This window comes from Rhodococcus sp. NPDC019647, assembly GCF_044389235.1.
GTDB classification, from domain to species: domain Bacteria; phylum Actinomycetota; class Actinomycetes; order Mycobacteriales; family Mycobacteriaceae; genus Rhodococcus_F; species Rhodococcus_F oxybenzonivorans.
Window position 1 is genome coordinate 457,437 of sequence record NZ_JBIRXS010000001.1, and the last position, 56,011, is coordinate 513,447.

At 66.4% G+C, this 56,011-nt stretch carries 56 protein-coding genes and 6 tRNA genes (2 of these 62 only partly in view); 39 read left to right on the forward strand and 23 right to left on the reverse strand.

The annotated features are described in order from the left end of the window. On the reverse strand, positions 1-591 hold the 5' portion of the coding sequence (locus tag ACH49N_RS02230; RefSeq protein ID WP_109330612.1) for a DUF3000 domain-containing protein. 3 nt of this gene lie to the left of the window's left edge; 591 of the gene's 594 nt are visible here — the first part of the coding sequence; the start codon lies at positions 589-591; its stop codon lies off the left edge, out of view. 161 nt (positions 592-752) lie between these two features. On the opposite strand from ACH49N_RS02230, the gene hemE reads away from it, so the two are divergent. The 4 genes from hemE to ACH49N_RS02250 are packed head-to-tail and all read left to right on the forward strand — an operon-like array spanning position 753 to position 6,242. Then, on the forward strand, positions 753-1,820 hold the full coding sequence (gene hemE, locus ACH49N_RS02235; RefSeq protein ID WP_358270741.1) for a uroporphyrinogen decarboxylase: 1,068 nt from the start codon (positions 753-755) through the stop codon (positions 1,818-1,820). Continuing rightward, a complete protein-coding gene (locus ACH49N_RS02240) occupies positions 1,817-3,178 on the forward strand; it encodes a protoporphyrinogen oxidase (protein WP_358270332.1) in 1,362 nt (453 codons plus the stop codon). The genes hemE and ACH49N_RS02240 overlap by 4 nt, the downstream gene beginning before the upstream one ends. Positions 3,179-3,182: 4 nt before the next feature. Next, positions 3,183-3,878: a hydrogen peroxide-dependent heme synthase gene (gene hemQ, locus ACH49N_RS02245; RefSeq protein WP_109330606.1), complete on the forward strand. Its 696-nt coding sequence runs from the start codon at positions 3,183-3,185 to the stop codon at positions 3,876-3,878. 15 nt (positions 3,879-3,893) lie between these two features. Continuing rightward, on the forward strand, positions 3,894-6,242 hold the full coding sequence (locus ACH49N_RS02250) for a molybdopterin-dependent oxidoreductase (protein ID WP_358270329.1): 2,349 nt from the start codon (positions 3,894-3,896) through the stop codon (positions 6,240-6,242). Here the strand turns inward: ACH49N_RS02250 and msrB are convergent. Genes msrB through ACH49N_RS02270 form a run of 4 tightly spaced genes read right to left on the reverse strand, consistent with a single transcriptional unit; the run spans position 6,202 to position 10,439 of the window. Beyond that, positions 6,202-6,639 carry a peptide-methionine (R)-S-oxide reductase MsrB gene (msrB, locus tag ACH49N_RS02255; RefSeq protein WP_109330604.1) on the reverse strand — a complete coding sequence of 146 codons (438 nt, stop codon included), beginning with the start codon at positions 6,637-6,639 and terminating at the stop codon, positions 6,202-6,204. The genes ACH49N_RS02250 and msrB overlap by 41 nt on opposite strands. A gap of 54 nt (positions 6,640-6,693) precedes the next feature. After that, complete coding sequence (locus tag ACH49N_RS02260; RefSeq protein ID WP_358270327.1) at positions 6,694-8,004, reverse strand: glycosyltransferase family 87 protein; 1,311 nt, start codon at positions 8,002-8,004, stop codon at positions 6,694-6,696. Positions 8,005-8,061: 57 nt separating this feature from the next. Beyond that, positions 8,062-9,627, reverse strand: coding sequence for an alpha/beta hydrolase (locus ACH49N_RS02265; RefSeq protein ID WP_358270325.1), 1,566 nt, complete (start codon positions 9,625-9,627; stop codon positions 8,062-8,064). A gap of 23 nt (positions 9,628-9,650) precedes the next feature. Beyond that, positions 9,651-10,439, reverse strand: a complete 789-nt coding sequence (locus ACH49N_RS02270) for a pyrimidine reductase family protein (RefSeq protein ID WP_358270323.1) — start codon at positions 10,437-10,439, stop codon at positions 9,651-9,653. A 34-nt stretch (positions 10,440-10,473) separates the two neighbouring features. On the opposite strand from ACH49N_RS02270, the gene zapE reads away from it, so the two are divergent. Then, the gene (gene zapE / locus ACH49N_RS02275) at positions 10,474-11,490 is read left to right on the forward strand and encodes a cell division protein ZapE (protein WP_109330598.1); all 1,017 of its coding nucleotides are present in this window, start codon (positions 10,474-10,476) and stop codon (positions 11,488-11,490) included. 10 nt (positions 11,491-11,500) lie between these two features. Here the strand turns inward: zapE and ACH49N_RS02280 are convergent, their stop codons facing one another. Then, positions 11,501-12,031: a GNAT family N-acetyltransferase gene (locus tag ACH49N_RS02280; protein WP_109330596.1), complete on the reverse strand. Its 531-nt coding sequence runs from the start codon at positions 12,029-12,031 to the stop codon at positions 11,501-11,503. A gap of 531 nt (positions 12,032-12,562) precedes the next feature. Between ACH49N_RS02280 and ACH49N_RS02285 the strand changes: the two genes are divergently transcribed. Then, positions 12,563-13,051, forward strand: a complete 489-nt coding sequence (locus ACH49N_RS02285) for a 2-isopropylmalate synthase (protein ID WP_358270321.1) — start codon at positions 12,563-12,565, stop codon at positions 13,049-13,051. A gap of 75 nt (positions 13,052-13,126) precedes the next feature. Here the strand turns inward: ACH49N_RS02285 and ACH49N_RS02290 are convergent. The 5 genes from ACH49N_RS02290 to ACH49N_RS02310 all read right to left on the reverse strand — a co-directional run bounded on the left by ACH49N_RS02290 (position 13,127) and on the right by ACH49N_RS02310 (position 13,604). Next, positions 13,127-13,201: transfer RNA gene (locus ACH49N_RS02290), tRNA-Val, on the reverse strand. Positions 13,202-13,216: 15 nt separating this feature from the next. Further along, a tRNA-Gly gene (locus tag ACH49N_RS02295) sits at positions 13,217-13,292 on the reverse strand. A gap of 71 nt (positions 13,293-13,363) precedes the next feature. Then, positions 13,364-13,435, reverse strand: a tRNA-Val gene (locus ACH49N_RS02300). A 1-nt stretch (position 13,436) separates the two neighbouring features. After that, a tRNA-Cys gene (locus ACH49N_RS02305) sits at positions 13,437-13,507 on the reverse strand. A gap of 24 nt (positions 13,508-13,531) precedes the next feature. Beyond that, positions 13,532-13,604: transfer RNA gene (locus ACH49N_RS02310), tRNA-Gly, on the reverse strand. Between the two features lie 231 nt (positions 13,605-13,835). On the opposite strand from ACH49N_RS02310, the gene ACH49N_RS02315 reads away from it, so the two are divergent. The 10 genes from ACH49N_RS02315 (at position 13,836) to pdxS (ending at position 23,508) form a co-directional block, all read left to right on the forward strand. Further along, positions 13,836-13,907, forward strand: a tRNA-Val gene (locus tag ACH49N_RS02315). Positions 13,908-14,067: 160 nt separating this feature from the next. Beyond that, entirely contained in the window at positions 14,068-15,270 is a 1,203-nt protein-coding gene (locus ACH49N_RS02320; RefSeq protein ID WP_358270319.1) for an RtcB family protein, read from the forward strand. A gap of 250 nt (positions 15,271-15,520) precedes the next feature. Continuing rightward, entirely contained in the window at positions 15,521-15,931 is a 411-nt protein-coding gene (locus tag ACH49N_RS02325) for a TIGR02611 family protein (RefSeq protein ID WP_358270740.1), read from the forward strand. A 94-nt stretch (positions 15,932-16,025) separates the two neighbouring features. Then, positions 16,026-18,083: a threonine--tRNA ligase gene (thrS, locus tag ACH49N_RS02330; RefSeq protein WP_159926437.1), complete on the forward strand. Its 2,058-nt coding sequence runs from the start codon at positions 16,026-16,028 to the stop codon at positions 18,081-18,083. 5 nt (positions 18,084-18,088) lie between these two features. Next, positions 18,089-18,664: an HIT domain-containing protein gene (locus ACH49N_RS02335; RefSeq protein ID WP_109330588.1), complete on the forward strand. Its 576-nt coding sequence runs from the start codon at positions 18,089-18,091 to the stop codon at positions 18,662-18,664. Between the two features lie 79 nt (positions 18,665-18,743). Further along, positions 18,744-19,409 (forward strand): phosphatidylinositol phosphate synthase, encoded by a 666-nt coding sequence (gene pgsA / locus ACH49N_RS02340; protein ID WP_358270738.1) that lies wholly within the window; start codon positions 18,744-18,746, stop codon positions 19,407-19,409. Then, on the forward strand, positions 19,406-20,311 hold the full coding sequence (locus ACH49N_RS02345; RefSeq protein ID WP_358270317.1) for a phosphatidylinositol mannoside acyltransferase: 906 nt from the start codon (positions 19,406-19,408) through the stop codon (positions 20,309-20,311). Before pgsA ends, ACH49N_RS02345 begins: the two co-directional genes overlap by 4 nt. Further along, the gene (locus ACH49N_RS02350; protein ID WP_159926441.1) at positions 20,308-21,435 is read left to right on the forward strand and encodes a glycosyltransferase family 4 protein; all 1,128 of its coding nucleotides are present in this window, start codon (positions 20,308-20,310) and stop codon (positions 21,433-21,435) included. The genes ACH49N_RS02345 and ACH49N_RS02350 overlap by 4 nt, the downstream gene beginning before the upstream one ends. Continuing rightward, positions 21,432-22,454, forward strand: a complete 1,023-nt coding sequence (locus tag ACH49N_RS02355) for an NUDIX domain-containing protein (RefSeq protein ID WP_159926443.1) — start codon at positions 21,432-21,434, stop codon at positions 22,452-22,454. The genes ACH49N_RS02350 and ACH49N_RS02355 overlap by 4 nt, the downstream gene beginning before the upstream one ends. Positions 22,455-22,605: 151 nt before the next feature. Further along, on the forward strand, positions 22,606-23,508 hold the full coding sequence (gene pdxS / locus ACH49N_RS02360) for a pyridoxal 5'-phosphate synthase lyase subunit PdxS (protein WP_159926445.1): 903 nt from the start codon (positions 22,606-22,608) through the stop codon (positions 23,506-23,508). 59 nt (positions 23,509-23,567) lie between these two features. On the opposite strand, the gene ACH49N_RS02365 is transcribed toward pdxS, so the two are convergent. Then, positions 23,568-24,371, reverse strand: coding sequence for a UbiA family prenyltransferase (locus ACH49N_RS02365; RefSeq protein ID WP_358270315.1), 804 nt, complete (start codon positions 24,369-24,371; stop codon positions 23,568-23,570). Between the two features lie 207 nt (positions 24,372-24,578). On the opposite strand from ACH49N_RS02365, the gene ACH49N_RS02370 reads away from it, so the two are divergent. Further along, entirely contained in the window at positions 24,579-25,400 is an 822-nt protein-coding gene (locus ACH49N_RS02370) for an acyl-CoA thioesterase II (RefSeq protein ID WP_358270313.1), read from the forward strand. 12 nt (positions 25,401-25,412) lie between these two features. On the opposite strand, the gene ACH49N_RS02375 is transcribed toward ACH49N_RS02370, so the two are convergent. Then, positions 25,413-26,036 (reverse strand): hypothetical protein, encoded by a 624-nt coding sequence (locus ACH49N_RS02375; RefSeq protein ID WP_358270311.1) that lies wholly within the window; start codon positions 26,034-26,036, stop codon positions 25,413-25,415. 55 nt (positions 26,037-26,091) lie between these two features. On the opposite strand from ACH49N_RS02375, the gene tesB reads away from it, so the two are divergent. After that, positions 26,092-26,946: an acyl-CoA thioesterase II gene (gene tesB / locus ACH49N_RS02380; RefSeq protein ID WP_358270309.1), complete on the forward strand. Its 855-nt coding sequence runs from the start codon at positions 26,092-26,094 to the stop codon at positions 26,944-26,946. Then, positions 26,943-27,551: a pyridoxal 5'-phosphate synthase glutaminase subunit PdxT gene (pdxT, locus tag ACH49N_RS02385; protein WP_358270308.1), complete on the forward strand. Its 609-nt coding sequence runs from the start codon at positions 26,943-26,945 to the stop codon at positions 27,549-27,551. The genes tesB and pdxT overlap by 4 nt, the downstream gene beginning before the upstream one ends. Here the strand turns inward: pdxT and ACH49N_RS02390 are convergent. Together ACH49N_RS02390 and ACH49N_RS02395 are read right to left on the reverse strand one after the other, a co-directional pair. Beyond that, the gene (locus ACH49N_RS02390) at positions 27,548-28,471 is read right to left on the reverse strand and encodes a hypothetical protein (protein ID WP_358270307.1); all 924 of its coding nucleotides are present in this window, start codon (positions 28,469-28,471) and stop codon (positions 27,548-27,550) included. The two genes, pdxT and ACH49N_RS02390, sit on opposite strands and share 4 nt — an antisense overlap. Further along, the gene (locus ACH49N_RS02395; RefSeq protein ID WP_159926459.1) at positions 28,468-28,824 is read right to left on the reverse strand and encodes a GntR family transcriptional regulator; all 357 of its coding nucleotides are present in this window, start codon (positions 28,822-28,824) and stop codon (positions 28,468-28,470) included. The genes ACH49N_RS02390 and ACH49N_RS02395 overlap by 4 nt, the downstream gene beginning before the upstream one ends. A 143-nt stretch (positions 28,825-28,967) precedes the next feature. On the opposite strand from ACH49N_RS02395, the gene ACH49N_RS02400 reads away from it, so the two are divergent. From ACH49N_RS02400 to ACH49N_RS02445, 10 genes are all read left to right on the forward strand, one after another. Next, positions 28,968-29,720: a YebC/PmpR family DNA-binding transcriptional regulator gene (locus ACH49N_RS02400; protein ID WP_109330566.1), complete on the forward strand. Its 753-nt coding sequence runs from the start codon at positions 28,968-28,970 to the stop codon at positions 29,718-29,720. 134 nt (positions 29,721-29,854) lie between these two features. After that, entirely contained in the window at positions 29,855-30,424 is a 570-nt protein-coding gene (gene ruvC / locus ACH49N_RS02405; protein WP_109330564.1) for a crossover junction endodeoxyribonuclease RuvC, read from the forward strand. Then, positions 30,421-31,020, forward strand: a complete 600-nt coding sequence (gene ruvA / locus ACH49N_RS02410; protein ID WP_159926461.1) for a Holliday junction branch migration protein RuvA — start codon at positions 30,421-30,423, stop codon at positions 31,018-31,020. The genes ruvC and ruvA overlap by 4 nt, the downstream gene beginning before the upstream one ends. Further along, entirely contained in the window at positions 31,017-32,114 is a 1,098-nt protein-coding gene (gene ruvB / locus ACH49N_RS02415) for a Holliday junction branch migration DNA helicase RuvB (protein WP_109330560.1), read from the forward strand. The genes ruvA and ruvB overlap by 4 nt, the downstream gene beginning before the upstream one ends. Before the next feature lie 137 nt (positions 32,115-32,251). Continuing rightward, entirely contained in the window at positions 32,252-32,596 is a 345-nt protein-coding gene (gene yajC / locus ACH49N_RS02420) for a preprotein translocase subunit YajC (RefSeq protein ID WP_159926463.1), read from the forward strand. 141 nt (positions 32,597-32,737) lie between these two features. After that, complete coding sequence (gene secD / locus ACH49N_RS02425; protein WP_159926465.1) at positions 32,738-34,417, forward strand: protein translocase subunit SecD; 1,680 nt, start codon at positions 32,738-32,740, stop codon at positions 34,415-34,417. Next, a complete protein-coding gene (secF, locus tag ACH49N_RS02430) occupies positions 34,414-35,649 on the forward strand; it encodes a protein translocase subunit SecF (protein WP_358270305.1) in 1,236 nt (411 codons plus the stop codon). Before secD ends, secF begins: the two co-directional genes overlap by 4 nt. Before the next feature lies 1 nt (position 35,650). Next, a complete protein-coding gene (locus ACH49N_RS02435; protein WP_358270303.1) occupies positions 35,651-37,387 on the forward strand; it encodes an ABC transporter substrate-binding protein in 1,737 nt (578 codons plus the stop codon). Then, positions 37,384-37,917, forward strand: coding sequence for an adenine phosphoribosyltransferase (locus ACH49N_RS02440; RefSeq protein WP_204164763.1), 534 nt, complete (start codon positions 37,384-37,386; stop codon positions 37,915-37,917). The genes ACH49N_RS02435 and ACH49N_RS02440 overlap by 4 nt, the downstream gene beginning before the upstream one ends. A 62-nt stretch (positions 37,918-37,979) precedes the next feature. Further along, entirely contained in the window at positions 37,980-40,355 is a 2,376-nt protein-coding gene (locus ACH49N_RS02445; protein WP_109330548.1) for a bifunctional (p)ppGpp synthetase/guanosine-3',5'-bis(diphosphate) 3'-pyrophosphohydrolase, read from the forward strand. Positions 40,356-40,466: 111 nt separating this feature from the next. On the opposite strand, the gene ACH49N_RS02450 is transcribed toward ACH49N_RS02445, so the two are convergent. Further along, positions 40,467-41,258 carry a peptidylprolyl isomerase gene (locus tag ACH49N_RS02450; RefSeq protein WP_358270301.1) on the reverse strand — a complete coding sequence of 264 codons (792 nt, stop codon included), beginning with the start codon at positions 41,256-41,258 and terminating at the stop codon, positions 40,467-40,469. Between the two features lie 25 nt (positions 41,259-41,283). After that, positions 41,284-42,159 (reverse strand): peptidylprolyl isomerase, encoded by an 876-nt coding sequence (locus tag ACH49N_RS02455; protein WP_159926475.1) that lies wholly within the window; start codon positions 42,157-42,159, stop codon positions 41,284-41,286. A 178-nt stretch (positions 42,160-42,337) separates the two neighbouring features. Between ACH49N_RS02455 and ACH49N_RS02460 the strand changes: the two genes are divergently transcribed. From ACH49N_RS02460 to ACH49N_RS02470, 3 genes are read left to right on the forward strand one after another with little or no spacing between them, the layout of a single operon-like run. Further along, complete coding sequence (locus tag ACH49N_RS02460; RefSeq protein WP_358270299.1) at positions 42,338-43,018, forward strand: MBL fold metallo-hydrolase; 681 nt, start codon at positions 42,338-42,340, stop codon at positions 43,016-43,018. Between the two features lie 15 nt (positions 43,019-43,033). After that, positions 43,034-44,305 (forward strand): histidine--tRNA ligase, encoded by a 1,272-nt coding sequence (gene hisS, locus ACH49N_RS02465; protein WP_358270298.1) that lies wholly within the window; start codon positions 43,034-43,036, stop codon positions 44,303-44,305. Continuing rightward, complete coding sequence (locus ACH49N_RS02470; protein ID WP_358270296.1) at positions 44,268-44,927, forward strand: hypothetical protein; 660 nt, start codon at positions 44,268-44,270, stop codon at positions 44,925-44,927. Before hisS ends, ACH49N_RS02470 begins: the two co-directional genes overlap by 38 nt. Before the next feature lie 45 nt (positions 44,928-44,972). Here the strand turns inward: ACH49N_RS02470 and ACH49N_RS02475 are convergent, their stop codons facing one another. Genes ACH49N_RS02475 through ACH49N_RS02485 form a run of 3 tightly spaced genes read right to left on the reverse strand, consistent with a single transcriptional unit; the run spans position 44,973 to position 47,467 of the window. After that, positions 44,973-46,373, reverse strand: coding sequence for a hypothetical protein (locus ACH49N_RS02475; RefSeq protein WP_358270294.1), 1,401 nt, complete (start codon positions 46,371-46,373; stop codon positions 44,973-44,975). Continuing rightward, positions 46,370-46,699, reverse strand: a complete 330-nt coding sequence (locus ACH49N_RS02480) for a type VII secretion target (RefSeq protein ID WP_159926485.1) — start codon at positions 46,697-46,699, stop codon at positions 46,370-46,372. The genes ACH49N_RS02475 and ACH49N_RS02480 overlap by 4 nt, the downstream gene beginning before the upstream one ends. Before the next feature lie 39 nt (positions 46,700-46,738). Beyond that, positions 46,739-47,467 (reverse strand): TetR/AcrR family transcriptional regulator, encoded by a 729-nt coding sequence (locus tag ACH49N_RS02485; protein ID WP_358270292.1) that lies wholly within the window; start codon positions 47,465-47,467, stop codon positions 46,739-46,741. Between the two features lie 221 nt (positions 47,468-47,688). Here ACH49N_RS02485 and ACH49N_RS02490 point away from each other — a divergent pair, with 221 nt between their 5' ends. The 4 genes from ACH49N_RS02490 to ACH49N_RS02505 are packed head-to-tail and all read left to right on the forward strand — an operon-like array spanning position 47,689 to position 52,715. Continuing rightward, a complete protein-coding gene (locus tag ACH49N_RS02490) occupies positions 47,689-49,236 on the forward strand; it encodes an amino acid permease (RefSeq protein WP_358270736.1) in 1,548 nt (515 codons plus the stop codon). Position 49,237: 1 nt separating this feature from the next. After that, positions 49,238-50,083 carry an urea amidolyase associated protein UAAP1 gene (locus tag ACH49N_RS02495; RefSeq protein WP_358270290.1) on the forward strand — a complete coding sequence of 282 codons (846 nt, stop codon included), beginning with the start codon at positions 49,238-49,240 and terminating at the stop codon, positions 50,081-50,083. Next, positions 50,080-50,736: an urea amidolyase associated protein UAAP2 gene (locus ACH49N_RS02500; protein WP_358270289.1), complete on the forward strand. Its 657-nt coding sequence runs from the start codon at positions 50,080-50,082 to the stop codon at positions 50,734-50,736. The genes ACH49N_RS02495 and ACH49N_RS02500 overlap by 4 nt, the downstream gene beginning before the upstream one ends. Next, positions 50,733-52,715 carry a 5-oxoprolinase/urea amidolyase family protein gene (locus ACH49N_RS02505; protein WP_358270288.1) on the forward strand — a complete coding sequence of 661 codons (1,983 nt, stop codon included), beginning with the start codon at positions 50,733-50,735 and terminating at the stop codon, positions 52,713-52,715. Before ACH49N_RS02500 ends, ACH49N_RS02505 begins: the two co-directional genes overlap by 4 nt. Before the next feature lie 15 nt (positions 52,716-52,730). Here the strand turns inward: ACH49N_RS02505 and ACH49N_RS02510 are convergent, their stop codons facing one another. The 3 genes from ACH49N_RS02510 to ACH49N_RS02520 form a co-directional block, all read right to left on the reverse strand. Continuing rightward, positions 52,731-53,642: a DUF5995 family protein gene (locus ACH49N_RS02510; RefSeq protein WP_250763649.1), complete on the reverse strand. Its 912-nt coding sequence runs from the start codon at positions 53,640-53,642 to the stop codon at positions 52,731-52,733. Positions 53,643-53,703: 61 nt separating this feature from the next. Continuing rightward, entirely contained in the window at positions 53,704-53,991 is a 288-nt protein-coding gene (locus ACH49N_RS02515; RefSeq protein WP_213571830.1) for a YiaA/YiaB family inner membrane protein, read from the reverse strand. Positions 53,992-54,138: 147 nt separating this feature from the next. Further along, positions 54,139-54,927, reverse strand: coding sequence for an SDR family oxidoreductase (locus ACH49N_RS02520; RefSeq protein ID WP_250763646.1), 789 nt, complete (start codon positions 54,925-54,927; stop codon positions 54,139-54,141). 103 nt (positions 54,928-55,030) lie between these two features. Here ACH49N_RS02520 and ACH49N_RS02525 point away from each other — a divergent pair, with 103 nt between their 5' ends. The 3 genes in view from ACH49N_RS02525 to ACH49N_RS02535 are tightly spaced (at most 34 nt apart) and all read left to right on the forward strand, a layout consistent with a single transcriptional unit that may run on beyond the window. Beyond that, positions 55,031-55,450: a MarR family winged helix-turn-helix transcriptional regulator gene (locus ACH49N_RS02525; RefSeq protein WP_159926499.1), complete on the forward strand. Its 420-nt coding sequence runs from the start codon at positions 55,031-55,033 to the stop codon at positions 55,448-55,450. Between the two features lie 34 nt (positions 55,451-55,484). Further along, positions 55,485-55,940, forward strand: coding sequence for a hypothetical protein (locus ACH49N_RS02530; protein ID WP_358270286.1), 456 nt, complete (start codon positions 55,485-55,487; stop codon positions 55,938-55,940). Then, positions 55,937-56,011, forward strand: partial view of a hypothetical protein gene (locus tag ACH49N_RS02535; RefSeq protein WP_358270285.1) — the beginning only. 192 nt of this gene lie beyond the right edge of the window; 75 of the gene's 267 nt are visible here — the first part of the coding sequence; it begins with the start codon at positions 55,937-55,939; the stop codon falls past the right edge of the window. Before ACH49N_RS02530 ends, ACH49N_RS02535 begins: the two co-directional genes overlap by 4 nt.

The following is a 56,011-nucleotide window of genomic DNA, read 5'->3' on the forward strand; positions in this document are numbered from 1 at the left end:
GTCGCCGTTCTGGGTCTTGAGCTGGGCGACACCGGCCGGCGGCAGGCCCGCGGCGTAAGCCAGCACCTCGCAGAACGCCTCGACGTGGGCGGCGAGTTCTACGGACGTCGCGGTCCACGACGCGCGGAGTTCCAATTGGTGTGCGTGTGGTGGTCCGGCGATGTCGCCGTAGCGGACGGACGTGGTGGCGGTGACCGTGCCACCGAGCGCAGTGAGTGGTTCCGAACGCGACTCGAGGGCATCGACGAGCCAGCTCCACGCGACCTCGGGAAGCAGCGGGTCCGCCGCGACAGCGGCATCGAGGTCGGCCTGAATGTAGGCGACCAGCCGCATCGTGCCGTTCCAGGCCTCGTCGCCCTCCGGGTCGTAGAGGAGGATCAGCCTGCCGAACGCGTCGCCCTCGCTCTGTTCGGCAACGACACCGGTGTCCTCGTGCACGACTTCCGCGCCGACGGCGTAGCTGAACGGCGCCAGTCGCTGAGGGGGCCGGATGGGGCCCAGCTCGATGTCCGCACGAACCTGCGCGGAGTTCATTGCATCGACGGCGGCGCGGAACTCGGCGGGTTCGGCGCGCGATCCCGAAGTCGTCACAGCTCGGGACGTTAGACCCGGACGTTCGCATCTCGTCGGAGGCGCGCCGAGCAGGGCCGATCGGCGACGGCGCGAGGACATGGCAGCATGAGAGCTGCCGAAATACGAGCCGGCAGAGAGCGTGAGGACCGATGAGCGGGTTGGAAAGCACGAATGCAGGCATGGCCGAGCGGGCCACGTTCACCTCGAGGAGGGTGCTTCCCGACGCACCCTTCCTCGCGGCCGCGAACGGTCGCACGCCGAGCCACCGTCCTGTCTGGTTCATGCGGCAGGCGGGGCGCTCGCTGCCCGAGTACCGCAAGATCAGGGCGGGCATCGGAATGCTCGAGTCGTGCTTCGACCCTGCGCTGGTCAGTGAGATCACCATGCAGCCGGTGCGCCGCCACGGTGTCGATGCCGCGATTCTCTTCTCCGACATCGTCGTGCCGCTCAAAGCGGCCGGTATCGACCTGGACATCGTGGCGGGAACGGGGCCCGTGGTGGCCAGCCCGGTTCGATCGATCGGGGACGTGGCAGCGCTGCCACGGCTCGTCCCCGAGGAGGTAGGCGCGGTGGCCGAGGCAGTCCGGCTGCTCACGGTCGAACTCGGCTCGACCCCGTTGATCGGCTTCGCGGGTGCCCCCTTCACCCTCGCGTCGTATCTGGTCGAGGGCGGCCCCAGCCGCAACCACGAGCGCACCAAGGCGCTCATGCACTCCGACCCGAAGACGTGGCACGCACTACTGAGCACCCTGGCCGACACCACGATCACGTTCCTGCAGGCCCAGTTGCGCGCCGGGGTGGACGCGGTCCAGCTGTTCGACTCGTGGGCGGGCGCACTGTCCCTGGCGGAGTACCGCGAGTTCGTCCTGCCCCACTCGGAACGAGTGTTCGCCGAAATTCAGAGCGCCGGAGTTCCGCGAATCCACTTCGGTGTGGGTACCGGCGAACTGCTCGGCGCGATGGGGGAAGCGGGTGCCGACGTGGTAGGCGTCGACTGGCGGATTCCCCTGGACGTCGCGGCCCGTCGCGTCGGCCCGGGTAAGGCGCTGCAGGGCAACCTCGACCCTTCGGTGCTGTTCGCCGGACCGGCGGCCGTCGAGAAGCAGGTCCGCCGGATCGTGGCCGAGGCCGATGCCGCGATGGCATCCGGGACGACCGGTCACATCTTCAACCTCGGTCACGGCGTTCTGCCCGACACCGACCCGGGAGTCCTCACCGCCGTCGTCGAGTTGGTGCACTCGCTGTGACGGTGTCGTCGCCGAATGTGCTCGTGGTCGGCGGCGGCATCTCCGGCCTGGTCGCGGCGTACCGCCTGCGTCAGCAATTGGGCGACGGAGCGCGCATCACCCTCGCGGAGGGTGCCGGGCGACTCGGCGGCAAGCTGCGCACGGACCTACTGGCGGGGGAGCCCCTCGATCTGGGGGCGGAGGCCTTCATCGCACGACGCCCTGAGGTGCCTGCGCTACTGACCGAATTGGGCCTGACCGAGCAACTTGTGCATCCGGCGGGCCTGCGTCCGCTCATCTGGTCCCTGGATTCGCTGCACCCGTTGCCGCAGAACACGCTCATGGGCATCCCCGCCCGGCGCGAAGATCTCGCCGGACTGGTCGACGATAGGACGCTCGCCCGGATCGAGGAGGAGTCGGAGCTGCCCCTGCGCTGGGTTCCCGGCTCCGACGTCGCGGTGGGTTCGCTGGTGGGCGAGCGGTTCGGGGAGCAGGTCGTGCGGCGCTCGGTCGATCCGCTGCTCGGCGGCGTGTATTCGGGTCTTGCGGACACGATCGGAGTGCGGGCCGCCCTACCCACCCTTGCCGCCGCCCTCGATCGCGGAGCGGCAAGCCTGTCTGCCGCCGTGGCGGAGGCGCTTCCTGCGCCCTCCGCCGGGCCGGTCTTCGGGGCATTGCGCGACGGCTACGGCGTTCTCCTCGACGCGCTCGCGGCCGCCGCACGCGCGCACGTCGTCCACGAACAGATCCGGACCATCACCCGCGAGTCCGACGGCTGGTCGGCCGATCCGGTCGGCCTCGTGGACGGCATCGTCCTCGCCGTACCCGCACCGCAACTGGCGGACCTGCTCGCCGAGATCGCGCCTGGTGCGTCTGCGGCCGCCGGGCGCATTCCCCTCGCCTCCTCTGCTGTTGTGGCGTTGGCTCTTCCCGCCGCGGCGGACCTACCGCAGAACTCGGGAATCCTCGTCGCAACCGACGCGTCGCTCGCGGCCAAGGCCTTCACGCTGTCGAGCCGGAAATGGCCCCATCTCGCCGGTCGGGACGTGGCAGTGGTCCGCGCGTCGTTCGGCAGGTTCGGTGACGCCGGCATCGTCGATGCGCCCGACGCGGATCTCGTCGCGGCGGCGCGACGCGACCTCGGTACGGTCACCGGAGTAACGGACGAACCGGTGGCGGCACGGGTCCAGCGGTGGTACGGCGGATTGCCGCAGTACGGCCCCGGACACCTCGACCGGGTGGCCGAGATCGAGCGCAACGTCGCAGGTCTGGACGGTGTCGAGGTGTCCGGCGCGTTACTCAACGGGGTGGGTGTTCCCGCCTGTGTCGCCTCTGCGACGACGGCGGCTACACGCCTCGCCGAGCGAGTGGCACGATAGACCCATGGCACGCCTCGACTTCGACGCATTGAACTCTGAAATCCGCTACCTGATGTTCTCCGTGTTCCAGGTGGAACCCGGTGTTCTCGGGGACGACCGGGAAGCTGTGATCAAGGAGGCTCGGATCTTCTTCGAGGCTCAGGCGGAGAAGGGGGTCGTCGTCCGCGGACTCTACGACGTGGCCGGTCTTCGCGCCGATGCGGACTTCATGATCTGGACCCATTCGCCGAGCATCGAGGCGCTGCAGGCCACGTACTCCGACTTCCGGCGCACCACCGCGCTCGGGCGGGCGAGCGCACCCGTGTGGAGCAATGTGGCCTGCCACCGCCCTGCGGAGTTCAACAAGAGCCACATCCCCGCCTTCCTCGCGGGGGAGGACCCGGGCAATTACATCTGCGTGTACCCGTTCGTGCGGTCCTACGAGTGGTACCTCCTGCCGGACGAGGAGCGCCGCAAGATGCTCGCCGACCACGGCATGGCCGCCCGCGCCTACAAGGACGTCCGCGCCAACACCGTGCCCTCGTTCGCGTTGGGGGACTACGAGTGGATCCTCGCGTTCGAGGCGCCCGAGCTGTACCGCATCGTCGATCTCATGCGCGATCTCCGGGCCACCGAGGCACGCCTGCACGTCCGGGAGGAAGTACCGTTCTTCACCGGTCCCCGGGTGGATGTGGAGAAGCTCGTCACGGCTCTTCCGTGATTTACCGCACCATCCATGAGTGACGTCGACGAGGCGGACCGCGGGGTCCGCTACCAGCACATGTCCCATTGGGGGATGTTCGAGGCCGAGGTGTCGGACGGCGAGGTCGTCGCGGTTCACCCGTATTCGGGTGACTCGGACCCGTCGCCGGCGCTGGGCAACATCGCCGGTTCGGTCCGCAACAAGGCCCGCATCACCGGCCCCGCCGTGCGGCGCGGCTGGCTCGAGAACGGACCCGGCTCCAGCAGTGCCCGAGGCTCGGACGAGTTCGTGTCCGTCGATTGGGAAGAGCTGACGGAGCGCCTCTCGGGCGAACTGCGCCGAGTGATCGACACGTACGGCAACAGCGCGATCTTCGGCGGCTCCTACGGATGGGCCAGCGCCGGGCGGTTCCACCACGCGCAGAGTCAGGTGCACCGGTTCCTCAACTCGCTCGGTGGCTACACACGGTCCGTCCACAGTTACTCACTCGGTGCGACGGGCGTGATCATGCCCCGCGTCGTCGGTACGCACTGGAAGTTGTTCGCGCGGTCGACGTCCTGGAAGGTCATCGCCGAGCACACCGAACTTCTGGTGTGCTTCGGCGGTGTCCCGCTGAAGAACACCGGAGTGAACCACGGCGGCACGAGCGACCACCCGACACGAGGCGCGCTGGACGCGCTCCGGCGTCGCGGTGGCTGCATCGTGTCCTTCAGTCCGCTGCGTGACGACCTCCACGGTGCCGCGGAACGGCACGCACCCGTCCCCGGCACCGATGTCGCCATCATGCTCGCCCTGGCCTACGTTCTGGCGACGGAAGGCCTGCACGACACGGCGTTCCTGGCAAGCCATTGCGTCGGTTACGACCGTTTCGAGGAGTACCTGCTCGGACGTTCCGACGGAGTGCCCAAATCGCCGGCGTGGGCGGAGCAGATTTCGGGAATCGCCGAGGACGAACTGGTGGTACTGGCGCGACGGATGGCGGCGGGCCGGACCATGGTGACCGTCACGTGGTCGTTGCAGCGCGTGCGGCACGGGGAGCAGGCGCCGTGGATGGGCGTCACTCTTGCCGCGATGCTCGGACAGGTCGGTCTGCCCGGCGGGGGCTTCGGCCATGGCTACGGTTCGATGAACGAGCCGGGCCTCGCACCCGTGCCATACCCCCTGCCCACCCTGCCGCAGGGACTCAACCCGGTCCCGGACTTCATCCCGGTGGCGGCGGTCTCGGACATGCTCCTGAATCCGGGAGCACCCTTCGACTACGACGGTCAGCGGCTGACCTATCCGGATATCCGGATGCTGTACTGGGCTGGGGGCAACCCGTTTCACCACCATCAGGATCTCGGCCGGCTCAGGCGGGCCCTGGCACGCCCCGAGACGATCGTGGTCCACGAGCCGTACTGGACCCCGATGGCACGGCACGCCGACATCGTGGTGCCGTCCACCACGTCGCTCGAGCGGGACGACATCAGCTGCACCCGCAACGACCCGCTGCTCGTCGCCATGCACGCCTCAGTGCACCCGTACGCCGATGCCCAGGACGATTACGACACCTTCAGCGCGCTCGCCCGCAGGCTGGGTGCCGGCGAGAAGTTCACCGAGGGACGCTCGTCGCAGCAATGGCTCGAGCACCTCTACGAACAATGGCGCGGATTCGTCCGGGCGGACGGCGGCCCGGCGCCGAGCTTCGACGACTTCTGGACAGACGGGCAGGTGCGGATGCGCACCGAAGACGACCTCGTGCTGTTCGGCGATTTCCGTGCCGACCCGGCCACGCACCCGCTCGCGACACCCAGCGGTCGCATCGAGATCTTCTCGGCAGACATCGACAGCTTCGGTTACGCGGACTGCGCCGGCCATCCACGCTGGTACGAGCCGGAGGAATGGCTCGGTGGCGATCGAGCACAGCAGTATCCGCTGCACCTGATCGCCAATCAACCGCGGAGTCGGCTGCACAGCCAACTTGATCACGGCGCGACCAGCCGGGAATCGAAGATCAAGGGCCGCGAACCGCTCCGGATTCACCCCGACGATGCCGCGGCTCGCGGCGTCGTCGCCGGTGACGTCGTCCGGGTCTACAACGATCGCGGCTCCTGCCTCGCCGGTGTCGTGGTGGACGACGGTGTCCGGCGAGGCGTGGTGCAGTTGTCGACGGGTGCCTGGTACGACCCGCTCGACCCCACCGACCCGGAGTCGCTGTGCGTGCACGGCAACCCGAACGTGTTGACCGCGGACGTGGGCAGTTCTTCACTGTCCCGCGGCTGCACGGGCCAGCACGTGCTGGTGCAGATCGAACGCTATCTGGACGAGCTGCCGCCGATTCGCGCCTTCGACCCGCCGACGATCACTTCTCGGTCGGCTCGAGGACCAGCGAAATGGAGTTGATGCAGTAACGCTGATCGGTCGGGGTGGGGTAGCCCTCGCCTTCGAAGACGTGACCGAGATGGCTGTGGCACGTCTTGCAGATGACCTCGACGCGGCGCATACCCAGCGATGTGTCCTCGCGGAGAATGACGGCATCGGAATCGGCGGGGTCGAAGAACGACGGCCACCCGCAATGGGATTCGAATTTCTCGGTACTGCGGAACAACTCGGCGCCGCATGCGCGGCAGTGGTACACACCCTCGGTCGTCGTGTCGGTGTATTCACCCACGTAGGGACGTTCGGTTCCGGCCTGCCGCAGTACCGCGTATTCCTCGGGCGTCAGCTTCTCCCGCCATTCACTGTCGGAGAGGACGACCTTCGGTGCGGACTGGGTGGGATCCTTCTGCTGCGAACTCATGGCTCCACGCTAATACGTTTCGCGTTCGCGGGTCCGGAGCGCGCGGCGAGACGGCTACGACTTGGCGACAGCCGACTCCGGTTCCGGTTCCGGTTCCGGTTCGAGCTCGGGTTCCGTCGACGGGGTCTTCGGGCGAGGTTCGAGGAGGAACGCCGGATCGATGCCCTGGTCCAGCCGACCCTCACGCTTCGCGGTGAGGTAGCGGACTGCGAGCACCCCGAAGATGACGATCAACAGCAGACTCCACCCGAGGGTGGTCTTCATGTATTCGGCGGTGCGGCCTGCCTCGACGAACCGTCCCGACAACCAACTGTCGTAACTGAGGAACCCGTACACCGCCAGCCACGCGGGCCAATTTCGCATCACCGAGTTCTTCAGTACCACCGACATGACGAGCGGGAACAGCATCATCGAGTAGTACATCTGGCCCAGCGAACCGAGCAGCCAGGACGCGGTCAGCAGGACTCCGGACGTGGTCACCACGAAGAACAGTTCGTCGTGCCGGTAGTAGCGGTACAGCAGCCACAGGGACCCCGCCACGAGTGCGGCGAAAATTCCACGGAGCGTGAAAATCATCCACGTCGGGAGACCGTAGTACCTGCCGTTGCCTACGATCGCGCTGTTGAAGTAGTCGCGCGACTCCATCAGGTACGGAACGGTGTGGTGAACGAAGTCCATCGGATCCGCCGACAGCGGCCACGCCACGGCGGTGAGGACGAGGGGGATGCCGAGGGCGGTGACGAACACTTTCCACTGCCCGCGGACGAGAGGAAGTAAGAGAAGTGGCGCCAGGATCGGTTTCACCGCGAACGTCAGGCCGATGGCGACGCCGGACCACATGTCCCGTCGCTTCATGAGCAGCACCAGGAACGCGATCTCCCCGAGCAGCACCAGACCGTTGATGTTGGTGAAGACCAGCGTGTTCGTGACGGTTTCCGACGAAAACGTCGCGAAGAGGAGGATCGGGGCGGCGATCGAGTTCAGGCCGAGGCCGAACAACCGCAACAGCAGGTACAACGCGATGACGATGGCGATCGTGTTGGCCAGGATGAAGAGCCACCGCGACTTCTCGGGATCGATGATCGCGATCGGTGCCATCAGCAGCGTTCCGGACGGCGGATACAGGTAGTGCGGGTCCACCCAGTCGAAGTTGGCGGTGTAGACGGGGCGGCGGTTGAGGAACGCCAGGGCGGCGTTGTAGACCGGCCGGAAGTCGTCGGTGATGTAGCCGTTGACCGCCTTGACAACCACTCGATGCAGCACGGTCATGACGGCGATTGGCCACAACGCGAAGTTGATGACCTCGTGAGGAGTCCGCCCGGTGCGCGGTTCGAGATGTCGAAGGAACACCACGGCACGGTACACCGGCTAGCCGTGACGTGCGGTCACGCACCCCCTGCGGGTGTCGGGCCCGGTCACCGTCTAGGCGGGGCAGGCGCTGCCGTCGGGTGGCAGTGTTCCGTCGGCGAGATACGAGACGATGGCCTTCTGCGCGCAGTCCGAGTGGGTGGCCGGGTGACCCCGGCCGTGCCACGTCAGGGTGGCGGTGGTGGCGCCCGCGCTGCCCACTGCTCCGGTGACGGTGCCGACGCCGGCGTTACCGACGACGGGGTCGGCCGCGCCGCTGAGTACGAGCACGGGCATCGAGAGGTCACCGGGGAGCGCGGGCGGTGCAGTCGCAGGCCAGGACGTGCACAGCAGGAGGCCCACGGCCGCATCGGGGCCGAACAACGGGAACTGCTCACCCCACACGCGCTGGAGTTGGCGCACGCGGTCCGGGGCAGGCCACTGCTGCCCGTCCGTGCACCGGGTGATGAACTGGCCGTCGGACTCGTAGGCCGCCTCCGCCTGCGCTGCGAGGGCCAGCAGCGGCGCGGTGTTGCCGGCGGTGGCGGCCGACACGGCGTCGGACAACATGCGTACCCGGCCCTGCTGGTCACCTCCGGCCGTGCCCAGCACCCCCGAAATCGCTGTGAGCAGCGCATTCGACGACACCCCGGGGATCCGACCGGCCGCGGCCGCGGCAACGGCTGCGGTGACCGCAGCCCGCGGGTCGGGGCCGAGGGAACAGTTCAATGCGGTGCACTGCCGGGCGAAGGCGTCGAACGCCGCTTCCTGTCCGGCCACCTGCTGCTCGGTGACTGTCGCGGCGTCCACGGTGGTCACCGCGGGGGAGTCGAGGACGAGCCGGCCGACCCGTCCCGGGTATTCGGCGGCATAGCTCAATGCAACGGCGCTCCCGTTTCCGGTGGCCAGTATCCCGAGGGAGTCGACCTCCCACGTGCGACGCAGCGTTTCGATGTCATCTGCGGCGTGGGTGCTGTCGAAGGCGAGGTCTTGCGGTTGCAGATAATCAGTGCAGGCGATGGTGGCATCTCGCCCGAGAGCGGCCACCTTGTCGACCTGGTCGCCGGCACCCGGATCGAATTGTCCCAGGTCGGCCAGCCTGCGCCGAAGGTCGGAGGTCGGCGGCGAAAGGCATTCGATCTTCTGTGACGACGCGATTCCGCGGCGATCGACGGCGACAACCGGACGCGTCGAGAGCAGAGTCGCCAACCCTCCCGTGCTCAGCGCGGCGAGCGTCGACGTCGACGACCGGTCCGACCCGGACGTCAGGACGAGGGGGGCAGCGTTTGCCGGGGTGTCCGCGAGTCGCGCCCGCATCGCGCCCATTGTGAACGATCCGGGAAGGACTCCGCTCTCGTCGACGGCCGATTCGTACGACGCGCACTCGAAGATCAGACCCGAAGGCGCCACCACTCCGGGGCCCAGCGTTTCGAGGGTGCCCTGGGTGCAGTCCGTCCACGTGAGGTCCGTCTTCGGAACCTGCAACTGGGGCGGGGGAGCGTCGGCGTTCTGGGATTCTGTCGGGGTGGGTTCGCTGCCGCCACCCTCGCGTTCGACGGCGACGTGCGGTCGGTTCGACGGTCCGGCTCCACACGCACTGCACACCACGAGAACCAGTGCGAGCAACCCCAATCTGCGCATGCCGGACAGCCTGCCAGGTTCCTTCACGGGCGGGGAAGCCGCACCCAGCGTGTCAGAACCGTGCCGTCGGTGTCGGCGAGGACGTGCGCAGGTGTCATCGAGACCGTGGCGACGTGGGGGGAGGTGGCGATGCGCCCGGCGGTTCCGCCCACCAGGACGGGTGCCGTGGTGAGGCAGAGTTCGTCGACGAGGTCGTCGGCCACGAGCTGTCCGAACAGGCTCGGCCCGCCCTCACAGAGAATTCTGCGCAGTCCCAGTCCCTCCACTGCGGCGATCACCTCAGGACCTGTGATCTCCGAACCGCCGGTGCGAACGACGTGAGCACCGGCCTCGGCGAGGGCAGCCACCCGAACCGGATCGGCGGCAGCGCAGGTGATCACGATGGGCGCGACCTCGGTGTCGGTGAACAGTCGGGCGTCGGCGTCGAGGTGTGCCCGTGCCGAGACGACCGCAATCGGCGGGACGGCGGACAATCCCGATGCGATACGGCGTTGCCTGCCGTCTGCGTCGATTCGCACGCCACCGTAGTTTTCGGCGCGGACGGTTCCTGCTCCCACCAGGACGACGTCGGCCGCCTCCCGAAGGGTGTCGAACACCTTCTTGTCGGCGGGCGTTCCCAGCGTTCCGCTCACACCGTCGACAGAGACGGCTCCGTCGATGCTGCACACGAAATTCGCCCGCACCCACGGTCGCGGCATCTCCACCGGGTACGCATACAGCTCACGCAAGGCGTCCCCGGTCACTTCACCGGTATCCGTGCCCGGCTGCCCGGAGTCCGATGTGAGGTAGGTCGCAATATGTACACGCTGCATGTTAGTGATCACAACACGTGGATACCCTGCTTGTATGCATGCACGTCTTGTCGATCGCAGCCCCGTGGTGCCGGCTGATCAGTTGGTAGCTCAAATGGTGCCCCCGGCCATGTTCGACGAGGTGAGCTTCGCGTCGTACATCCCCGACCCCGCCGAGCCCAGCCAGGCCGTGGCTGTGCAGAAGGCCGAGGAGTTCTCGAAGAAGGTCGGCAAGATCCGCAGCGGCGGCCGACGTGGCCTCTTCGGGAAGAAGACGCCGTCCACCGGTGCCGGTCTCTACCTCGACGGTGGGTTCGGCGTCGGCAAGACCCACTTGCTCGCGTCGATTTACCACAGCGTCCCGTCGCCGAAGGCATTCGGCACCTTCGTCGAGCTGACCCACGTGGTCGGCGCGCTGGGGTTCAACAAGGCGGTCGAGCAGCTTTCCGACCACAGTGTCCTGTGCATCGACGAGTTCGAACTCGACGATCCGGGTGACACCATGCTCGTGTCCCGGTTGCTGTCCGAGCTGTCCGCGCGTGGTGTGTCCATCGTCGCGACGTCGAACACCCTTCCCGGCCAGCTCGGTGAGGGGCGCTTCGCAGCGCAGGACTTCCTGCGGGAGATCAAGAAACTGGGCTCGATCTTCGAGACCATCCGGGTGGATGGCCCCGACTACCGGCACCGCGACCTGCCGCCGGCGCCCGACCCGATCTCCTCGGAGGAGCTCCTCGAGCGTGCCGACGCCATCCCCGGTGCCACACTCGACGACTTCGATGCGCTGTGTGCCCACCTGAGCACCCTGCACCCGTCGCGATACAACAAGCTGGTCGAGGGCATCCCGGCAGTGTTCCTGGACGGTGTCCATCCGGCCGACGACCAGTCGGTGGCTCTGCGGCTCGTGGTTCTCGCGGACCGCCTGTACGACGCCAGCATCCCGGTCACGGTGGCGGGCGCGAAGCTCGACTCAATCTTCACGCCCGAGATGCTCGCCGGCGGGTACCGCAAGAAGTATCTCCGCGCCACCTCACGGCTCCTCGCGTTGTCGCGCTTCGAGGTAGCCGCGAACTGAGCCGGCAGGCTCAGAGGGCCCGCTGCATCACGAAATCGTGGTGTAGCTGTGACCCCACCAGGAAGGTCTTCGTCCCGACGGTCTCGAAGCCGTGCTTCTCGTAGAAACGCTGGGCGCGCAGGTTCTCCTGATTGACTCCGAGCCACAGTCCCGCGCAATCCCCGGCGACGGCGCGCTCGACGATGGCGTTCATCAGCGCGGACGCGACTCCGGTGCCGTGGTTGCCCGGCAGCACATACAGCTTGCTGATCTCGGTGACCGGACGCAGTGACACGCTCCGGGCCACCTCGGGATCTGCAGGTTCGCCGTCGATCAACATTGCATAGCCGACGATGGCGCCTTCGTGGGTCACCTTGAGCACGGTTCGGCGCGGGTCGGTGAGGTACTCGGAAAATCGTTCGGCCGACAGCACATCATCGATGAAGGTGGCGATGTCGTCCTGGGTGGCGCCAGGTGGGCAGGCGAGCGGAAACGTCGCCGCCGCTACGTCGGCGATCGCCTCGGAGTCCCATATCCCCGCGGAATTTATTTCGACCGTCACCGTTCAGTCACCGCGTCTTTCCTGTTCTTCACCATTATGTGCGTACTGTCCCGCAGCTGCGTCCTCACCGCAATCTGCCACGCCCTGTGCGGCGTGTGAAACCGACCGTATGCGATGCTTCGTTGTCGACTGCGCAGAGTCCGGCGCAAGGAGGAATGGCAGCCCGAGTCGGTGAGCGGGACTTTGTTCGACGGAGGAGACCCGGAACAAGACTGAGCCCCAGCCTTGGATGGGGGGTCATGGCTGGGGCTCATTGCCATCGGGGGGGTGGATGGCACGTTCGACGATACATGAGGATTTCCTCACGTTCCAGGCCCGTGGATAACGATTTCGTCACCGGGAAGATATGCAGCCGAACTCCTCGATGAGGTGGCAGGTTGTCCTTCGGGACGGTCCTCGCCTAAAGTGTCTTCCCATGCAGCGCATTCTCGTAGTTCTCCGCCGTAGCGGGGTCTGATACGGACCGACCCCTCGCTGCGGGTCGTTGAGCTACGCGTTGGTCCTCCCTTCACTTTCAGGAAGACCACGAGAATGAGCACCTCCACTTCGTTTGCCACAACTTGTCACACGTCGAGCAGCGCCGCCGATCCCTTCGCGACGCGTCACGGAAAGCCGCTCCCCCGCGAATTCGCGGACGAGGCGGCCGGGATGAGCTGGACCGCGTTCGAGAGCCTGTATGCGCCGATGTCCGGCCCGTTCCGCCTCGGTCGATGGTCCGAGAAGAAAGCCGCCCCAGGCCAGTGGGTCTTCGAGGCCACCTTGGGTATCGGAGAATCGATCTGCACGATGAGCGCACTCGCGCCGGGCCCGGTGTCCGCGATGACGTCGATGCTCTACGACGCCGGATGTTCGATCGAGATCCTCGCCTTCCACCAGCATCGAATCGGGCACCGCACGGCAACGTTCCTGAGGTGCGAGGCGCGGGGAGTGCGATTGTGGACGATGGGAATCGGTGAATCCGACACCGAGTCGGCGCTGCGCGCGATGATTTCCGGCGCAAACAGGGTGCACTCGGCGTGACAGACCGCGGTTCGGCCCCGGTCGTATGACCGGGGCCGAACCGCTGGGAACGTCTTTTCGGATGGACCGAAGAGATGGTGCGCGATACTGGGATTGAACCAGTGACCTCTTCCGTGTCAGGGAAGCGCTCTCCCGCTGAGCTAATCGCGCGAGATCGAGAAGAAATGGAGCGGACGACGGGATTCGAACCCGCGACCCCAACCTTGGCAAGGTTGTGCGCTACCAGCTGCGCCACGTCCGCATGCGTGAAAACCCCCGAGTCCGGGGGAGTTCACTGTCGTGCAAGTACTACAGTCCTACGATCTATCTCGGTGCGCGATACTGGGATTGAACCAGTGACCTCTTCCGTGTCAGGGAAGCGCTCTCCCGCTGAGCTAATCGCGCGAGGTGGAGACGGGAATCGAACCCGTGTGCACGGCTTTGCAGGCCGTTGCCTCACCACTCGGCCACTCCACCGTGAAGGTTGAGTCCAACCTCTCGAGCGGACGACGGGATTCGAACCCGCGACCCCAACCTTGGCAAGGTTGTGCGCTACCAGCTGCGCCACGTCCGCATGCACCGTGTAACTCGCGGAGAATGTTCTCCGTGGTGCGGTTGAGAACATTAGCCGACCATGCCTGTTAGTTACAAATCTGCAGGTCATGAGTGCTGCCGGGCTTCGGGACGCATACAGAAAGCGGTGGTGTGTGCGGGTGACCGCGAATCACCACGGCGTGATTTTCGTTCGGCCGGTCCGTCGTGTTAATGTTCCAACTCGTTCGAGCGCGAGCATGTGGCGTGCCTCGGTCCCGTGGCTCAGTGGAAGAGCGTCCCGTTCACACCGGGGAGGTCGCTGGTTCGATCCCAGCCGGGACCACCGAGAACACGAAGAGGGCGTTTCCGGGAATTCGGAGACGCCCTCTTCTGTGTGCCCTCACGTGCCGATATTCGGTTGTCCGGGTACACGGAAACGGCGAACAATGACAGGGCAGGCCGAACCGCACCCGCGGTGGCCGCTGTCGAAGGATCGAAGTCGAATGTTTCCCGTCACCCTCGAAGGCACTGCCGCGCCGACCTTGATGTGGGCGGAAGAACGGACCATAGAGCCGGCCGCACTTGCCCAGCTCCGCACCATGGCAGACCTGCCGTGGGTCCATGGTGTCCGCGTCATGCCCGACGTCCATGTCGGTAAGGGCGCGACGGTCGGCTCCGTCATCGCGATGCGTCAGGCTGTCGCACCTGCCGCCGTGGGGGTCGACATCGGCTGCGGCATGACAGCGGTCAGGACCGATGTCACCGCTGACGACCTACCGGACAGTCTGCGGTCGCTGCGCGCGCGCATCGAGCGTGCGGTTCCGGTGGGGTTCGCCATGCACGAGAAGTCACTCGACCCCGGTGCCCTCTCGGTGTCCGGCGCCGGCGTCGACAAGGGATGGACGCGTTTCTGGCAGGAGTTCCGCGATCTGCACCCGGGCGTCCAGTCTCGTGAATCGAAGGCGATGAAGCAGATCGGAACGCTCGGCGGCGGGAATCACTTCATCGAGGTGTGTCTGTCCGACGCAGACGAGGTGTGGCTCATGCTTCACTCCGGATCCCGCAACATCGGGAAGGAACTGGCCGAGCGACACATCGCCGTGGCGCGGACGTTGCAGCACAACCAGAGGCTGGTCGATCGTGATCTGGCGGTCTTCCTCGCAGGTACACCCGAGATGGACGCCTACCGCCACGACCTGTCGTGGGCCCAGGAGTACGCGGCCCGCAACCGCGCCGTCATGCTCGCCCTGATCATGCAGGCATTCCGGGACGCTCTGCCGACTCGGCCCGTCCGTTTCGACGATCCGATCTCGTGTCACCACAACTATGTGTCCGAGGAGGTCGTCGACGGGGAGACGATGCTCGTGACCCGCAAGGGTGCTATTCGCGCAGGGAAGGGAGATCTCGGTCTCATTCCCGGTTCCATGGGTACCGGTTCGTACGTGGTGCGCGGACTGGGGTCGGAACTGTCCTTCAACTCCGCGTCGCACGGCGCCGGTCGGACCATGAGCCGTACGAAGGCGAAGAAGCGTTTCACGGTCGACGACTTGAGGCGTCAGACGTCCGGCGTCGAGTCGCGTAAGGATGCAGGGGTGATCGACGAGATCCCGGCCGCGTACAAGGACATCGAGCAGGTGATCGATGCGCAGGCCGATTTGGTCGAGGTTGTGGCACACCTGCGGCAGGTCGTGTGTGTGAAGGGCTAGACCGGACCTGACGGCGCGACCGTGCGGCGGGCACTGGGTAGGGTGGACGATGGCAGTTTCACTCGCGCCTCCGTGCCTGCTTCGTCACGGATTGCCGTTCACACTGGGTCGACACACGAGGGGCAGGTAGATCGTGAGCACCGGGGAAGTCCGGCCGGACGAGGCCGACCGTGCCGACAAGGCCGACACGGAGGGGTCCGACCCAATTGACACCGAGGGTCCCGACCCTGTCGACACGGAGGATTCCGACCTGTCGCCGTTCCAGGAGGCGGAGAGCCGCTGGAAGCGGTGGCGCGCTCGGATCGCCGCCAAGCCGAGTCTGAACCTCGGTTACCGCATCGCCGTCGGCGTGATCGGCGCCTTGGTGCTGGTCGCCGGCGTGCTGGCAATTCCGTATCCCGGTCCTGGATGGCTGATCGTTTTTGCCGGACTCGGCATCCTGGCGTCCGAGTTCGAGTGGGCTCATCGACTGCTTCGTTTCGCGCGGACGAAGTACGACGCGTTCATGGACTGGTTCTCCCGGCAGTCGCTGCTCGTCAAGGGTGCCGGCGCGGTACTGACGGGTTTGATCGTGCTGGCCACCCTGTGGTTACTGGGAACGTTCGGTCTGGTCGGGACGTGGGTCGGCCTCGACTACCCGTGGCTGGAGAGCCCCCTCTAGCGGACGCATGGTTGGGTAGCACAGCTGGGCCGATAGCATGGGCTGGCACATTCTTCATGTCTGCACCGCATACCTCACCTAGGAGAACATCGCTGTGACCACGCCCGCATCCGTCGCCCCCGCCGCCCTTGTCCGGGTGCCCGCAGGGACTACGGCCGGAACCGCGGTTCGGGAAGCCGGTTACCCGAGCAAGGGTCCGGACGTCGTCGTCGTGGTCCGTGACGCCGAGGGTCAGCTGAAGGACCTGTCGTGGGTGCCGGACGTGGACACCGACGTCGAGCCGGTGGCCGCGAATACCGAGGACGGGCGCAGCGTCATCCGCCACTCCGCGGCGCACGTCCTCGCGCAAGCCGTGCAGCAGGAGTTCCCCGAGGCCAAGCTCGGCATCGGTCCGCCCATCAAGGACGGCTTCTACTACGACTTCTCGGTCGATCGTCCCTTCACTCCGGAGGATCTCGCGAACCTCGAGAAGCGGATGAAGAAGATCATCAAGGCCTCGCAGCGGTTTTCTCGTCGTGTCGTCGACTCTCTCGACGAGGCTCGCGCGGAGTTGGCGAAGGAACCGTTCAAGCTCGAACTGATCGACGACAAGTCGGGCATCGACGACCCGGAGGTCATGGAAGTCGGCGGCAACGAGCTGACCATCTACGACAACCTGGATCCGCGCACGGGGGAGAAGATCTGGGGCGACCTCTGCCGTGGCCCGCACATCCCCACCACCAAGCACATTCCCGCGTTCAAGCTCACCCGCAGTTCCGCCGCCTACTGGCGAGGTAACCAGGACAACGCCGATCTCCAGAGGATCTACGGCACCGCCTGGGAATCGGCCGAGGCCCAGGAACAGCACCTCGAGCTGCTCGCCGAAGCGGAACGGCGCGATCACCGGAAGTTGGGCGCCGAACTCGATCTCTTCAGTTTCCCCGACGAGCTCGGCTCGGGCCTGCCCGTGTTCCACCCCAAGGGCGGCATCATCCGCACCGAGATGGAGGATTACTCGCGCAAGCGGCACGTCGATGAGGGCTACGAGTTCGTCAACACTCCGCACATCACGAAGGGGCACCTCTACGAGGTGTCGGGTCACCTCGACTGGTACCGGGACGGCATGTTCCCGGCCATGCACATCGACGAGGAATTGAACGAGGACGGCACCGTGCGCAAGCCGGGCCAGGACTACTACCTCAAGCCGATGAACTGCCCGATGCACAATCTGATCTTCCGGTCCCGCGGACGGTCGTACCGGGAATTGCCGTTGCGGCTCTTCGAGTTCGGCTCCGTGTACCGGTACGAGAAGTCGGGTGTCGTACACGGGTTGACCCGCGTGCGCGGCATGACACAGGACGACGCGCACATCTACTGCACCCGCGAGCAGATGCGCGACGAGTTGGCCACCACCCTGCAGTTCGTTCTCGGGCTCCTGAAGGACTACGGGCTCGACGACTTCTACCTGGAACTGTCCACCAAGAACCCGGACAAGTTCGTCGGTGACGACGCGGTGTGGGAAGAGGCCACGCAGACACTGGCCGAGGTCGCCGAGGCGTCGGGGCTGAACCTCGTGCCCGACCCCGGGGGTGCCGCTTTCTACGGTCCCAAGATTTCGGTGCAGGTGCAGGACGCCCTGGGCCGAACCTGGCAGATGTCGACCATTCAACTCGACTTCAACCTGCCCGAGCGCTTCGACCTCGAGTACACGGCGAACGACGGCACGAAGAAGCGGCCGGTGATGATCCACCGCGCGTTGTTCGGGTCCATCGAGCGATTCTTCGGTGTGCTGACCGAGCACTACGCAGGTGCGTTCCCGGCCTGGCTTGCTCCCGTTCAGGTGGTGGGCATCCCGGTGGCCGAAGCGTTCGCCGATCATCTTTTCGACGTGGTGAAGCAGTTGAAGGCGGCGGGGATCCGCGCGGAGGTCGACGCGAGCGACGACCGGATGCAGAAGAAGATCTTCAACAACACCGCGCAGAAGGTGCCGTTCATGCTCCTCGCGGGTGCCCGCGACGTCGAGGCGGGTGCCGTGAGCTTCCGCTTCCGCGACGGCACTCAGGTGAACGGTGTGGCCGTCGACGATGCCGTTCGGATCGTCACCGAATGGGTCGCGCGTCGTGAGAACGCGTCCCCGACCGCGGAGCTGCTCCAACCCGGTGGGAGAGGGTGAACCACATGGCAGGAGGGGATGATGTGACCGCCGACGGGATGCGAGACAGTCCCGGTAGTCTCGTCGATCGTGGTCCCGGTCAGCCGGACCATCTGCAGCGGATCTGGTCGCCGCACCGCATGTCGTACATCGCGGAGGCGCCGAAGTCTCCGGACACTCCGAACGAACCGTTCACCGACATCCCGAAAATGAACGACGAGGACGGGCTGATCGTCGCGCGCGGCGAGCACGTCTACGCGGTGCTCAACCTGTATCCGTATAACCCTGGTCACCTGATGGTCGTGCCCTACCGCAAGGTCGCCGCGCTCGAGGACCTCACGGAGGAAGAAAGCGCCGAGCTGATGTCCTTCACTCAGCAGGCGCTGCGCGTCATCAAGCGGGTGTCGCGGCCGGACGGTTTCAATGTGGGTCTGAACCTGGGGGCCGCCGCCGGCGGCTCCCTCGCTGAACATCTCCATCAGCATGTGGTTCCCCGGTGGGGTGGGGACGCCAACTTCATCACGGTCCTCGCCGGCGTCAAGGTCATGCCACAGTTGTTGCGCGAGACCCGCGGTCTGCTGGCGAAGGCTTGGAATGAATGACTCGATAGATGAATGACGCGGGGGTCGCACACTCCTCCGTGCAGGGTCGGTGGCAGAACGTGATGAACGGGGTGGGCAGGTGCTGAGCTTTTTCGGACGGGCACCGGTGTCCGAGGTGACCGCGCCGTTGGGGAGGGCTCTGGTCAAGACCGGGCTGACCCCCGATTCGGTCACAGTGATAGGGACCGTCGCGACCGTGGCTGGGGCGGTCGTGCTGTTTCCCAGCGGACATCTGTTCTGGGGTGCGGTTGTCATCACCGTGTTCGTCCTGTTCGACATGCTGGACGGCGCGATGGCCCGGGCCCGTGGTGGGGGAACCCGATTCGGCGCCGTCCTCGACGCCACCTGTGACCGGGTGGCGGACGGTGCGATCTTCGCCGGTCTCGCCTGGTGGGCCGTGTACCACGAGGCGAGCAAGCCGCTCGTGATCGCGACTCTGGTGTGCCTGGTCACCTCACAGGTGATCTCCTACGCCAAGGCCCGCGCCGAGGCGAGCGGGTTGTCCGCGGACGGCGGACTCATCGAACGACCCGATCGATTGGTCATCGTCCTCATCGGGGCCGGTGTCACCGGGCTCGGCGTGCCGTGGGCGATCCACATCGCCATGTGGCTCCTCGCTGCGGGCAGCGTGCTCACGGTGTTCCAGCGGGTTCTGGCGGTGCGGGGGTCGGCCGGCGCACGGGACGTCCTCCCGCTGCCGGCACCCGGCACGACGCCCGAAGACGGACAGGCGACGGCGCAGTGAGCCTCGGTGAACGGGTCGCCGACCTCGGCTACGCGGCCGGCTGGCGGCTGGTCCGCGCCCTGCCCGAGCGAGTCGCTGTCACCCTGTTCGACACGGGTGCCGACTTCGCCGCACGCAAAGGCGGCGGTCCTGAACAGTTGCGCCGCAACCTTGCTCGCGTGCTGCGAGTGACTCCGGACGAGGTTCCGGAGTCGCTGGTGCGTGCGTCGCTGCGGTCCTATGCGCGGTACTGGCGGGAGGCGTTCCGCCTGCCGGGCATGGATTTGGAGAAGACCGGGGCGGCTCTCGACGCCCTCATCGAAGGACAGGAGCATCTGGACGCCGCGAAAGCCGCGGGCCGCGGAGCGGTACTCGCATTGCCGCACAGCGGTAACTGGGACATGGCCGGGGTGTGGTGCGTGCAGCACTGGGGCGCGCTGTCCACCGTGGCCGAGCGGTTGAAGCCGGAGTCGCTGTATCAGCGTTTCGTCGACTACCGCGAAGGGCTGGGATTCGAGATCTTCCCGCTCAGCGGGGGAGAGCATCCTCCGTTCGTCGAACTGTCGGCGCGCCTGCGCGACAACGGAATCGTGTGCCTCCTCGGTGAACGCGATCTCGCGAAGAAGGGCGTTCCCGTCACATTTTTCGGGGAACCGACGCGGATGCCCGCAGGTCCGGCGAAGCTGGCGGTCGACACCGGTGCTCCGCTCCTGCCCGTGCACTGCTGGTTCACCGAGGACGGGTGGGGTTTCCGGATCGATCCCCCGATCGATACGTCAGTCGGGGTGGCGGCGGCCACCCAGGCGCTGGCGGAACGGTTCGAGGCGAACATCGCCCAGCACCCGGAGGACTGGCACATGCTGCAGCCGCTCTGGCTGTCCGACCTGTCGCAGGCGAGACTCACGCGTATGGAGAGCCCGTGAAGATCGGCATGGTCTGTCCGTACTCGTTCGACGTTCCGGGCGGGGTACAAGCCCACGTCGTAGATCTCGCCGAGGTGTTGATCGAACGCGGGCACAAGGTCAGCGTCCTGGCCCCCGCTTCGGACGACATCGAATTGCCCGACTTCGTCGTGTCGGCCGGCCGGGCGCTGGCCATTCCGTACAACGGATCGGTGGCCCGGTTGAGTTTCGGACCTGCCGCGAGCGCGCGGGTGCGGCGCTGGATTTCCGACAACGACTTCGATGTCCTGCACATCCACGAACCCAATGCGCCCAGCCTGTCGATGCTCGCGATGCGGGTGGCCGAGGGACCGATCGTGGCGACCTTTCACACGTCGACGACGAAATCATTGGTGCTCAGCACCTTTCAGGGAGTCCTCCAGCCCTACCTGGAGAGGATCAGCGGACGGATCGCGGTGTCGGAACTGGCGCGCCGATGGCAGGTGGAATCGCTCGGGTCGGACGCCGTCGAAATCCCCAACGGTGTCGACGTGGGGGCCTTCGCGAACGCCGAACCGTTGCCGGGCTACCCCCGCCCGGGCCGGACCATTGTGTTCCTCGGGCGATACGACGAGCCGCGCAAGGGCATGTCGGTGCTGTTGCGCGCGCTTCCCGCGCTGGTCGACAAGTACCCGGAGCTGCAGGTGCTGGTGGTCGGCCGGGGAGACGAGGACCGCCTACGTCGTGAGGCGGGCCCGCTGTTCGGACACCTGTGCCTCCTCGGCCAGGTCGGCGACGCCGAGAAGGCGTCGGCTCTGCGTAGTGCCGACGTGTACTGCGCCCCGAATCTGGGCGGGGAGAGTTTCGGGATCGTGCTGGTGGAAGCGATGGCGGCCGGCGCCGCGGTGGTGGCGAGTGAACTCGACGCGTTCCGCCGCGTCCTCCGCGACGGGCAGGCGGGTGTGCTCGTGCCGGTGGGTGATTCCGCGGCGCTCGCCGAGGGTATCGATTCCGTGCTCGGCGACCCGGCGCGCAGTGCCGCACTGACCGAGGTCGGGAGGACGGTCGTCACCGAATACGACTGGCCGGTGGTAGCCGAACAGATTCTGCGGGTGTACGAGACGGTAACCGTCGGGCGCGACGGCGTCCACGAGGTCGGATCGTGACCTTCTCCGCGCTGACCATCTTCGTTCTGGCCCTCGTGGCAGTGGTCGTTCTGGTGATCGGGTTGTGGGCCTACGGAACGGCCAACCGCCTCGACCGTTTGCACGTGCGTTCCGATCTGTCCTGGCAGGCCCTCGACTCCGCGCTGGCCCGTCGGGCGGTGGTCGTGCGGGCTGCGGCTGCGGCGATGGACCCACCCGAGGCAAGGAGGCTCACTGCCCTGGCCGCCCGCGCCGAGCGGTCGGAGCGCACCGAACGCGAAAGCGCGGAAAACGCGTTGTCCAGCGCGCTCTCGCTGCTCGATCCCGAAGATCTCAGACCTCAGCTCGTCGCGGAACTCGCGGACGCGGAGGCGAGGGTCCTGATCGCGCGCCGTTTCCACAACGACGCCGTGCGGGACACCCTGGCACTACGTACCCGCAGACCCGTTCGGTGGTTACACCTGGGCGGCACCGCACCGCTACCCACCTATTTCGAGATCACGGAACGGGCGTCGGCTGCGGCGGTCACCGACGGTTTGTCGCTCGACTCCGTCCGCACGTCCGCGCGGGTGGTGCTGCTCGACGAGCGGGGCCGTGTGCTGTTGCTGAGGGGCCACGATCCGGAGATTCCCGACACCTACTACTGGTTCACGATCGGCGGCGCGGTCGAAAAGGGGGAGAACCTGCGTGCTGCGGCGGTCCGGGAAATCGCCGAGGAGACCGGGTACACCGCTTCCGCGGAGTCGCTTCGCGGCCCGATGTGGCGCCGGGTGGCGATCTTCTCCTGGGGCGGTGAGCTGATTCGCTCCGAGGAACTGTTCTTCGCGCTGCAGACGGAGGGTTTCGAACCTCACCATGGCGGGTTCACAGAACTCGAGGAGCGCACCATCACCGGACACCGGTGGTGTACTGCCGACTGTGTCCGGGAACTGACGGCTGCCGGTGAAGCTGTCTATCCACGCGATCTTGCCGATCTGCTCGAGGAGGCCGCAGCCGTCGCAGCCGCCGCCGACAACCCCGAAGTGCGCGCCATCACGTAAGTCGCGGGGCGGACTCGACGAGGCCAGCAATCCGAGACTGGCTACAGAGCATCGCGGGCCGTCGTCCTAGAATCGAACAAAGCAGCGTGAACGTCGTCGCTCGCGCATGCCGCCATCGAAGTTCCACCACGCCACTACCCAGGAGTTCGCTGTGAGCACCCCCGACACCACCCCCACCACCGGCACTGCGCGCGTCAAGCGGGGCATGGCCGAGATGCTCAAGGGTGGGGTCATCATGGACGTCGTCACCCCCGAGCAGGCGAAGATCGCCGAGGACGCCGGCGCGGTCGCGGTGATGGCGCTCGAGCGGGTGCCCGCGGACATCCGCGCGCAGGGTGGGGTGTCGCGGATGAGTGATCCGGACATGATCGACGGCATCATCTCCGCCGTCTCGATCCCGGTGATGGCCAAGGCCCGGATCGGGCACTTCGTCGAGGCGCAGATCCTGCAGTCCCTGGGGGTCGATTATGTCGACGAGTCCGAGGTCCTGACCCCGGCCGACTACGCGAACCACATCGACAAGTGGAAGTTCACCGTTCCGTTCGTGTGTGGTGCGACGAATCTGGGTGAGGCGTTGCGCCGGATCACCGAGGGTGCGGCGATGATTCGGTCGAAGGGTGAGGCCGGTACCGGCGATGTGTCGAATGCCACCACGCATATGCGGACCATCGGTGGGGAGATTCGCCGGTTGACGTCGCTGAGCGAGGACGAGCTGTATGTGGCGGCGAAGGAGTTGCAGGCGCCGTACGACCTGGTGGTCGAGGTGGCGAAGGCGGGGAAGTTGCCGGTCACCATGTTCACTGCCGGTGGCATCGCGACCCCGGCGGATGCGGCGATGATGATGCAGCTCGGCGCGGAGGGGGTGTTCGTCGGGTCGGGGATCTTCAAGTCGGGTAATCCGGCGGAGCGGGCCGCGGCGATCGTGAAGGCCACCACCTTCTTCGACGACCCGGACGTGCTCGCGAAGGTCTCTCGCGGGCTGGGCGAGGCGATGGTCGGGATCAACGTCGACGACATCCCGGTTCCGCACCGCCTCGCCGAACGCGGCTGGTGATCTACACGCTCGACCGGTGACCGATCCGGGCCGACGATTTTCTGGGTCGTCGGCCCGGTTCACTCGAGCACGAGCATCACGCCGTTGACGCCGGCGACGGCGATCGCTGCGTAGAACGGCGTTCTGTTCGGCGCCCGGACGGTCATCGCGGCAAGAATGAGAACGGCGCCCAGCAATACCCGGTGCCACACCGTGGCTGGGTTACCGGTTCCGAGAAATACGGTGGCCGAGGCGGCCGCCAGGGTCAGTGCCGCGACGATCCGAATGGTGCGGGCGCTCAGGCGATGTGGCAGTCCCCGCACGCCGGTGGCTGCGTCCGCGGCGAGGTCGGGCATGACATTGAGCAGGTGCGCCGCGATCCCGAACAGTGCGCCGGCCACCACCATCCACAGCGGCGGAATTTGCGCCGGGTCGAGCGCCAGTGACACGACGGCAGGTAACCCTCCGAACGCGAGTGCGTACGGGAGCCAGGACCACACCGTCGATTTGAGTCCTGCGTTGTATGCCAGGGCAGCACCGACGAGAGCCAGGTGCAGAAGCCCCGCCGCCAGGCCGCAGAGCAAGGACGCGACCACGCATGTCGCGGATGCCATGCCGACAGCCCGGCGGACAGCGGTCACGGATATGCGTCCGGTGACGAGAGGTTTGTCCGTACGGCCGGCCAGCTGGTCGCGGGTGCGATCGAGCAGGTCGTTGGTCCATCCGACGACGAGCTGACCACTCAGCACTGCGGTTCCGAGGACCATCACGGTGCCCGGATTCGCATCCATACCGACCGCGATCACCAGAGTGAGCACGGTGACCGCGGCGGCCGGGCCGGGGTGCGCGGTGCGCACGAGCGACACGGCAGTGGAGAGGGCCATGGCCCAACGCTGCCACGACGAGGCCTCCGACGGCAGGATTGCCGAAAACGGCATTGTCCAGCGTGACGTCTGCGCGGGTGGTGTTGTCGGCGCACGATCCCCATCTTTTCGCTGCGCTGGCCGGTGAGCGGCGGTAGTACCTTCCTGCGTTGGCCTCTGCTCGGGATGTGAGAGTGTCAGCGGAACAACATCGGGAAGGGACACTAGATGGCGACGATCGATGAAATTCTCGAGGTGGAACGTCTCGAGAAGAACATCTTCCGCGGCATTGCCACCGAGACCACGCTTCCCCGTACCTTCGGCGGGCAGGTCGCCGGGCAGGCGCTGGTGGCGGCGGTGCGTACGGTTGACCCCCAGTTCGCGGTGCACTCGCTGCACGGCTACTTCCTGCGGCCGGGCAACACGACCATGCCGATCGTGTATCTCGTCGACAGGATTCGAGACGGGCGATCGTTCGTCACGAGGCGGGTGAGTGCGGTTCAGGACGGTCAAGCGATCTTCACGATGTCCGCGTCCTTCCAGGTCTCCGAGAGCGGCATCGAGCACCACGACGCCATGCCCGTGGTGCCGCCGCCGGACAACCTGCCTTTTGCCCGCGATTCGGACGACCCGGAGATCGCCTGGCTTGCCCGCGAATGGTCCGACTGGGACATCAGGATGGTCGGTGACGGTGAGGTCGATCGCCGACGCGGAGCGGCCGCACAGCAGCAGGTGTGGTTCCGTTCGCGGAGGACGTTGCCCGACGACCCGGTTTTCCACGTGTGTGCGCTGGCGTACATGAGCGACATGACGCTGATCGGTTCGGCCATGACACCCCACAAGGACGTGCAGATCAACGGTGCTTCTCTCGATCACGCGCTGTGGTTCCTGCGGCCCTTCCGCGCGGACGAGTGGTTGCTGTACGACCAGACGTCACCGTCCGCAGGTTTCGGCCGGGCAGTGGCCCAGGGCCGAATCTTCGATCGGGCCGGGAACCTGGTGGCAGCGGTGGTCCAGGAAGGGTTGACCCGGTTCCTGCGCGAGAAGTAAATCACTGCCTCGTCATCGAAGCGTCTGCACGGCCGGCTTCGGTGGATGGTCGTATCGCACCAGCAGGTCCGGTGGATCGAGGACGCCGGCTGCATGCCGGATGAGCGCGGGCACGGTCCAGAGCGCATCTGCCGGTGTGTGCCTGCGCAACGCTCCATCGCTCAGGTGAAGTGCCACGGTGACGTCGAAGTCGAGTCCGCGCCCGAGGAGCATCGGACCGGTGACGAGGAGTACCTGCCGCGCCGCGGTGGGAACACGCGCACACCGCGCCGAGCGATCGGCCGTTTCGTCCCACAGGCGCGGCAACCAGACGCCGTCGGTGCGTGCCGACCGCAGGACCTCCCGGTCGAGCGCCTCGTAGTCGAACCACAGCGTGCGGTAACTCACCTCGTCGTCGCGTCCATGCTCGAAGCGCAGGGAAGCCGGTCGAACATAGTCGTGGAGCGAGACCACGTCACAGGGGCGCCCGCGCTCGCGCAGGGCTACGCAGACTGCGTCCGCAAGCAGCTCCGGGCGAGCGCCGTCGGGTGCGTCGATCGCGACGAGAACCGTGCCGTCGATATCCAGGCAGCGTGTCGTGACGAGTGTGACGAGTCCTTCCGGGCTCGTCGGTGTGAACATCGTCATGACACCCATCGTGCCTCGAGCGCGAACAGGGCAGATAACCTTGACGGGCACCGTAGGAGGGCACATGGCGAGCATTGAAGACATCCTCGAACTGGAAGCGCTGGAGAAGGACATCTTTCGCGGCGCGGTGCATCCTTCGGTTTTGAAGCGGACCTTCGGTGGCCAGGTGGCCGGTCAGTCGCTGGTGTCGGCGGTCCGCACCGTCGACGAGAGGTTTCGGGTTCACTCGCTCCACGGGTACTTTCTGCGGCCGGGTAACCCCACCGAGCCGACCGTGTATCTCGTCGACCGCATTCGTGACGGCCGGTCCTTCTGCACTCGCCGCGTCACCGGTATCCAGGACGGCAAGGCGATCTTCACCATGTCCGCCTCCTTCCACGCAGAGGACGCCGGAATCGAACATCAGGACACGATGCCGTCAGTGCCGGATCCGGAGGAACTCGTCGACGCGCAGACTGTCGAGGAATTCGCGAACACCGAGTTGTATCAGGAGTGGAAGGAATGGGACGTCCGTATCGTTCCGTCCGATGCCGTCAAGCCGATCCCCGGTCTCGCGGCACAGCAGCGTGTCTGGATGCGATACCGCAACAAACTCCCGGACGATCAGGTGCTCCACATCTGCACACTGGCCTATCTCAGCGACATGACATTGCTCGGAGCGTCGAAGGTGCCGCACCCCGGCGTGGTGACCCAGACGGCGTCACTCGACCACGCCATGTGGTTCATGCGCCCGTTCCGCGCCGACGAGTGGCTGCTCTACGACCAGACTTCACCTTCTGCTGGTTTCGGTCGGGCTCTCACCCAGGGCCGCATGTTCGACCAGAACGGCGCGATGGTGGCCGCGGTGGTGCAGGAGGGGTTGACCCGCATCCAGCGCGACCAGGACAAGCGCGATATCGAGACAGGAAATATGGCATGACCCGTCCCCTCGTCGGTGTTCTCGCTCTCCAGGGCGATGTGCGTGAACACCTTGCCGCACTGCAGGACGCAGGCGCCGACGCCGTGGGTATTCGTCGTCCGGAAGAGCTCGACAAGGTCGACGGTCTCGTCATTCCGGGCGGCGAGTCGACCACCATGAGCAAGTTGCTGGAAATCTTCGAGCTGCTCGAGCCGCTGAAGATGCGACTACGGGACGGCCTGCCCGCCTACGGTTCCTGCGCTGGAATGATCCTCCTCGCGAGCGAGATCCTCGACACCCGGCCGGATGCGCAACATCTCGGCGCGATCGATATGACGGTTCGCCGCAACGCCTTCGGGCGGCAGGTCGATTCGTTCGAGTCGGACCTCGACTTCGAGGGCATCATCGGCGATCCGGTACGCGCCGTCTTCATCCGCGCCCCCTGGGTCGAGCGGGTCGGGGACGCCGTCGAGGTGCTCGCTCGTGTCCCAGAGTCGGGCGGCGCCGCTGCCGGACGCATCGTCGCCGTCCGGCAGGGCCGCGTGGTGGCAACCTCCTTCCATCCCGAGGTGACCGGCGACCGGCGGGTACACGAGTTGTTCGTGGACCTCGTCCGTGAGGCTTAACTCGCTGCCCGCACTAGCAGCGAATTGAGCAGGGCGGCACCCTGCTCCGCCGCAGGGACCGTGACTGCGAACTGTCTGCCGTCCCGGCAGGTAAGCACAATTCCCTCGCCGCCCCGTACCACGACCGCGGTGCCTCGGGGGCTGAAACGGTAACCCCATCCACCCCACTCGGCGGGCCGGATGGTGGCCACCTGGGCCGATTCGATGCTGTCGAGGGGAATTCGCCGCCACCGCACATTCCACGACGACAGCGTCAGACCCGCTCGATCGACGTGCACACCGACAGAGGCGAATACGCCGCTCGCCACGGCCAGGATCAGGAAGAGCGGGGCGAGCCACCAGACGCCCGTCAGTAGGGATCCGATCGCGGCGGCCGTCATGAGGAGGGTGAGCGCAGCGGCCCAGGGGCCGCGGGCGTATGCCGTCCACGAGGCCCGTTCGCTGGGCGCCAGAGGTGGGGACAGGGTCGGGGTCGGCCCACTGAGCCGCGCCCGGGTTGCCTTGGGTGCAATCGCGAATACCGCCGCGCCCCACGCCAACCCGAGTAGCGGGATGACGATCCATGCGCCCATCGTGGCGGCGGCAGGGGATCCGGCGCGCACGGTGAGGGCGACACCGAGGATCCAGGCCGAGGACACCGTCCAGGTGGTGAGTGCGGTGATCGGGAGCCACAGCGCGGCGTCACTTCTGTCGCGGGCCACCACCAGACCAGCGACCACTGCGGCCACGCAACACACGGCCAGCGCGATCCAGAAATACGTCGTGGTGTTCCCGAATCGGTCCGGCTGCGTCCCGGACCAGTGCTGCGGGATCACGGGAGGCACTTCAGCCCCCCAGCCGATCCGCGCGACGACGAGGGCGAGTAGGGGAAGCACGGTGGCGGCGGCACCGACGCCGAGGCGTATGCGGGTGGTGGTCATTTCTTCGAAATCTCCTTGATCATGTCGATCATCTGGTCTGTGTCCAGGCCGAGGCGTCGTGCTTCGGCCACGAATGCTCGGGCGGCTTCCGTGAGTCCGGCGTGGGCGGAATTCGTGTCTGCGCGGATCACCGCTCCCCGTCCGCGCCGCAGGTCGATCAGTCCTTCGTCGCGCAGCACGGCGTACGCCCGCAGGACGGTGTGCAGGTTGACGTCGATGGACTCGGCCAGCGCACGGGCCGAGGGCAGGCGATCGCCGGCCGCTATCTCTCCCCTCATGAACGCTCCGCGCACATTCGCGGCGATCTGCTCGCCCAGTGGAGTGCTCGACCCGTGGTCGACTCGCATCAACATGTTTGCATTCTATGCAAACAATGGCGATAAAATCGAGTCGGTGCACCGGAACGCGCAGCAACAACGGAGGGGCGGGTAACATCGTCAGAGCTGAAACCGCGCATTCGGCGTGTCACAGGCAGCAGGAAAGGGGCTTGAATCGCATGAGCGGCCACTCCAAATGGGCCACCACCAAGCACAAGAAGGCCGTGATCGATGCCAAGCGTGGCAAAGCCTTCGCGAAGCTGATCAAGAACATCGAGGTGGCGGCCCGTACCGGCGGTGGCGATCCTGCGGGAAACCCCACCTTGTACGACGCCATCCAGAAGGCCAAGAAGACCTCGGTGCCCAACGACAACATCGAGCGCGCACGCAAGCGCGGTGCCGGTGAAGAAGCGGGCGGTGCCGACTGGCAGACCATCATGTACGAGGGCTACGGACCCAATGGTGTCGCCGTCCTCATCGAGTGCCTCACCGACAACCGCAACCGCGCCGCGGGTGAGGTGCGTACCGCGATGACCCGTAACGGCGGCAACATGGCAGACCCGGGATCGGTGTCCTACCTGTTCACCCGCAAGGGCGTCGTCACCCTGGAGAAGGGTGATCAGTCCGAAGACGACGTGTTGATGGCCGTCCTCGACGCGGGCGCCGAAGAGGTCACCGATCTCGGTGACACGTTCGAAATCGTCAGTGAGCCCACCGACCTCGTCGCCGTGCGCACCGCGCTGCAGGAGGCAGGAATCGACTACGACTCCGCCGAGGCCGACTTCCGCGCGTCCGTCGAGGTTCCCGTCGACGCAGACGGGGCACGCAAAGTCTTCAAGCTCGTCGACGCTCTCGAGGAGTCCGACGACGTGCAGAACGTCTACACCAATGTCGACCTGTCCGACGAGGTCCTCGCCGAGCTGGAGGACTGACCGCCGGCAACCGGTGAGGGGCGGGGGAGCGGTGCTCGCCCGCCCCGACTCGTCCTGCGTGTTGGTGCGCCTCACCGTCCGACCCCCCGGCTAAGCTATCGAACAGCTGTTCGGCGTGGGAGAGGTGGCATGGCGTGCGTGTGCTGGGTGTGGATCCCGGTCTGACCCGGTGCGGATTCGGTGTGGTCGACGGCGCAGGAGGACGGACGGTCATCCCCGTGGCTGTCGATGTGGTGCGTACCCCCGCGGACCTCGAGTTGTCTGCCCGGCTGCTGCGGATCTCCGAGGCGGCCGAGTCGTGGATCGACCTCCACCGACCCGAGGTCGTCGCCATCGAGCGGGTGTTTTCCCAGCACAACGTGCGCACTGCCATGGGCACGGCGCAGGCCGGTGGTGTGGTCGCGCTTGCGGCCGCCCGCCGCGGGATCCCGGTCTGCTTCCATACTCCGAGCGAGGTCAAGGCCGCGGTCACGGGCAGCGGATCGGCGGACAAAGCTCAGGTGACGGCCATGGTGACGCGCATCCTGCGACTCGCGGCCGCACCGAAGCCTGCCGACGCCGCGGATGCCCTGGCACTCGCCATCTGTCACTGTTGGCGAGCGCCGATGATCGAACGCATGGCCCGGGCCGAGGCGGCCGCGGCCGAACAGAAACGTCGATACCAGGCCCGGTTGGCCGAGGTGAAGAAGGCAGGTACACGATGATCGCGTCCGTCCGCGGCGAGGTACTCGAGATCGCGCTCGATCATGCGGTGATCGAGTCCGCAGGGGTGGGATACCGCGTCAACGCGACCCCCGCCACCCTCGGCGGGCTGCACCGCGGAAGTGAAGCCCGCCTGATCACCGCCATGATCGTGCGTGAAGACTCGATGACGCTGTACGGCTTCCCCGATTCCGAGTCGAAGGAACTGTTCGGCCTCTTGCAGACGGTGTCGGGGGTGGGACCGCGGCTCGCCATGGCCACGCTGGCTGTCCTCGAACCGGACGCATTGCGCACAGCCCTGGCCGAGGGCAACGTGACCGCGCTGACCCGGGTACCGGGGATCGGCAAACGGGGAGCGGAACGAATGGTGGTCGAACTGCGCGACAAGGTGGACGCGGTTGCGTCGTCGTCGGGGGCGGTGACGATCGCCGCTGGGAGCGGTTCGATTCGCGATCAGGTCGTCGAAGCCCTCGTCGGCCTCGGATTCCCGGCCAAGCAGGCCGAGCAGGCCACCGACTCCGTCTTGGTGGAAGCGCCTGAATCGACGACGTCCGCAGCGTTACGCTCCGCCCTGTCCCTGCTCGGGAAGACACGATGAATCTCGAATCCCACGCGGACTTCGAAGACGAGTCACCGGTATCGCCCGACCTCGTTGCCGGCGACGGCGACATAGAAGCCAGTCTGCGCCCCAAGAACCTGCACGACTTCATCGGTCAGCCCCGTGTGCGGGAACAACTCCAACTCGTCCTGACCGGCGCGAAGATGCGCGGCGGCACCCCCGACCACATTCTGCTGTCCGGACCACCCGGCCTGGGAAAGACCAGTATGGCGATGATCATCGCCGCCGAACTCGGGTCGTCGTTGCGGCTGACCTCCGGACCGGCGCTCGAGCGGGCCGGTGATCTCGCCGCCATGCTCAGCAACCTCGTCGAAGGGGACGTGCTGTTCATCGACGAGATCCATCGCATCGCCCGTCCGGCGGAGGAGATGCTGTACCTCGCAATGGAGGACTTCCGGGTCGACGTCGTCGTGGGCAAGGGCCCGGGCGCTACGTCGATCCCCCTGGAAGTGGCCCCCTTCACGCTGGTCGGTGCCACCACCCGCTCGGGGGCGCTGACGGGGCCGCTACGCGACCGGTTCGGGTTCACGGCGCACATGGATTTCTACGAACCCGCCGAACTCGAGCAGATCCTCATGCGGTCGGCAGGGATTCTCGGTGTGCAGCTCGGTGCGGAGGCCGGGGCGGAGATCGCCGGCCGGTCCCGCGGAACCCCCCGCATCGCCAACAGATTGCTGCGCCGGGTGCGTGATTACGCCGAGGTTCGTGCCGACGGCGTCATCACCCGCGATATCGCCCACGCGGCACTCGCCGTCTACGACGTCGACCAACTGGGCCTCGACCGTCTCGACCGTTCCGTTCTCAGTGCCCTCGTCCGAAGCTTCGGTGGCGGCCCTGTCGGCGTGTCCACCCTCGCTGTCGCGGTGGGTGAGGAGCCGGCGACGGTCGAAGAGGTCTGCGAGCCGTTCCTGGTCCGGGCGGGCATGATCGCCCGCACACCCCGCGGTCGAGTGGCAACGGCCGCCGCGTGGACCCAACTCGGGCTGACGCCGCCACCGGACGCCGTCGCCGGTGGAATCGAGGTGCGGGTCAACGAACCGCAGGCCTCGTTGTTCGATCCGGAAGACCCCTGATCGGCCGGGCGGAACGCGCCGCCGCATGCCGACCGAACCGATGTACGGGACGGTAATGGCACACTGGTGTACTGCATCGGTTCAACCGGGACCGGTGCGCTACGTATCGTGCGACATACCTCGAGGTTGACTTACCGATGGACTTTCTCTTCCCGCTGCTCATTCTGGCGCTGCTCGTCCCCATGTTCCTGGGGATCCGCCGGCAGAAGAAGGAGATGGCCAAGACCACCGCTCTCCAGGAATCCCTCTCGGTCGGCGACCGCATCCTGACTACTGCGGGGCTGCACGGGACGATCGTCGCGATGAACGACGACACGGTCGACCTCGAGATCGCCCCCGGCGTGATCACGACCTGGTCGCGCCTCGTCATCCGTGAGCAGATCGTCGACTCTCCGATCGAGCCCGGGGAGCCCGCGTCTGACGCTGCGCCCGATGACCGCGAGAACGGCGGAGACACCACGCCGCGGTTGACCAAGGATTGATCGACGCATCCGCTGCGTACCGCGCGTAGCCGTCGCGTCCGAGGCGCGGCGGGCGTTGCACGGGGCCGAGCCCTGCAGGGGCGGCGGGGTGCCCACCGAACGTTCCACTCGAACTGCACGTACTGAGGAGACATAGAGATCGTGGCACCTTCCACAGGATCGGTGCATCCCGTCCGCTACCTCACCGTTTTTGCGGTGCTCGTAGCGGTTCTGTATGCCCTGGTGTTCTTCACTGGCGACAAGTCCGCGACACCCAAGCTGGGCATCGACCTGCAAGGCGGGACCCGAGTCACCCTCACGGCGCGCACACCCGACGGCAGTAAGCCGACGCCGGACAGCCTGCGTCAGGCGCAGGAGATCATCGAGACCCGTGTGAACGGGCTGGGAGTCTCCGGCTCGGAGGTCGTCATCGACGGTGACAACCTGGTGATCACCGTTCCTGGTGACGACAGTGCTCAAGCGCGTTCGCTCGGTCAGACCGCCCGCCTCTACGTGCGTCCTGTGCAGACGTCGCAGGCGGCGGCTGCCCCCGGCGCGCAGGCTCCCGCCGGCGAAACCCCGGCCGAGCCCACCGGGACACCGGAACCCGCCACGCCGGCACCGGCACCACAGAACCGTCCGTTCCCGGCTCAGGATCCGTCCGCACCCGCCGAACCGACCCCGTCCGACGAGGCCGCCCCGGCCGACGGCTCCGGGTCCGAGACCGCTGAGGCCGCCGACGAGATCGCAGCGGCACGCGCGAGCAGACAGAGTACGGACCCCGCAGTACAGCAGGCGGCGATGGCGACGCTCGACTGCTCGGTTCCCGACCCGTTGCGGGGAAACGACGATCCGGCGCTGCCCCTGGTGGCATGCTCCACCGACGGCCAAGCGGTGTACCTGCTCGCGCCGTCGATCATCGACGGGCAGGAGATCGCCGACGCCACCTCCGGCTACAACTCCCAGCAGTCGCGGCACGAGGTGAGCCTGACGTTCAAGACGGAGGGCAGTAACACCTGGGCGGCGTTCACGTCGCAGAACATCGGCAAACAGGCAGCTTTCACCCTCGACTCCAAGGTGGTCAGTGCGCCGGTGGTCCAGGGCGCCACACCCGCCGGAAGCTCCACCTCGATCACCGGTTCGTTCACGGCGACCAGTGCCAAGGAACTGGCGAACACGTTGAAATACGGCTCGCTGCCCCTCTCGTTCGCAGCATCCGAGGCGGAGACGGTGTCGGCGACGCTCGGTCTCGCCTCGCTGGAGGCGGGTCTGATCGCCGGCCTCGTGGGTCTGATCCTCGTGCTGCTCTACTGCCTGCTGTACTACCGCATGCTCGGTGTGCTCACAGCGTTGTCACTGGTGCTGTCGGGTGTGATGGTGTACGCGATCATGGTTCTGCTCGGCCGGTACATCAACTTCACCCTCGACCTGGCCGGTATCGCCGGTCTGATCATCGGTATCGGTATGACTGCAGACTCGTTCGTGGTGTTCTTCGAGAGAATCAAGGACGAGATGAGGGAAGGCCGGAGTTTCCGGTCGGCTGTTCCCCGCGGGTGGGCTCGGGCGCGCCGCACGATTCTCTCGGGAAATGCGGTGAGCTTCATCGCCGCCGCCGTCCTCTACGTGCTCGCGGTCGGTCAGGTGCGCGGGTTCGCGTTCACGCTCGGCCTGACCACGATCCTCGATGTCGTCGTCGTCTTCCTGGTGACGTGGCCGCTGGTGCACCTGGCGTCGAAGTCGCCGTTCTGGTCCAGGCCGGGCGTCAACGGGCTGGGAGCCGTGCAGCAGATCGCCAAGGAACGTAAGGCTGCCGCAGCGTCGGCGAAGGAGTCACGAGTATGAGCGAATCGACCACGTCCCAGGCCGGATCCCCGGCGGACGCCGAAACCTCGCTGTCCGACTCGGGTGTCGACCAGGCGTCCATGCCGAAACACAGCCTGCTCTCCCGGCTCTACACCGGAACCGGCGCCTTCGAGATCATCGGGCGGCGACGCTTCTACTACATCCTGACGGGTGTCATCGTGCTCATCTCCCTGCTGAGCATCCTCGTCCGTGGGTTCACCCTCGGTATCGACTTCGAGGGAGGGTCGCGCATCCAGTTTCCCGCGGGTGACGGCGTCGACACCGCGCAGGTGGAACAGGTGTACAGCGAGGCGCTCGGAACGGATCCCGTCACCGTGCAAACGGTGGGGTCGGGATCGAGCGCAACGGTGCAGATTCGCTCCGAGGCGCTCAACGCCGCTCAGGTGATCACGCTGCAGGATGCCCTGTACGAGGAGTTCCAGCCCAAGGACAGCAACGGCGCGGTGAGTAAGAACACCATCAGCGTCGCGGATGTCAGCGAGACGTGGGGCGGTCAGATCACCCAGAAGGCGCTGATCGCGCTGCTGGTGTTCCTCGTCCTCGTCAGCGTGTACATCGCCGTCCGTTTCGAGCGGGACATGGCGATCGCGGCAATCGTCGCACTGTTCTTCGATATCGCCGTGACGGCGGGCGTGTATTCACTGGTCGGCTTCGAGGTAACGCCCGCGACGGTGATCGGCCTGCTCACCATCCTCGGTTTCTCGCTCTACGACTCGGTGGTGGTGTTCGACAAGGTCGAGGAGAACACCCGCGGCATTCTGCACCTGACCCGCCGAACGTACGCGGAGCAAGCGAACCTGGCGGTCAACCAGACGCTGATGCGCTCGATCAATACCACGCTGATCAGCGTCCTGCCGGTCCTTGCGCTGATGGTGATCGCGGTGTGGATGCTTGGTGTGGGCACCCTCAAGGATCTAGCGTTGGTTCAGCTCGTCGGCATCATCGTCGGTGCGTATTCGTCGATCTTCTTCGCGACGCCGTTGCTGGTGTCACTCAAGGAGCGGTGGGGTCCCGTGGCTGCACACACACGTAAGGTGCTCGCTCGCCGAGCAGCGCTCGCGGAGGGCGCGTCGGTGAAGACGGCCGCCGCAACGTCCCCGACCGGAGTGAGCGCCGGGGCCGCGGCGGGGGCCGCGCCGCGGCGTGCCGCCGGCGGTGCGCCCCGGCCCGGAACGCGTCCCACCGGGAAGCGCCACAAGAAGAGGCACTGACATGCGCGCATCGGCCCGAGTTCGAACCCGACACCACCGCGCTGCGGCGGTGTCGGGCGCCGGCCTGCTCGCCACCGTCGTGCTCGCGGGCACCCTCGTCGGATGCTCCGACGAGGGGGAGCAGATCCCGTCCATCGGGTACGCGATCGACAGCACCGTCACCACCTACAACGCCGGAACCGTGGCCGGCTCGGTGTCGGGGGCACGGCAGGCGTTCGCCCGCGTGCTGCCCGGATTCACCTATACCGGGCCGGAGGGTGGGCCAGTGGCCGACACCGACATCGGCACGGCCAACGCCGTGCCGGGGGACGCGCTGACGGTGCAGTACAAGCTGAATCCCAATTCGGTGTATTCCGATGGAGTTCCGATGTCCTGCGATGATCTCGTGCTCACCTGGGCCGCGAACAGCGGGCGGTTCACCCGACCCGGCGAGGCAACGGTTCCGCTGTTCGATGCGGCCAGTACCGCCGGCTACTCGGACATCGACCGTGTCGACTGCCAGACCGGGGCAAAGGAAGCCACGGTGACCTTCAAGGCGGGGCGAAACTTCACGGATTGGCGGTCGCTGTTCGGGGCGACGTCGATGATGCCCGCCCATGTGGTCGCCCGCGCCGCCGGTGTTCCCGACCTTGTTGCCGCCGTTCAGAATTCGGACAACGAGGCGCTCGCCCGGATCGCAGACTTCTGGAACGACGGATGGACGATGACGCCCGGCGAGCTCGATCTCGCCCTCTTCCCCGCCTCCGGGCCTTACAAGGTCGAATCGTTTTCCGCAGACGAAGGCCTGGTGCTGGTGGCGAACGACCGCTGGTGGGGAAATCGTCCCGCCACCTCCCGAATCGTCGTGTGGCCCAAGGCGGCCGATTTGGCTGCGCGCATCGCAGACGAGTCCGTCGAGGTGGTCGACGTTGCCGCGGGATCGGTCCCGGACATCGAACTCGGCGGCTTCGACGTGACAGACGTGCCCTCGCGCAGCGTCGAGCAGTTCGTGCTGTCCACGTCGGGGCTGTTCGAGACCCCGGCCGGGCGCCGCGCCTTCGCCTCCTGCCTGCCCCGCGAGGAGTTGGCCGCGGAATTCGGAAAGGCCGCGGAGGACGGTGCCGCCGCACCCTCCGTCGACACCCGGTTCACGGCACCCGACAGCCTCGTGTACGAGTCGGTCGCGGCAACCGCCGGTGGCCGGTACGAGACGCCGGATACGACCGCAGCCACTGCGGCGCTGGCCGAGACCGACAACACCGCGGCCACCGTGCGGATCGGATACCTGGGACCCGATCCGCGCCGTGCCGCGATCGTGGCTGCCGTGGCCGCGGCGTGCGCCCCGGCCGGAATTACCGTGCAGGACGCGGGGTCCGAAGAGTTCACTCCGTCGATGCTGCGAGACGGACAGGTGGACGCGCTGCTCGCGGGAACGGCGTCCGCTCCGGGCGCGGCCGGGACTGCGGCGCCGACTACCGCGATGTACGCACTTCGCGGCGGTAGCAGAAACAACTTCGGGGACTATGCCAACGGCCGGGTGGACCAGATCGTCGATCAGCTCGCGGTCGACAGCTCGACCGCAACACAGCTGGCCTTGTCCACCGAGGCCGAGAACATCCTGTGGTCGGAGGTGCCCACCGTGCCGTTGTTCAATCAGCCTCGCACCGTCGGGTTCGCAGCGGGTCTGGAGGCCGGAACGGTCAATCCGACGCGTTCCGGCGCCGGATGGAATATGGACAGGTGGGTTCTGCGGCGGTGACCGACACTTCTTCCGCACATGACGTCGTCACCCGGCTCACCCGGTGGGCGGACGACTTTCCCGAGCCTGGGGTGCGGTTCGCGGACCTCACGCCCGTCTTCTCCGATGCCACCGGATTCCGCGTCGTGGTCGATGCTCTGGCCGCATGCGCGCCGGATGCGGAGGTGATCGCCGCCGTCGACGCGCGAGGATTTCTTCTCGGCGGCGGGGTCGCCCGCGAGCTCGGCTCCGGCGTGGTGGCGGTGCGCAAGGCGGGCAAGCTCCCGCCGCCGGTGCTCGCACAGTCGTACACCCTCGAATACGGTACGGCGACGCTCGAAATCCCTGCCGACTCCCTTGGATTGGACGGCCGCTCGGTGCTCGTCGTCGACGACGTCCTGGCCACCGGTGGGACGATCGAGGCCACCGCTCGCCTCCTCGAATCGGCAGGTGCCGTAGTGATCGGTGTGGCGGTGGTTCTCGAGATCGCGGCCCTCGGTGGCAGGACGCGGCTCGGAAAGTACCCGCTCACGTCCCTCGTCACGGTCTGAGTACTAAAGTTGTGCCTGGTGGTGCCGAAAGGCCCAGCTAACCAGTGGTAGGAGGTGACGGCATGACTTCGAATCTCGATCGGTCGCAGAACGCGAAATCCCCTTCGTCTGCACAGTCCGATGCCGAGTCACCTGTAGCGGATCCCGCTTCCGGCAACAGCCGCGGAGCGCAGGGATTCGCCGTTCCGGCGTCTGCATCGCGCCGGGTACGAGCGCGACTCGCCAGGCGTATCACGGGGCAACGGAACGCGACCATCCGGCCGGTTCTCGAGCCCCTCGTCAGTCTGCATCGCGAGCTCTATCCCAAGGCCGATCTGGCCCTCCTCCAGCGCGCGTACGACGTCGCCGAGGAAAAGCACGCCAGTCAGAAGCGCAAATCCGGTGATCCGTACATCACCCATCCACTCGCCGTCGCGAGCATCCTCGCAGAGCTCGGCATGGATACGACCACTCTGGTCGCGGCGTTGCTGCACGACACCGTCGAGGACACCGGGTATTCGCTCGCTCAGCTGACCGAGGAGTTCGGCGACGAAGTAGCGCACCTCGTCGACGGCGTCACCAAACTCGACAAGGTTGTTCTCGGTAACGCGGCCGAGGGCGAAACCATCCGCAAGATGATCATCGCGATGGCGCGCGACCCCCGCGTGCTGGTGATCAAGGTGGCGGACCGCCTGCACAACATGCGGACCATGCGGTTCCTGCCGCCCGAGAAGCAGGCTCGCAAGGCACGTGAGACTCTCGAGGTGATTGCCCCGCTGGCGCACCGGCTGGGAATGGCGACCGTCAAGTGGGAGCTCGAGGACCTGTCGTTCGCGATTCTGCATCCCAAGAAATACGACGAAATTGTGCGGCTGGTCGCCGACCGGGCGCCGTCGCGGGATACTTACCTGGCCAAGGTGCGCGCGGAAATCAACGCCACCCTGACGGCGTCGCGTATCAACGCGGTGGTCGAAGGCCGACCGAAGCACTACTGGTCGATCTATCAGAAGATGATCGTCAAGGGGCGCGACTTCGACGACATCCACGACCTGGTCGGTGTGCGGATCCTCTGCGACGAGGTCCGCGACTGCTATGCGGCAGTGGGTGTGGTGCATTCGTTGTGGCAGCCCATGGCAGGCCGGTTCAAGGACTACATCGCGCAACCCCGCTACGGCGTCTACCAGTCGCTGCACACCACCGTGGTCGGGCCCGAGGGCAAGCCACTCGAGGTGCAGATCCGCACCCACGACATGCACCGTACCGCCGAGTTTGGGATCGCAGCGCACTGGCGGTACAAGGAGACCAAGGGCAAGCACTCCGGTGATGTCGCCGAGGTCGACGACATGGCGTGGATGCGGCAGCTCCTCGACTGGCAGCGTGAGGCCGCCGATCCAGGCGAGTTCCTCGAGTCTCTCCGCTACGACCTCGCGGTCAAGGAGATCTTCGTGTTCACCCCCAAGGGGGACGTGGTCACGTTGCCCGCAGGGTCGACGCCCGTCGACTTCGCCTACGCAGTCCACACCGAGGTCGGGCATCGCTGTATCGGCGCCCGGGTCAACGGGCGGCTTGTCGCCCTCGAGCGCACCCTCGACAACGGAGAAGTGGTGGAGGTCTTCACTTCCAAGGCGGTCAATGCGGGCCCCAGCCGCGACTGGCAGTCGTTCGTGGTGTCCCCGCGGGCGAAGACGAAGATCCGGCAGTGGTTCGCCAAGGAGCGCCGGGAGGAGGCGCTCGAGAACGGTAAGGACGCGATCGCGAAGGAAGTGCGACGCGTCGGTCTCCCGCTGCAGCGACTGATGAACGCCGAATCGATGGCGGCCATCGCACACGAACTCCACTACACGGACGTGTCGATGCTGTACACCGCGGTCGGGGAAAGCCACGTGTCTGCGCAGCACGTGGTGCAGCGACTGGTGGCCCACCTCGGTGGTGTCGGAGACGTGGAGGAGGAGCTGGCCGAGCGGGCCACGCCGTCCACCATGCCGATGCGCCCGCGCAGTACCGGCGACGCCGGTGTCCTGGTGCCGGGAGCGGAAGGAACCGTCGCGAAGCTCGCCAAATGCTGCACGCCGGTTCCGGGCGACGAGATCATGGGCTTCGTCACCCGGGGCGGCGCGGTCAGCGTGCACCGGACCGACTGCACCAACGCCGGGTCTCTCCAGGAGCAGTCCGAGCGCATCATCGAGGTCCAGTGGGCGCCGTCACCGTCCTCGGTATTCCTCGTTGCCATCCAGATCGAGGCCCTCGATCGGCACCGGCTGCTCTCCGACGTCACCAAGGCTCTTGCGGACGAGAAGGTGAACATCCTGTCGGCGTCGGTGACGACGTCGGGTGACCGGGTGGCCATCAGCAAATTCACCTTCGAGATGGGCGACCCGAAGCATCTCGGCCACGTGCTGAACGTCGTCCGGAACGTGGAGGGCGTCTACGACGTCTACCGGGTGACCTCCGCCGCCTGACAGCTCCGCCCTGTCCCGCATGCACGAACGGGACGTTCGTTCGGTTAGACCGAACGAACGTCCCGTTCGTGCATGACGGGGTACGGGACCGGGCGCCGGAAAGTCGGGCGGTCAGCCGACCTTCGCGGTCTCGATCTGAACCGGGGTGTTCGGCTTGCCGCCGCCCGCGGACATGGAGCCGTCGTCGCCGTCGGCCGCCACCTTCTCGACCGTTGCGAGGCCCTCCTCGGAGATCGAACCGAACACGGTGTAATTGGGCGGGAGCACCGAGTCGGCGTAGACGAGGAAGAACTGGCTGCCGTTGCTACCCGGCTGTCCGCTGTTCGCCATCGCGACAGTGCCGCGGGGGTAGACCACCGGCTCGGTCAGCGCCGGATCGTTGGCCGCGAACGCCGTTTCGGGATATTCGGTGTCGAACCCGTAGCCGGGACCGCCGGTGCCGACGCCGCTCGGATCACCACATTGCAGGACCTGCAACCCTTGTTCCGTCGTCAGGCGATGGCACGGGGTGTCGTCGAAGTATCCCTGCTCGGCGAGGCTCACGAAGCTGTTCACCGTGCACGGTGCCTCGGCCCGATCGAGGGTCAGACCGATGGGGCCGGCGCTGGTGGTGAGGTTCACCGCGACGGTGCCTGCGGTGGACACACCGGTGGCGGACGGGGCAGTGACGTCCTTGGCGGGTGGTCGACCCGCCGGGTACGAGCAGTCGACGGTTGGCGCGGCGGGCGCGGGGACCGGTGGCAACGTGCCGAATCGAGAGAGGTCGAGCGACTGCGCCGCGGCGCTCGTGGGGGATGCCTTCGAGGTGCCGGTTGCCGAACCGCCCGAGTCGGACGAGTCCGAACAACCGGCGAGGAGGACCGCGAGGCCCACGCCTGCGACGAGAATCGAGGTGCGTTTCATCGGTCCATCCTCACATGTGGCGGCCTCAGTCCATCCGGACGGACTTGATGTCGATCGGCAGGTTCGGCTTGCCGCCGCCAGCCTGCATCGAGGCATCGTCACCGGCGGCCGCGACCTTCTCGATGGTGGCGAGGCCGGTCTCGTCGATGGTTCCGAAAGCGGTGTACTGCGGAGGCAGCTGGGAATCGGCGTAGACGAGGAAGAACTGGCTGCCGTTGCTGCCGGGCTGGCCGCTGTTGGCCATCGCGATGGTTCCGCGCGGGTACGTGACGGGAACCTGCAGCGACGGATCGTCGGCGGGGTACTGGTCGGTGGGGAATTCGTTCGTGAAGCCGTAACCGGGTCCACCGGTGCCGGAACCGGTCGGGTCACCACACTGCAGCACCTTGAGGCCTTCGGAAGTGACGAGCCGGTGGCACGGCGTGTTGTCGAAGTAGTTCTGGCTCGCGAGGCTGAGGAAGTTGTTGACCGTGCAGGGGGAGTCGGCGTTGTCCAGCGTCAGTCCGATATTGCCCTGGGTGGTCTCCACGCTGACGCTGACGTCGCTGACCGTGGTGTCGATGTCCTCGGTGCGCGGCGGGTTCACCTGTCTGGCCGGCGGCTGACCGTCCGGGGTGTAGGTGCACGACACCTTCTCGGGGAGCGGCTCGGCGCGTCCTGCGGGCATGACACCGGGCGACTGGGGCGAGGCGGACACCGAGTCGGCGGAGGCTTCGGTCGTGTCGTCGTCACCGCTGGTGAGGGCGAAGACGACCGCGCCGGCCGCCACGACGAGCACTACACCCAGCACCGAACCGGCAATGGTCAGCTGCTTGCGCTTGCGTGCTCTGTTCGCGCGGCGCTCGAGTTGACGCTCGAGCTTTCGTTTCGCTGCTTCCCGGCGCTGCTCATTGCTCGGCACTGCGATGGTCCTCCCGTATCGGTCTTCTCTGGCAGTCGGTCGATATAGCAGTTGGTCGGTGTGATCTACCCCCGGCACACGACCTCCAGAGTCTGCCATCCGAACCTGAGAACGAGCTGGCGGGGCGGCAGCTTAGGCTGTAGCGACTGCAATGATCACTCGAACAGGAGCGTCGCGCGTGCTCGTCACAGGATTTCCGGCCGGGATGTTCCAGACCAACTGCTACATCCTCGCCCAGGACGATGCCCGCGAGTGCGTCGTCGTCGACCCCGGTCAGGATGCTGCCGGCCCGCTGATCGACTTTCTCGCCCAGTCGAATCTCACACCGACGGCGGTGCTGCTCACACACGGTCACCTGGACCATGTCTGGAACGCGCACGAGGTGTGCGACAAGTTCGGCATCCCCGCGTACATCCATCCCGAGGACCGGTACATGTTGTCCGACCCCGGACGGGGCATCGGGCCGACGATGAAACCGTTCATCGAGGGGATGGATTTCGTGGAGCCGAGCGAGGTGATCGAACTGTCGGACGGCGATCGCATCGAGCAGGCGGGCATCTCGTTCGTCGTCGATCACACTCCGGGGCACACACAGGGTTCCGTGGTCTTCCGGACCCGGGTCGAGCAGGAGACCGGTGGGGTCGAGCTCGCACTCACCGGGGACACCCTGTTCCAGGGATCGATCGGGCGCAGTGACCTGCCCGGTGGCAACCACGAACAGTTGTTGCAGTCGATCGCCGACAAGCTTCTGGTCCTCGCCGACGACACTGCGGTGCTGCCCGGGCACGGCGGATCGAGTTCCATCGGGGCCGAGCGCACGTCCAACCCGTTCCTCGTTGGACTCCCGGGCTCGAAGTAAGGAAAAGTAGCGACAGTGAGTAAAGCCAGCACCTTCTCCGCCCCCAAGGGCGTTCCCGACTACGTCCCGCCGCAGTCCGCCGAATTCGTCGCGGTCCGCGACGGGCTCACCCGCGCTGCGCGACTGGCCGGCTACGGCCACATCGAGCTTCCCATCTTCGAGGACACCGGACTGTTCGCGCGAGGTGTCGGTGAATCGACGGACGTCGTCAGCAAGGAGATGTACACCTTCGCGGACCGGGGTGATCGATCGGTGACCCTGCGCCCCGAGGGGACCGCGGGCGTGATGCGCGCTGTGATCGAGCACGGTCTCGACCGTGGCCAGTTGCCGGTCAAGTTGAGCTATGCCGGTCCGTTCTTCCGCTACGAGCGTCCCCAGGCGGGACGTTACCGACAGCTGCAGCAGGTCGGGGTCGAGGCCATCGGTGTCGACGACCCTGCCCTGGACGCAGAGGTCATCGCAATTGCCGACGCCGGGTTCCGGGGTCTCGGGCTCGAGGGCTTCCGGCTGGAGATCACGTCACTCGGTGACGACACCTGCCGGCCCCAGTACCGGGAACGTCTGCAGGAGTTCCTCTTCCGCCTCCCTCTCGACGAGGAGACGCGTCGCCGCGCCGAGATCAATCCACTGCGAGTTCTCGATGACAAGCGCAAGGAGGTGCGGGAGATGACCGCGGATGCGCCGCTCATGCTCGACCACCTCTCGGATACCGCGAAGGCACATTTCGACGAGGTCCTTGCCCACCTCGACGCATTGGGTGTGCCGTATGTCGTCAACCCGCGGATGGTTCGCGGCCTCGACTACTACACGAAGACCACGTTCGAGTTCGTGCACGACGGTCTCGGCGCGCAGTCGGGCATCGGCGGCGGCGGACGCTACGACGGCTTGATGGCGCAACTCGGCGGTCAGCCGTTGTCCGGCATCGGTTTCGGGCTCGGCGTCGACCGCACCGTCCTGGCGCTGGTCGCGGAGGGCAAGACGGCAGGGTCGACCGCCCGTTGCGAGGTTTTCGGGGTTCCGCTGGGTGACGAGGCGAAGGCGAAGCTGGTGGTGATCGCCCAGCAGTTGCGCGCGCAGGGCATTCGGGTCGATCTCGCCTACGGCAACCGTGGCGTGAAGGGCGCGATGAAGGCCGCGGACCGTTCCGGTGCCGCACTCGCACTCGTGCTGGGTGACCGCGACATCGCCGAGGGCACCATCGGGATCAAGACTTTGGCCACCGGTGACCAGGAATCGATCTCGGCGACCGATGTCGTCGCGCACGTCGGAGCGATCCTTGGCGCCTGAGCACGATCCGCCGGTGTCACTCGACCTCGTCCCCATCGAGCTGATTGCGCCGCGCCTCAGGCGGGTCGCGATGATCGCCGTACTGATCGGCGTGGTCGTCGGTGCCGTGCTGAGCTTCTTCACTCCGTTGTGGCTGGCCGTGGTGGTGGGTGGTGTGATCGCCGTCCCTACCGCCCTGTCGGCGCTCGTCACCCTGCGCCGCAAGGTCGTGCTGGAACGCGGTGTCATTTTTTCGACCGGGGGTGTGCGAACCCGTCACGTCGATGTCACGAAGGCGGTGGCGGCCGAGGTGGTGGTGCGTTCGGCTCGGGTCAGCGAAGTGAGTGTCCGCATCACCGATTCCGACGGCGTTCTCGCGGTGCCATTGGCGTTGTACACCACTGACGGCGGCCGTGAACTGGACGTGCTGGGGCTGCGGAAGCTGGCCGACGCACTGACCACGAGCGAACTGGTGGCGGCCGCAGCGATCGCCTCGGTGCTCATCGAGCAGTTACGTGCCGAGGCGCGCGACGCCGCGCTGACCGAGCGCCCGTTGTTCCGGGCGGTGGAGTTGGTACGTGCAGCCGGACGAGTCCCGGTGACCACGCTCACCGATCACGAAGTAGCAGCGCTCGTCGAGTAGACAGACCCAGGTGGGGCGGCAGTGCCTCCGCCCCACCTGCGGCTGTCAGTTCCTGGCGTCGATCTGGCCGTCGTCGAGTTCTTCGCCGCCGATGACGGCCGGAGCCACCATTGGGAGGTCGCCGACGAAGGCGTTGCTGTCGCCGGCGTTCACGAGGTAGCCAGGTGTGGTTCGGCCGCTGAGCTGTTCGTCGCCCCCACGACCAGCCCCCGCCATTCCTGCGCCGCCCATCGCGCCCACCGGCCCGCCGGCTGTTCCCACTCCGGTCGTTGTCGACGTGCCGAGTGCTCCTGGCGTGCCCGTGGCAGCCGGAGTCGCCACACCGGCAGCACCTGGCGGAACGGAACCGGCCACCGGTGCGCGCGGCACGGAAGCGACGCTCCCGGAAGGTGTTCCGCCGCCGGCGCCGTACATGCCGATTCCGGTACCACCTGCAATGCCGACCGAGCCGGGGACACCGTGCGCTGCACCGGCCGGCGCGGGCGAGCCGGACCTGGCCGCGACGGAGTCGGCGGACACGTCACTGGGCGACACACTCGCGGCTTGCGTCGTGGCCGAGACGAGTTGACCGAGGCTGTCGGTGACTGTGGAGACCATCGGGGTACCGACGCTCTCGAGCACGGTGCTCGCGACAGCAAACGGCGACGTCGCCGCTGCGGCGGGCGGCGGCGGCGGCGGTGGCACGGGTACCGGTGCCGCGAGGCCGTTCATGGTGAGGGTCTGCTCGTTCAGTTCGGTTCGTGTCTGCGTGACCACTCCGATCGCGGCCTTGATGTGTTCGGCGGCCGACGCGAGAAGCATCGCCTGCCCGGGCGGCGTCATCACCATCGGTGCTGCAGCGACCGCGGTGGACGCGAATGATTCGGAGATGGTCATCAGATTGGCGTTGCCACGGGCCACCGACGCAGCGGCGGTCTGGGTGGTCCCGGAAATCTGCGTGCCGCGCTCGCTCAGTTCTGCGCCGCTCACCTGAGCCTGCTGTCCCTGGACCTGCGCGGCCTGCGCCGCCTGGCTCTGCCAGATCTGATCGAGCGCCTTCAGTCCTGACATGCTCAGCGACATGGCCTGGTCGATCAGTCCGGAGGACATGTCGAGCACCGATGTCGGATCGATCGAGCCGAATGTCCCGGTACCGAAGGCGCCCGCGAGGTCGGTGAGTGGCTTGAACAACTCGTCGATTCCCGGCAGTCCGGGCAGGCCTTGTCCCTGGAGGAGGGCCTCCACCGGATTGGGCGGCAACGGCGGAAGAGCAGGCAGCGGTGGGAGTTCGGGCAGCGCCGGCACGCCGATCGGGGTGTCGAGTAGCGGGCCGAGCGGCGAACTCTGCAGTGCCTCGAGCGGCGTGCTCGGCAGAGGCGTGTTCACCGCCGCACCGAACGCGGAACCTTGCAGCAGTTCCAGGATCGACGGGTGCGCGATGTCGCCGGCGGGCTCGGGAGACGTCACGCGAGGTCTCCGATGGTTCCGCTGATGTCTCCGAGGGCGCCGCCGTTTGCGTCGTCGACGGAATCGTAGGAGTCTGCGGTGGCCCCGGACGCGACAGCGGTGTGAGCGTAGTGGGATGCGAGTTCGGCGACCGACTTGGCGTGATTGCCCTGCGCCACCGCGAAGGACGCGAGAAAGTCGGCTCCGATCGGACCGAACACCGGCGCCAGCGCGGCGAGGTCGGCACCGAGGTCGATCGCTGCAGCACTACTGATCTGCTCCGCGGCCTGCGCCGCCGTCGCACCGTAACGCCGAATGCCGTCTGTGACGACGAAGACATCGCTCAAGATAACCCCCCAGGTAGTAAGCGTTCGCCAGACTTTATCTCACAGATCCGACGTCGGCGGCGGAAGGCCGCGGGAGGTGCCACCTGCCGTGTGGTCGAGGAGAATCCGCGACTGCGCTCGGATTTCGTCGAGTGGCTGCGACCATCCGAGTGCGCGCAAGCAGGCGTCGGCGAGGAGGGCAGCGGCATCGGTGTTCTCGGGTGTCGGTACCGCTCCGCTTTCGACGTCCGCCCGGGTGGCGATAGCGCTCTCGACGATGCGAAAAGGAAGATCGGTGAGACCGGGTGCTGATTCGGTGTCGCCGGCCGTGATCTCGGTGAGCGCCTGTTCGGCGCAATGCTGATAGTGCGAGCGCAAAAGAGTGCGTTGCGCCCGGAACGGGGCGAAGCGTTCAGTGCGTAGCTCGGGCAGGAGGTAGAGGGCACCGAGATTCCAGCGCGTGCCGGTGAGCTGGGTGACGTCATAGGTGGCGAGTGCGTGCAGGCGCACGACGGCAGGCGCATCGACCTTCTCGAGGACTCGGGCGGCAGCGAGCGCGGGCGACACTGTTTCCTCGAGGAGCGCCACCAGGATCTCCTCCTTGTTGGCGAAGTGGTGATAAAGCGATGCCTGTCTGATGCCCACCATGTCGGCGATCTCGCGCGTGGAGGTGGCGGCAAAGCCCTTGGTGGTGAACAGCTCTCCGGCGGCGTCGAGTATCTCCTCGGGCGTCGTCCGACCCGGCCTGCGTTGACTGGTCAGTCGCGGTCGTCCCGGCCCGGTGCTCACCTACTCATGATGTCAGGTCGGTTTTCCACGCCACCGTGGACACCCGCCGTGAGCATTTCGTCATACCTTCGAAACGTTCGCAACGATCCTGTTACGGCGGGGGCCGATCTGTATACGTCCGCGTCACCCATCGGGTCGGGCGCGAGAGAAAACTATCGATCGACAGATATTGCTCTCGCCGAAGGAGAAGGCTCTTGAGTACACCTACGAGGACTGCGCAAGTGCCGTCCGCACCGGTACTTGCACCTCCTGTTCCGACTGGGGCCGGGAGAATCGACGACTCCGGCGACCTCGGTAAATTCGGCTACGAGCAGCAACTGCATCGGAAACTGGGGAAGTTCGCTTCGTTCGCAGCCGGTTTCTCCTTCGTGTCGATCCTCACGACGATCTTTCAATTGTTCGGTCTCGGTTTCGGATTCGCCGGACCGGCGTTCTTCTGGACGTGGCCGGTGGTATTCGCCGGTCAGTTCATGGTGGCGCTCAACTTCGCCGAATTGGCTGCCCGGTATCCCATTTCCGGTGCCATCTATCAGTGGTCGCGCCGGATGGGCGGGGAGGTGGTGGGCTGGTTCGCCGGCTGGTTCATGATCCTGGCGCAGATGGTCACGGCCTCGGCCGCGGCGATCGCACTGCAGGTGGTGCTTCCGAACGTGTGGAGCGGATTCCAGATCATCGGCGAAGACAGCACGTTGACGTCCGCCAGCGGTGCCGCCAACGCGGTCCTGCTCGGATCGGTCCTGCTGGTACTCACCACTTTCATCAACTGCATCGGTGTGAACTGGATGTCGCGCATCAACAACATCGGTGTCACGTGCGAGATCGTCGGAGTCGTCGCTGTGGTCGGCATGTTCTTCACGCACGCGCAGCGGGGACCGCAGGTCGTACTCGACACGGGTGCGGCGGGCACCGACTCCGGATACGGCTGGGCCTGGATCGTCTCCGGTCTCATGGCCGCCTACGTGATGGTCGGGTTCGGTTCGGCGGGCGAGCTCGCGGAGGAGACGCGGAACCCGCGGCGGGTGGCCCCGCGCACGATTCGGCTGGCGCTGTCCGTCTCGGCGCTCGGTGGTGGCCTGATGATCATCGGCGCGCTGATGGCGGCTCCGAGCTTGACCGACGGACGCCTCGCCGCGGAGGGTCTGCCGTACGTGTTGTCGTCGATTCTCAGTTCTCCTTGGGGCACATTGCTTCTGGCCGATGTCGCGGTCGCCGTGTTCGTCTGCACACTCGCCATTCAGACGGCGGCGTCGAGGTTGGTGTTTTCCATGGCCCGCGACGGTCGGTTGCCCGCCTCGCAGGTGCTCTCGAAGGTGAACGCTCGCACAGGAACTCCCATCGCACCGTCCGTCCTCATCGGTGTCGTCTGCATTGCGATCCTCGCGGTGAACGTCGGAAACTCCGCAATCTTCGCCACCTTGTCGAGTGTCTGCATCATCCTGATCTACCTCGCGTATCTGATGGTCACGGTGCCCCTCCTGGTTCGCCGCCTGAAGGGTTGGCCGCACGGTGGCCCGCAGGTGGACGCGGACGGCCGGAGTCTTTTCTCGCTGGGACGACTCGGCCTACCCGTGAACATTCTGGCTGTCGGCTACGGCGCCCTCATGGTGGTGAACCTCTCGTGGCCGCGAGCCGAGGTCTTCGACCCGAGCGGTGCCTACCCGCTTCTGCGGTGGGCCGCACCCGTCACGGTCGCCGCCGTGATCGCACTCGGAATTCTGTGCTTCCCGCGCGGCCGCAGCACCCCCAACCCCGTCACGATCGGAGCCTGACATGACCTCAGCGGATACCTCGACCACCACTGCCGCGAAAGAACACGCGCGCGCCCAGGCGGGCGCGGTCACCGGATCGATGCCCGTGGTCCCGGCATCGGCGTGGCCGGCGCCCCCCGCCGATGTCGACCCGGCGGCCCTGACGTGGGCCGAGACGGTTCCAGGCGGCCGTTACACCAGCAAGGTTCTCGAACGCGGAACACGTGTGCGGTTGCGAGATGTGGAGGGGTTGGCGTGCGCACACCTTCTGCTGTTCCGCGCAGACGCGCCGTGGGAGCGGTTGAACGTCGCCGACACGGTCAAAGTGCCGTGGCAGGCGTATATCGGTGAAAGACATCCGCTGCTGTCGGATCAAGGCAGGTTGCTCGCCACCGTCGTCGCCGACACATCCGGACACCACGACGCACTGTGCGGCACTACGTCACTCGCGTTCAACGCTGCGAAATACGGTGACGGTTCGTTGCATTCACCGTCACCGGCGGGCCGCGAACTCTTCACGGTGGCCGCGGCGAAACACGGGCTCGAACGACGTGATCTGCCACCGTCACTGTCGTTCTTCCACGGAGTACGAGTCGGCGCGGACGGCTCCCTGAACAGCATCGGTTCGGCGGGACCGGGCGCAGTAGTCGAGCTGGTTCTGCATCTCCCACTCGTCGTCCTGATCGCGAATACCGCTCACCCGCTGGACCCGTCGCCGACCTTCGACACGACCGCGCTCGAGATACTCGCGTGGCCGGGCGGACGCTTCGAAGTACCCGCAGCAGCCGAGCCGGAATACCGGCGGGCATTCCTCAACACCGAAGACATCTGGGCTGCCGCGCAGTCGCAGGGGCAGGAGCAGGCATGACCACCAGCATCGACACCGCCGCCCTGGTACCGGGAACGGTCGTCCTGGACGAGGAAGTCGGCGCCCGCGGGCCGTGGTCCGCCGTCGTCGAGGCCGGCGACGTCCTCACCATCGTCGACCTGTACGGCAATCAGGCCGTGGACACCCTCGTCTACGCCGCAGACGACCACCGGCAGCGGTACTCGGCGGCCGCGACCGTGTCTGCACAGCGCAACCTCTTCCTCACCACCGGAAGTGTCCTGCGATCCGACGACCACGACGCCTTGATGACCCTCGTGGCGGACGAAGTCGGCTCCCACGACACCGTCGGTGGAGCCTGTTCGCAAGAATCGAACACGCTGCGCTACGGCCACCACACCAAGCACCAGCACGCGTGCGTGGAGAACTTTCTCGCCGAGGGTTCCAAGTGGGGGATAGCCAAGCGCGACCTCGTGTCGAACATCAACTTTTTCATGAACGTTCCCGTCGAGGCGGACGGGACACTGGGAATCGTCGACGGCCTCTCGGCCCCCGGCAAGCGGCTCGCTCTGCGCGCGGAACGAGATGCTCTGGTACTGGTGTCCAATTGCCCGCAGATCAACAATCCGTGCAACGGTTTCGATCCGACACCGGTGCGCATGATCGTGACACGCCCGACGGGAGTCCGACGATGACCGGCAAAATCACCGTGCAGCGGCCGGGCATGCTCACCACGGTGCAGGACTTTCCGGGCCGGACCGGCTACTGGCACATCGGAGTTCCGCCGTCGGGCCCCATGGACGATCTGTCCTTCCGGCTCGGCAACAGTGCGCTCGGAAACGACGAGGGCGCCGCCGGACTCGAGTGCGCCATGGCAGGTCCCGCCCTGCAGTTCGACAAGGACACGGTGGTGTGTGTGACGGGTGCACCGGCACCGGTCACCGTCGACGGTGACCTGGCGGCGCAATGGCGCCCCATACACGTACCGGCTGGGGGAGTTCTCGACGTCGGTACCGTGTCCGGTCCCGGACTGCGGATCTACGTGCTGGTGCAGGGCGGTTTCGAGGTCGAGGACTACCTCGGGAGCGCCTCGACGTTCACCCTCGGCAAGTTCGGCGGTCACCAGGGCCGGACCCTGCGACCGGGTGACATCCTCGCAATCGGTGACGCGAACGGGTCCGTGAAGGGCGTTCCCGCCGAATATGTTCCGGCGATGTGCCGACGCTGGGAGATCGCGGTCACCGAAGGGCCACACGGCGCTCCCGAATTCTTCACTCGGTCCGACATCAACACGTTGTACCGAACCGATTACGAGGTGCATTTCAATTCGGACCGCACCGGGGTGCGGCTGATCGGTCCGAAACCCGACTGGGCCCGGACCGACGGCGGCGAGGCGGGACTGCACCCGTCCAACATTCACGACAACGCGTATTCCGTCGGCGCACTCGACTTCACCGGGGACACCCCGATCCTGTTGGGACCCGACGGACCGAGCCTCGGGGGTTTCGTCTGCCCGGTCACCGTGGTCGCGGCGGAACGATGGAAGCTCGGCCAGCTGGCCCCGGGCGACACGGTGCGATTCGTACCCATCAAAGCAAATAGGGCGGCGTCGACCCGCGCGCTCGGTCCTGCCCGTCGCGCTGCGCACTCTTCGGTGTTCTCCACCGCGGGTGACGGCGACGACGGCGTGATCGCCCGCCGCGACGGTGACACCGCCGTCACCTACCGTCGATCCGGCGACGACAATGTCCTGGTCGAATACGGTGACATGACCCTGGATCTTGCTCTTCGGGCCCGGGCCCACGCACTGCATCAGCGGCTCGAGATCGAGAAGCCGGCCGGCCTTCTCGACCTCACCCCGGGGATCCGTTCTCTGCAAGTCCGGGTCGATCCGGATGTGTTGCCCATTCCCAAGCTCATGGGATTGCTCGGTGACGCGGAGGACGCATTGCCCGCGGCGAACGAGCTCGTCGTTCCGAGTCGGTCCGTTCGGATGCCGCTGTCCTGGGACGACCCCTCGACGCGGGAAGCAATCCAGCGGTACATGCACGGAGTTCGCGCCGACGCCCCCTGGTGCCCGTGGAACATCGAATTCATCCGCCGCATGAACGGTCTAAGCAGTGTCGACGACGTCTTCGACACCGTGTTCGGCGCCGAATACATGGTGCTCGGTCTCGGCGACGTCTACCTCGGCGCGCCCGTGGCAACACCCCTCGACCCACGTCATCGGCTCGTGACGACGAAGTACAACCCGGCACGTACCTGGACCCCCGAGAACGCGGTCGGGATCGGCGGGGCGTACCTGTGCATCTACGGAATGGAAGGACCGGGGGGATACCAGTTCGTCGGCCGCACGACCCAAGTGTGGAACCATCGCCACCCCGAGAAGTCCGGTCCGTTCGAGGACGGAACTCCATGGTTGCTTCGCTTCTTCGACCGGATCTCCTGGTATCCCGTCGAACCGGAGGAACTGATGGATCTGCGGTCCGACGTCGCAGCAGGGCGCGGGGGTGGCATCGACATCACCGACGGCACATTTTCGCTCGCCGATCATGAGCGGTTTCTCAGCGCACACGCCGATTCGGTCAGCGAATTCCGCGCCGGGCAGACCGTCGCCTTCGCCGCCGAACGGCAGAGATGGTCCGCGGCGGGGGAATTCACGACAGTGGGGTGAGGAGGGCGATACCCGTCAGAGCCCACCGAAATCGGACAGGACTTCCAGCGCGGCGTCGGTTGCCTGTGCCAGCGCCGCCATCTCCGCCTCAGCGACCGGCGCCGAGTTGGGTGACTGCAGTGCGAAGCCATTGGCGAGAGTGACAGTGTTGTAACCACTGTCCGCAGCGCGTAGGAGAAGATCCGAGGGAACATCGGATCCGGCCAGGCGATCGAGACCCTCGCCGACGAAGTAGAACCGCCACAGAGGCCCGAGATCGGCACCGTAGATTTCTTTGGTACGGGAGACGATGGTGTCGCCGTCGCGAGCAATGGAATCGACGATCTCGTAGTAGTCGGGAATGTCATCGGCGGCGGTGCCGGAAGACGCAACTGCCCGTGCCAGATCTATCGTGATGTGCGCGTTGTACCCCACCATCGCGACACGGGCGGGACTCAGCGAGCACTGCTTCGACAGCGAGAAGTACCGCTCCCACTGTGGCTCGACGGCGGTGCCCGTGAACTCGGCATGCAGGTTGCGGAGATACCGGCGCAGCAGATCCGAACTGATCGCAGGTGCCCACCGGCGATCCGCGAACGCAGTGGGGTCGCGCTGCAGAGGCATCACCGCAGAGTGTTCCACCGCGTCGAGTCCGAGGGAGAACAGTCCGCGCCGATCGTGATGGCGCACAAGAACGGCGGTGATCTCCGCGTGACGGGCCACCTCGTCCTCGAGGCGTTCCAGTGACGGGGTGTCCGGGAGAGTCGACAGGTCGGAGAGTTCGATGATCCGCGCGAGCTCCGGCTTCGTCAGTGCCTCACCACATGCCGTGCTCACGGAACTTGGCGGCTGCGCCGAAACATGCGCGGGAAGGGCTCCCGCGCTGATGATCACTGCGCAGAGTGAAATGACCGAGCGTACGGCGATCGACGATCTCGCAGAGTGCATCGCCGGAGCATAGCGAGTCGCCGCCGGTGTTGTGCGGTGACTGCACGGCATCTCGGCGCGATCAGGCCACCGTCTTGAACGGGTCGTGTTCGGCAATCAACTTCTCGAGCCGCGCCTCGTCCACGCGAACGCGTACCGTCGACGCCTCCTGATGATCACGCACCACCTTGGCGAGCGTGAACGTACTCGTCACCAGGAACAGCAACGTCATGCAGAGAAAGCCACGCTGCCACGGATCGATGGGCAGATAGGCGATTCCGATGAGCGATCCCGCGAAACTGATGGCAAAGGCGATACCAGCCTGAACGAAGAAGGCGGTCGTCGTTCTGGGTGTCGGTGTCGGTGTCATGCAACCCAGTTTGGCGGTTGACTCTGCGCGAAACATGAGTAGCACTACCCGACTTCCGTAGGGTAGATCCGCGTGGTCGCGCCGGATTCCGGCCGGGCAGAGGCTAACCTCCCACACCGAGCGGAAGCCGGCGCCGAGCATGCGACTCTAGGTGTGGCTGAGTCTGCGGTTGACCTCACGAGTGAGCCACGCGGGGGAGAAGCGGGACCCCAACGACAGCGCTTTCGATTGCAGGCCCACCGGGAAATGCACCTTGTGGTACGGCCGCTTCGAGGGACGAGTCGCCTTGAAGATGCTCGCTGACACGTCGTCGGCGCTCAGTTTGATACCGAGCGAGTTGGTGGTGCCCGTGGATACGCCTGCAGTCATGGCGGTGTTGACGAACAACGGCCACATCGCCTTCACCGAGATGTCGTACTCGGCCCATTCGAGGTCGAGTGCCTCGGTGATGCCGCGCACGGCGAACTTGGTGGCACCGTAGGTGGCGAGTTCCGGTTGACCGTAGATCGCCGAGGCGGAACACAGATTGATCACCTGTGCGCCCGGCGTTGCCTTCAGGTAGGGGAAGGCGGCGTGTGTTCCGTAGACGACACCGTTGACGTTGATGTCGATCTGCCGCTTGTGTACCTCCAGCGGAATTTCCTCGAACCGGCCCGCGACCAGAATGCCGGCATTGTTGACGAGGATATCGAGACGACCACCCGCTTCGGCGTCGAACTCTCTCAGGCGCTTCTCCCACTGCTCGGGGTCGGTGACGTCCAGAACGCCCGTGACGACGCGCCCACCGGCCGACGTGATCGCCTCCTGCAACGAGGCGAGGCCCGTCGCGTCGATGTCGTAGGCCCCGACGAGGTAGCCGGCGCGGGAGAATTCGAGGGCAGTGGAACGTCCGATCCCGGCTGCAGCGCCGGTGATGAAGACCGTTGGAGTGGGCATCTCGACAGGATAGACGTTACCGCGATTATCGGTAAGACCTCGTCGACCTGGCGTGAAACGGAGCATGCGGAACGCGATCGAGTTCGATGGGTAGCCTTCTCCCATGTCGGAGCTTCCTCCTTTCAGTCCCACGGTCGCGCTGCTGACGGTGGGCCGAGTGTGGGATGCCGCGTTCGCCGAGGGGTTGAAGCCGCTCGGGTTGACCACCCGGAGGTACGGGTTGTTGGGGCACATTCGCGGAACGCCGGGTATCTCGTTCAGCGAGCTCGCTCGGCGGTCCCGCATCACTGTGCAGAGCGCTCACACGGCGGTCGCGGCGTTCGTCGAGTCCGGGCTGGTCGACGACGGGACTGCGCACGCCGGGGCGGCGTCCACTCTGCGGGTTACGGCGAAGGGGGAATCACTGCTGGCTCGGGCGGCCGAGGTGGTTGCCCGACTCGACGCGGAGTTCGCCGCGCAGCATCCCGAGCTGACCGAGGCCCTGCGGGTGCACATGCTGCGGGTGATGTCGGCCACCGACTGACCCCCACCACCAACCTTCAGTTAGGCTGAAGGTTATGGAATCGCTGGTGCTTTCCGTCCATGTCGTGGCGGGCATCCTCTTCGTGGGTCCGGTCGCGGTGACCACCAGTCTGTTCCCCCGATACGCGCCGGTGACCGCCCCGGCAAGTGGTGCGACGCAGGTCGAGCGGAGCATCCACGCCGCTCGTGTGCTGCACCGGATCACCCGCGTCTATGGGGTCCTGGCGCTCGCAGTCCCCCTCGCCGGCCTGGTCCTCGCATCCGTGCAAGGCCGCACGAGCGAGGTCTGGGTGGTGGTCGCGATGGTGCTCACCGCCCTTGCCGGTGGACTACTCGCCCTGCAGATCGCCCCAATGCAGCAACATGCGCTCACCGCACCCGGCGACGGAGACCACTCCCGGCGCCTCGGCATGGTGACCGGCCTGTTCAACCTGCTGTGGGTGGTCGTCGTCGTGCTCATGATTGTGCGGCCCGGATCGGATTACGTATGACCGGGTTGCTGCGCATTCTTGCGGCGCTCTCGGCGCTCGAGACCGTCAGTGTCCTGGCGTTGCTGATCAAC

Coding starts and splice junctions, on each gene's coding strand:
- hemE (WP_358270741.1), top strand. CDS start 753: ATGGCCGAGCGGGCCACGTTCACCTCGAGGAGGGTGCTTCCCGACGCA.
- hemQ (WP_109330606.1), top strand. CDS start 3,183: ATGGCACGCCTCGACTTCGACGCATTGAACTCTGAAATCCGCTACCTG.
- ACH49N_RS02250 (WP_358270329.1), top strand. CDS start 3,894: ATGAGTGACGTCGACGAGGCGGACCGCGGGGTCCGCTACCAGCACATG.
- msrB (WP_109330604.1), bottom strand. CDS start 6,639: ATGAGTTCGCAGCAGAAGGATCCCACCCAGTCCGCACCGAAGGTCGTC.
- ACH49N_RS02265 (WP_358270325.1), bottom strand. CDS start 9,627: ATGCGCAGATTGGGGTTGCTCGCACTGGTTCTCGTGGTGTGCAGTGCG.
- ACH49N_RS02270 (WP_358270323.1), bottom strand. CDS start 10,439: ATGCAGCGTGTACATATTGCGACCTACCTCACATCGGACTCCGGGCAG.
- zapE (WP_109330598.1), top strand. CDS start 10,474: ATGCATGCACGTCTTGTCGATCGCAGCCCCGTGGTGCCGGCTGATCAG.
- ACH49N_RS02285 (WP_358270321.1), top strand. CDS start 12,563: ATGAGCACCTCCACTTCGTTTGCCACAACTTGTCACACGTCGAGCAGC.
- ACH49N_RS02320 (WP_358270319.1), top strand. CDS start 14,068: ATGTTTCCCGTCACCCTCGAAGGCACTGCCGCGCCGACCTTGATGTGG.
- ACH49N_RS02335 (WP_109330588.1), top strand. CDS start 18,089: ATGGCAGGAGGGGATGATGTGACCGCCGACGGGATGCGAGACAGTCCC.
- ACH49N_RS02365 (WP_358270315.1), bottom strand. CDS start 24,371: ATGGCCCTCTCCACTGCCGTGTCGCTCGTGCGCACCGCGCACCCCGGC.
- ACH49N_RS02370 (WP_358270313.1), top strand. CDS start 24,579: ATGGCGACGATCGATGAAATTCTCGAGGTGGAACGTCTCGAGAAGAAC.
- ACH49N_RS02375 (WP_358270311.1), bottom strand. CDS start 26,036: ATGGGTGTCATGACGATGTTCACACCGACGAGCCCGGAAGGACTCGTC.
- tesB (WP_358270309.1), top strand. CDS start 26,092: ATGGCGAGCATTGAAGACATCCTCGAACTGGAAGCGCTGGAGAAGGAC.
- pdxT (WP_358270308.1), top strand. CDS start 26,943: ATGACCCGTCCCCTCGTCGGTGTTCTCGCTCTCCAGGGCGATGTGCGT.
- ACH49N_RS02390 (WP_358270307.1), bottom strand. CDS start 28,471: ATGACCACCACCCGCATACGCCTCGGCGTCGGTGCCGCCGCCACCGTG.
- ACH49N_RS02395 (WP_159926459.1), bottom strand. CDS start 28,824: ATGTTGATGCGAGTCGACCACGGGTCGAGCACTCCACTGGGCGAGCAG.
- ACH49N_RS02400 (WP_109330566.1), top strand. CDS start 28,968: ATGAGCGGCCACTCCAAATGGGCCACCACCAAGCACAAGAAGGCCGTG.
- ruvA (WP_159926461.1), top strand. CDS start 30,421: ATGATCGCGTCCGTCCGCGGCGAGGTACTCGAGATCGCGCTCGATCAT.
- ruvB (WP_109330560.1), top strand. CDS start 31,017: ATGAATCTCGAATCCCACGCGGACTTCGAAGACGAGTCACCGGTATCG.
- yajC (WP_159926463.1), top strand. CDS start 32,252: ATGGACTTTCTCTTCCCGCTGCTCATTCTGGCGCTGCTCGTCCCCATG.
- secF (WP_358270305.1), top strand. CDS start 34,414: ATGAGCGAATCGACCACGTCCCAGGCCGGATCCCCGGCGGACGCCGAA.
- ACH49N_RS02435 (WP_358270303.1), top strand. CDS start 35,651: ATGCGCGCATCGGCCCGAGTTCGAACCCGACACCACCGCGCTGCGGCG.
- ACH49N_RS02445 (WP_109330548.1), top strand. CDS start 37,980: ATGACTTCGAATCTCGATCGGTCGCAGAACGCGAAATCCCCTTCGTCT.
- ACH49N_RS02450 (WP_358270301.1), bottom strand. CDS start 41,258: ATGAAACGCACCTCGATTCTCGTCGCAGGCGTGGGCCTCGCGGTCCTC.
- ACH49N_RS02470 (WP_358270296.1), top strand. CDS start 44,268: ATGTCGTCGCGCACGTCGGAGCGATCCTTGGCGCCTGAGCACGATCCG.
- ACH49N_RS02495 (WP_358270290.1), top strand. CDS start 49,238: ATGACCTCAGCGGATACCTCGACCACCACTGCCGCGAAAGAACACGCG.
- ACH49N_RS02500 (WP_358270289.1), top strand. CDS start 50,080: ATGACCACCAGCATCGACACCGCCGCCCTGGTACCGGGAACGGTCGTC.
- ACH49N_RS02505 (WP_358270288.1), top strand. CDS start 50,733: ATGACCGGCAAAATCACCGTGCAGCGGCCGGGCATGCTCACCACGGTG.
- ACH49N_RS02510 (WP_250763649.1), bottom strand. CDS start 53,642: ATGCACTCTGCGAGATCGTCGATCGCCGTACGCTCGGTCATTTCACTC.
- ACH49N_RS02515 (WP_213571830.1), bottom strand. CDS start 53,991: ATGACACCGACACCGACACCCAGAACGACGACCGCCTTCTTCGTTCAG.
- ACH49N_RS02520 (WP_250763646.1), bottom strand. CDS start 54,927: ATGCCCACTCCAACGGTCTTCATCACCGGCGCTGCAGCCGGGATCGGA.
- ACH49N_RS02525 (WP_159926499.1), top strand. CDS start 55,031: ATGTCGGAGCTTCCTCCTTTCAGTCCCACGGTCGCGCTGCTGACGGTG.
- ACH49N_RS02530 (WP_358270286.1), top strand. CDS start 55,485: ATGGAATCGCTGGTGCTTTCCGTCCATGTCGTGGCGGGCATCCTCTTC.